Origin of the sequence: Salinivibrio sp. PR932, from assembly GCF_001996125.1 — a bacterium.
In the GTDB taxonomy this organism is placed as follows: Bacteria; Pseudomonadota; Gammaproteobacteria; order Enterobacterales; family Vibrionaceae; genus Salinivibrio; species Salinivibrio proteolyticus.
Window position 1 is genome coordinate 1 of record NZ_MUFM01000016.1, and the last position, 57,671, is coordinate 57,671.

Consider the following 57,671-nt stretch of genomic DNA (forward strand, 5'->3'; position numbering starts at 1 on the left):
ATTTAAAAAAACACCCTTTAATATGAGTAACAAATATTGCGAATAGAAAATAAATAATGAAAAATAGGCCTTAATAATTTATGTAGTATTGTATATTTCACTTATACTGTTACCATCCGTTCAATTAACATATAAATCAAATAGGAACCCAATAATGTCTGATGCAATGAAAGCGTTACTTAACCTACGCAGCTTGCGTGCTGTCGCGAAAGAAATGACCGCCGAGCAACTTAGAGAAGCGTTAGAAAAACTGCAAACCGTCGTTGAAGAACGTGAAGAGATTGAGCGTCAAGCGCAAGAAGAAGAAAAAGCACGCCTAGCGAAACTGGAAAAATACCGTGAAATGTTAATCGCCGATGGTATTGAACCCGATGAACTCATGAAATTATTAGGTGGCGCGAGCAAGTCTAAATCAACAGGCAAGCGCGCGGCACGCCCAGCTAAATATCAATACACTGACAACGACGGCTCGGTAAAAACATGGACCGGTCAAGGTCGTATGCCAAAAGTGATCCGTGAAGCAACCGAAAATGGTAGCGCGAAATTAGAAGACTTCTTGATCCCAGGTCAACAAGCCTAAGTGTTGCGCATAAAGATAAAAAAGAGGCCGTCCGGCCTCTTTTTATCTGATCCGTAGAACTCAACCATCACCCATTAACCGAACTTTATCCGGTCTGCCAAATGACTGACCGCTAAAGCAAAGTAGTGTGAACGGTTCCATTTCAACAAGCTTTGATAGTTGTTATAAACCAAATAAGCTCGTCCAAGTTCATCATCTGGCTGAATCAACCAAGCTTGAATATCGACATTCGGCAGCGCTTGGCCATTAAGACGCGTTACACCCAACGCTTGCCATTGATTTAATGACAGCGCCGTATTACTTTCGACACCAAATTTATTCCTATCTATATGCTTTGGTAATTTAACTTGGCGTCCCCATGTGTACGTATCGTCCCAGCCTGCTTGTTTTAGATAGTTAGCCGCAGAAGCAAAAACATCGGCTTCCGTTTGCCAAATATCTATTTTACCATCTTGGTTCCCATCAACCGCATAATGAAGGAAAGACGTCGGCATAAACTGGCTTTGTCCCATTGCACCGGCCCATGAACCTTTCATGTTCTCAGGCGCAATATGCCCTTCTTGCAATATGGTCAGAGCTGCCATTGTTTGTTGGCGGAAAAAGGCTTCTCGACGCCCATCATAAGCGAGCGTGGCCAGTGCTTCGATAACATTATAGTTGCCTTGCAGTTTGCCAAAATTACTCTCTACGCCCCACAAGGCCACAATGAAACGAGGCTGAACCCGATATTGTTCACCGACTTTTTTAAGCGCCGCATAATGTTTTTTATACAGCGCTTTCGCCTGATCGACTTTCCAATCCGGTACGGCGCGGGGAATGTATTCATCCAAAGTTAAACGCCGCTCAGGTTGATTTCGATCGGCACTGACTGCCCGTTCATGATACTCAATGCCAGCAAACGCGCGCGCCAGTATATCGTCATCAATCCCTGCTTGACGCGCTTCCTCTTTCAATGATTCGACGTACTGATCAAACCCTTCTTTTGCAAATAGCGACCCCGAGGTAAGAACTGAGGCTGCAACCAATGCTGAAATCAAACCTTTGCGCATACGCTTCCCTAATTACAATTTTTCATTCTTGTTTCGGATAGCCTGCAACGCCGCATCTGGTGGCGGTGGTAATTGTAGAAAGAACCCTTCGTTTTGCAGACTTTGTTTCACTTTCTCAATATCAACAACCGCGAGTTTTTCTCGCTTACCGAGATCAATCATCATGGCAAACTCTGGTTGTCCAAAACTGTTCATTAATGCTTCTGGCACATCATCGAATTTATCTCTCCCCGGTACATAAAGATAGGTGCCTTCTTTCTTTTTGCTACGATAAATTGCGCAATACATCTCAATGTCCTCATCAGCATGCCATAACGATGGCGAAATAGTGTCATCGACGAGTTAAGGTTTGTTAGGCTTTGCCGCAAAATGTGTCACACGATGTTCGCTAAACGCGGCTCACATCGCACACCATGACAAGAAATCGCCAAAATAAAGGGGCAATGTCCGCCGAATATCAAACCCTGCTTGCCGCATCGATGCTGTGAATATACCATGCTATCCAACGTCTGATAATGCGCGTCTGACTCGCGTTTCAACGATATAACCGGAATCAAACAACATGCACAAACACCCGGAGTTGAAAGGCTCAACTTTTACTTTGTCTGTTCTTCATCTTGTGGATGACAATTTTACTGAAGCGGCCGCCATTTTGGCTGATAAGGTTTCCCAAGCCCCCGCATTTTTTGAAGGCGCGCCTGTGGTGGCGGATGTCAGCCGTTTAAAGCTATGCCCAGATCTCAGCGCTTTAAAGCACTGTTTAAGTAAAACTGGGATGATTTTAGTCGGCCTTACTGGCGTCACGCATAACGATACCCGCCAGCAAGCCAAATCGGTGGGGCTTGCTGTACTCAAATCGAGCAAGCAATCTCGTGTTGCCGATCCGATTCAAACCCCCACTAAAGTGGTCACGAACCCGGTACGATCGGGACAGCAAATCTATGCCAAAAATGCTGACTTGGTGGTATTGAATCATGTCAGTGCCGGGGCGGAAGTCATTGCTGATGGCAGTATTCATATCTACGGCGTGCTGCGCGGCAGAGCCATTGCCGGCGCCAGCGGCCAGCAACAAGCGCGTATTTATTGCCAGAATTTACAATCAGAATTATTGTCAGTAGCCGGTAGCTACTGGCTAAGCGACAAAATTCCATCTGAATTTATTGAGCGACCCGTCATGGTCTCGCTCAATCAAGAAAGCTTACAAATAGACCCCCTCACGCTATAACAGAATAAGGACGAGGAATGGCACGAATTATTGTAATTACCTCCGGTAAAGGCGGTGTTGGTAAAACCACGTCGAGTGCAGCACTCGCGACGGGACTTGCCATGGCTGGCAAAAAAACCGCAGTGATTGATTTTGATATTGGTCTTCGTAATCTCGATTTAATTATGGGATGTGAGCGCCGCGTGGTGTATGACTTTGTCAACGTGATCAACGGTGAAGCCAACCTCAATCAGGCGCTGATCAAAGACAAACGGGTTGAAAATCTATTTATTCTTCCAGCCTCACAAACTCGTGATAAAGATGCACTCACCAAAGAGGGCGTCGAACGGGTGTTAAAAGAGATGGATGAGATTGGGTTTGAATACATCATCTGCGATTCGCCTGCGGGTATCGAAGCTGGCGCCCTCATGGCTCTTTATTTTGCCGACGAAGCCATCGTCACGACCAATCCTGAAGTCTCTTCGGTGCGCGATTCTGATCGGATTCTGGGCATTCTCGATTCAAAATCTCGCCGCGCCGAAAACGGTGAGGAACCAGTTAAGCACCACTTGCTCCTCACCCGTTATAACCCAAGCCGCGTGACCAACGGCGAGATGCTTAGTGTGTCGGATGTTGAGGAAATCTTACGTATTCCACTGTTAGGGGTCATCCCAGAAAGCCAGTCAGTACTGCATGCCTCAAACAAAGGCGAGCCCGTGGTTCTCGATCAAGAATCGGATGCGGGACAAGCGTATGAAGATGCCATTGCAAGATTGCTTGGCGAAGAGCGCCCATTCCGCTTTATTGAGGAAGAGCGCAAAGGTTTTCTAAAACGCTTATTTGGAGGCTAATGTGGCATTGCTAGAGTTCTTTCGGCCAGCCAAAAAAAAATCCGCCAACATTGCAAAAGAGCGCCTGCAAATCATTGTTGCGGAGCGACGCAGTGCAGATAGCCCTGCCCCAACCTATTTGCCACAGCTCAAGCAAGATATCTTAGATGTGATCCGTAAATATGTGGATATCGGTCCCGAGCAAGTCTCCGTGAGCCTCGAGCAAGGGGACGACGATCTTTCCGTCTTAGAGTTAAATGTGACTTTGCCCGAAGAAGGGAAAGAGAGCTAAAGCGTGAGCCTCGTTCGCTGATTGTAGAAAAGCGGTGCTGAGCACCGCTTTTTTAATGCGTCACTGGCGCACTGGGAATCATCTCTATCAGGCGCTTGCCAATCAGAGTATACCGCCACCCTTGTGCGAGATCTGGGCGTTTGTCTTCCGCTTTATGCTCTCGCCATACCCAACTGATCAGCTGATTCAATTGCTTCTTTGAGCCAATAAACTCCGGTACAAAACCCAGCTCATCCGCACACTGTTGAACGCTTTCTTTGAGCGTCTTAATCACGGCTTTGTAACCCGGCTCATCGACTAAACGCGTGATGGGTTGTGGCCACTTCGCTTTAGGAAGCTTCTCAGCTTGCTTCGCCAGCGTGATCAAGGTTTGAGCATGATAACGAATCTCAAATTTATCAAAATCATGCGCTTGCATTTGCTCAACGCTACGAATTCCAAATCGCGCCATTTTCCAAAGGTGAAGCTCTTTCACTATGAAATTAAGCGCGATATCGCGACGTCGTGCTTCTTTCGCGCGCCACTTTGCAAGCGATTGGAGCACCGCCAATTGATTCGGCTGCAGCTGCCACGCGTATTTAATATCAAGATATGCCAGCGAATCCTCTTTGGGTTGGCGCTTTTTGTCACATAAGCGGGTACATTCTTCTTGCAACGCCGCTTGCCACTGTGTTTTTGCCAAGGCTTTCTCAAGCGCTTGGTACAGAGGCATCAAATAATACACATCCGCCGCCGCATAATGCTTTTGCTTATCGGTTAGTGGGCGCGCACACCAATCAGTGCGTGATTCGCCTTTATCAAGCGCCACTCCCACATAGGTATTTACCAAACTCGCAAACCCTTCTGATACACCGTGCCCTAAAAAAGCAGCCATCAGCTGGGTATCAATCATAGGAGTGGGTAAGGTACCAGCATAGTGTTGAAACACATCTAAGTCTTCACTACTTGCATGCAAGACTTTGGTGACATTGGTGTCAGCCAGCAATGCCCACAACGGAGAAAGATCCTCGATTTCAATCGGATCGATGAGTACAAGTTGCTCACCATCATACAATTGCACCAACCCAAGTTGCGCGTAAAACGTACGGGTACGCACAAATTCGGTATCGACCATCACAGCAGGTTTCTGGCGCATTTTTGCGCATACGTCGACAAGTTGTTGATGTGATGTGATTTGTTGATAATTCACAAGTTAGCCTATAAAGAAAATGCCGGCAATGCCGGCATTTCGTGATTCGTTACGCTCCAGTTTACCCTTTTCGCGGGCAGCGCGCATCAAGCAGACGCTTTTTGCGGCGCCTTAGGGGCTTCATCGCGTAACTCACGGCGCAAGATTTTACCTACATTGGTTTTCGGTAGCTCATCGCGGAATTCAACCACGCGAGGCACTTTATAACCGGTCAAATGCTTACGGCAGTGCGCTATCAGATCATCACGGGTCAGCGACGGATCCTTTTTCACCACACAAATCTTAACGACTTCGCCTGAGTTTTCGTCTGGCTGACCAATCGCGGCGACTTCCAATACCTTATCATGCAGGGCGACCACATCTTCCACTTCATTGGGATAGACGTTAAAGCCTGATACAAGGATCATGTCTTTTTTACGATCGACAATGTGTAAGAAGCCGTCATCATCAAACTGCACCACATCACCGGTTGCCAACCAACCGTCTTCATCGATACTTTCACGCGTCGCCTCTGGTCGGTTCCAATAACCTTGCATCACTTGCGGACCACGCACCAACAATTCGCCCGGTTGGTTATCGGCGACATCTTCACGATTTTCATCCACAATACGGACTTCCGTAGATGGGACGGGCAAACCGATCGACCCGTTGTAATCACGCAAGTCATAAGGATACGCCGCCACAAGCGGTGAGCACTCGGTTAAGCCATAGCCTTCTAGGAGGTGCTTACCGGTCAGTTTTTTCCAGCTTTCTGCGACAGCACGTTGTACTGCCATGCCGCCACCGACGGTGAGGCGCAGGTTGGAGAAATCTAACTCATGAAAATCTTCGTTGTGTAGCAAAGCGTTAAAGAGGGTGTTCACCCCTGTAATCGCTGTAAATGGATATTTTTGTAGCTCTTTGATAAAGCCCGGAATATCACGCGGGTTGGTGATCAACAGGTTCTGTCCACCCATTTCAATAAACAGCAGGCAGTTTACGGTTAGGGCAAACACGTGATAAAGCGGTAGCGCGGTCACTACCAACTCTTCGCCCACATTTAGCACCGGTTGATAAGTGCCTTTCGCTTGGTAGACGTTGGCCAACATGTTGCGGTGCGTCAAGATAGCGCCTTTCGCCAATCCAGTGGTACCACCCGTGTACTGGAGGAAAGCGACATCATCACCTTTTAAGAAAGGCTTTACATACTGCATACGGCGGCCACGGCGGAGCGCATTACGCATCGACGTTGCGTCCGGCAAATGGTATTTCGGTACCATTTTCTTGACGTACTTGACCACAAAGTTCACTAACGTGCCTTTCGCACGAGGGAGCTGGTCTCCCAAACTCGTAAGGATCACGTGCTTAACGGGTGTATTCTCTACCACCTTTTCCAAGGTGTGAGCAAAGTTGCTGACAATCACAATCGCTTTCGCACCTGAGTCAGTCAACTGATGCTCTAACTCTCGCGGCGTATATAAAGGGTTGACGTTAACCGCCACACAGCCCGCTCGCAAAATACCGAACAACGCAATCGGATACTGCAGCAAATTCGGCATCATGATCGCCACACGATCGCCTTTTTGTAATTTCAGCTCGTTTTGCAGATACGCCGCAAATGCACGGCTACGCTCTTCGAGCTTTCGGAAGGTCATGACCTGGCCCATGTTAATAAAGGCTGTTTGGTCAGCGAACTTTTGCACTGAGTGTTCAAACATCTCAATCAAAGAGCGATGGGCATCTGGATCTATTTCCGCCGGCACATCCGACGGGTAACGATTAAGCCAAACCTTTTCCACTGGCTTTCTCCTATGTGTTAGCTTGCAGGCTATACTGCCCGCTTCGATCGACGCGAGATTCTATTCAAACAGGTGTTTAACCCGTCCACCATAGCGTTAACATTATTTTTACACGAGCATTTTAAGTGCGCGTTTGAATTTTGGTCACAAAATCTGTTACCCACGATGCAGCCTGTTGCGGTTGTTGAAGGTGACAGTGATGCGTACCTGGCAGGTCCACCACCTGTAATTGGCGAAACCCATGCATCCGTTGCTGAGCATCCTGCGAACGCAATGCAGGATAGCCATCCGTTCCTCGAATGGCGAGAGCAGGACAGTGAATTGCCCGGATAATCGATTCACAATGCGCGGGCGACATCCGGTAAAGCGCATCCCCGCGCAAATGAGGATCGTGTCGCCAAGTGATACCTTGAGGAGTCTCCATCAACCCGCGAGCGACTAATGGCAAAAGCGGTTCAGCCGCCACTTTATTGATGGACGCGCGTAATTGTAGCGCCTGAAATGCAGAATCAAAGTAGCGTTGGCGCTTTTGACGCTGCTTTAAGCGTTGATCAAGACTTTTCGCCAATCGGTTGGTTATCTGTTGAGCAGGTTCAGCCATCGGGCCGAGTGCTTCTATCATTACCAGTGCAGCAATGCGGTCTGGAAAAGCAGCGGCATAGCAACTCGCCACCAGCCCACCGAGTGAGTGACCGACCAAGATCAGTGGGCCGGAGAAGCGCTGTTGATGAAGCACTTGGTGTAAATCATCCAAGTAATCGTAGAAGGGGTAATAGTAATCGCCCGGTTTATGTTCTGACAGACCGTGTCCGGGCCAATCAAACAATAATAATCCCCACTCGCTGGGTAAATAAGGCACCAGAGCATGAAAACTGGCTAGGTTATCTTGCCAACCGTGAAGCATGACCAAAGTAGGCGCACCGCTTGCCGCCGGACGGGCAGCTCCCGCGACACGCGTTGAGGCCAGTGAGAGTATGAGTGGTTCTAATCCACTCGACAAGCCGATCATCGCTGGATTTGCTTGAAGTGCCTCATCAAGTTGCGCCGACAGTGGGGTATGCATCATTGGTTAGGGTAAAGTGATCACGCTTTGAACTCGACCAGTCCCGACACCTACCCGAACGCGCGAGCAATATAGCCCATAACAATAGGGGCGATCGTCATCGATAACCTTTTGCTCAATGTTCCACAGCTGGTGCCCTTTGACTGACAACACAGGGTAGGCATACTCATAGTCCCCGACTTTACCCATTTGCTGCTCAACAAACTCACCCAATACCGTAATAGGACGCCCTTTCGCATAGTCTGCAGGATCGACAAAGCCGCTAAAAACCGCCTTAAATCGACCCAGTGATGACGCACCTATATCGGGACGTCCAGCACTCGAGGTAGGCAACGCGACGATTTCGACCACCGAGTCCGCTTCGCGGTTTTCAACACTGGCAATCATACCGCCCATGCGCACTTCTTCACCCTGATTGGCTGCGGTCATACTGGCTACGACCGAGTACTCAGTTACCGGCTGATCCATACGACCTTTTAAACTGTCAGGCAAGGTGCTGCAACCGGTTAACAGTAGCGCCCCGATCATCAGCAATCCGATTGGTATTAACTTCATCACACGTACTCCTCTCTCGACGTCATACATAGATATCGACCCCGACGAGGTTCAGCAGTTCCTCTCGCCGCGCATGGTTAAGCACCGCTAAGTAAGACGACATCGCCTGACGACCGCGGCCATCGGGTAAATCATACTGGATATGTTGTTTAGCTTGCTCTGCCTCTGAGACAGAGACGTGTTGCACCTTTTGCCGCACTGCCTTGGCAACTTGGCTCGTTTGCGGGGTTTGTTTACGCGACGCTTTCTCCGAGGATGAAGGGCGCCGCGTTTGATTCGGCCGGTTAGGCGGTGAAGAAGGAATTCCGTTAATCGATACCATACTGGCTTCCTATGCGAGGCAAACCGACCCAAACAGACTCTTACTCGCGTCCGGGGAGCTTCTTCCACGTGACCTTGTCACGCAAGTAGGTGGGCGTCGCGAGCTCAGCGGCGACAGCCTCACCACGCTGGTAGGCGTGTTTAGCGATAGCCAGCATGTCTTGTGCTTGTGGATACAACACGCCCGATTCCGTGGTGGTCAGATCCAACCCTTTCGCTAATTCAGGATAGGCAGGCCAGCCGGTTCCCGCCAGTGCCCACGTACCATCGGTCGATTCAAGACGTAATGCGTCAGGCGCGACAACCGCTTCATCAGCCAACGCAAGCCAATCGCCATTTTCTTGACGTTGATACTGGGCAAAGTATAGCTCTCCCATTCGCGCATCAATCGCCGTGAGTACTTGCGTCGTGCCATGAGTGCGGTGCGCTTGCTCTGCCATCGCCGCTAGCGTCGATACGCCCAGCACGGGTAAATCAGCACCAAACGCTAAACCTTGTGCAATCCCAATGCCAATTCGCACGCCAGTGAAGCTACCTGGACCGCGACCAAAGGCGAGAGCATCGAGTTGCGTGAGTGATACGCCCGCCTCCGCGAGTACCTCATCGACCATGGGTAAGATTTTATTGGTGTGTTCACGCGGCGCAATGTCACTGCGCACCATCATCTGATCGCCGATAGACAGCGCAACAGAGCAGTTTTCCGTGGCCGTATCCACGGCAAGCATTTTTAGCGTCATTTAACCCTCAATCGGTGATTGCAATGCAGTCACATCTGCATCGGTATGGTCAGCATTAATGGCTGACAAAAAGTCGTCAATATTATTTAGATCGCGCGTGCGCGGTATGGGCGGTAAGCTGCGCAAAAAGGTGGCGCCATAAGGGCGCGTCACTAAGCGGTTATCACAAATGATCAACGCGCCTTGATCGCGCTTGTCACGAATCAAACGCCCGACCCCTTGCTTGAGCGTAATTACCGCTTCTGGTATCTGCACTTGCGAGAAAGGGTCACCGCCTTGCAACTTACAATCTTCAATACGCGCTTTAAGTAAAGGATCATCGGGTGAGGCAAACGGCAATTTGTCGATGATCACGCAACTGAGTGCCTGCCCACGCACATCTATCCCTTCCCAAAACGCGCCGGTTGCCACCAGCAACGCGTTCCCCAGTGATAAATATTCTGCCAACAGGCGCTGTTTAGGCATTTCGCCTTGCATCAGTACCGGGATCTCGAGCTGGCCGCGAAACAACGCCGTTAGATCTCGCACCATTTGATGCGAAGTACATAAAAAGAAGCAGCGCCCTTGGTTGCGCTCAATCACAGGCCCCAACAAGGTTGCCAGCTTATCGGCTCGCCGATAGCTATTGGTTTCAGGCACATGGCGTGGCACACACAGTCGCGCTTGTGAGGGGTAGTCAAAGGGGCTTTCTAATGTCATCTGCTGTTGTGCTGAAATGCCAAGTCGATGACTAAAGTGGCTAAAGTCACCTTCCACGGCGAGTGTCGCCGAGGTAAAAATCCATGCCCCACCTTGTTCATTCATTTGTTCGCGGAAACGATCGGCCACCGAGAGCGGCGTAATATTGAGGCTGAAGTGATGGCGCGTACACTCATACCAGTACGAATAGCCTGTGATCGACGTATCACGCAGTCGCGATAAACGTGCCTTAAACAAGGTGATGCGATCAAACGCCGCATCCAATAGTTGGCTGCGACCCAGTGACAGTTTGACCACGTCATGGGCCAACTCCAGTGCATCGGTTAAGCGTACTAATTCTTTCTCGACAGCCGGTGAGGCTTGAAGCTCTCGCCAATTGCCACGAAAGCCGGGCTCTCCCATCACTAAACGCATATCCATCGCCGCTTGCGATAAACGATCGGCGACTTTTTCCAACTGTCGGGTATCACGCAATTCCGTACGATAAGCAATGTGGATGTCTTTCGCAGCGTCTTGTAACTGGCGACTAGACAGCGACTGACCGAAATATTGGCTGGCAATATCAGGTAATTGATGCGCTTCATCGAACACCATGATATCCGCATCTGGGATCAATTCCCCAAACCCAGTTTCTTTGATCGCCACATCAGCCAAGAACAAATGGTGGTTCACGACCACTACATCCGCCTCCATCGCACGACGGCGCGCCTTGACCACATAGCAGTCTTCATAGCTTGGACAGTCTTTGCCAAGACAATTGTCGTTGGTCGACGTGATCACAGGAATGAGCGGACTGTCTTCCGCCAACGCGTCACATTCACTCAAATCCCCCGACTCTGTATACGAAGACCATTCGCGGATTTTGACCAGTTGGCTTAGTTGGCTCGGATCGCTATCTGGACGATGACACTCACTGATTTGACGACTCAAACGCTCGGGGCATAAATAGTTTACTCGCCCTTTCAACAGCGCCGTGGTACCAGTGAACCCCAACGCCGATTTCATCAAGGGTAAATCGCGATGATAAAGCTGCTCTTGCAGGTTCTTTGAGCCCGTGCTGATGATGGCTTTTTTACCACTCAACAATACAGGGGCAAGATAGGCATACGTTTTCCCTGTTCCTGTCCCGGCCTCGACCACCAACTGTCCTTGCTCGCGGATCGCGGCATCGACCGCCTTCGCCATATCGGTTTGCGGCTGTCGAGGCACAAAGCCATCAATTGCTTTTGCCAGCGCACCGGCATCAGAGAAAACCTTTCGGATCATTGGATAAATACACAGGGGAAAGCGGGCATTATGCCAAAGCCCCCAAGAGGATGAAACCACTTCCCCTCGGATGTTCGGCGATCAGGGTAAATTCACTTTGACCTTGGGGTGTAGACAGGGTAAAACCGAAGGACTATTAAGCAACATAACATCAACATGGAACGAAAAACATTACTCACGGATTGTCCCGATGCCCAAGGCCTGATCGCCAAGATCACCAATATTTGTTACAAGCACCAACTCAACATCGTCCATAATCGCGAATATGTCGACAATGCCACGGGTCGATTTTACATGCGCACCGAATTGGAAGGGATTTTTAATGACCACACGCTGTTGTTAGATCTCGACCAAGCGCTTCCTGCTGGGAGTCACCGTCAGCTTATCAGCTCACGACGAAAGCGCGTTGTGATCATGGTGACCAAAGAGTCGCACTGTTTGGGCGACATTTTAATGAAAGCCTACGATGGCTCTTTGGATATCGAGATTGCTGCCGTGGTGGGAAACTATGACAAGCTACAGACGCTGACTGAGCGCTTCGATATTCCGTTCCACCATATTTGCCATCAAGATTTATCGCGTGAAGCACACGAGCAGGCAATGTTAAAGGCAATCCAGCCGTACCAACCAGACTACATCATACTGGCCAAGTATATGCGCGTGCTCACGCCAGACTTTGTCGCGCAATATCCACACAGAATCATTAATATTCACCATAGCTTCTTGCCAGCATTTATTGGCGCACGCCCCTATCATCAGGCTTTTGAACGCGGCGTCAAAATCATCGGTGCAACCGCGCACTTTGTTACCAACAACTTGGATGAAGGCCCTATTATTGGTCAAGATGTGATTCATGTTGATCACAGTTTTAGTGCACAAGATATGGCCAAGGCCGGACGTGATGTGGAAAAAAGCGTGCTAAGCCAAGCGATCGCCCGAGTGGTGGATGACAAGGTTTTTGTTCACGGCAATAAAACCGTGATCCTATAATCACTTATCGCACTCTCGACAGCCTTACGACGCCAGTGCTCAGTCACTGGCCTCACTTGCAATAATCTCAGCCAGCGGAAAAGGGTGAAACTTCACGCAAACATCTTGATACTTAAAAGCGATGGTCGGATTGGGTAACCGCTCGCCTTTAACACAAGGTTCGCTGCTCTTCACCGTGATGGCATGTTGCTGTTCCGCGCGTTCAAATATACCCGGAAACGCTCGCAGCAATGCTTGCTCAAGTCCTACCATATCAGGGTTAGCGCAGGGCAGCACAAACTCAACATGCTCCCAGCTTTGCCGCGGATACCGTTTGTGGCTAGGAAACGGAAGCTCAACCCAATGCGTTTGCCATTGGCCAATGGTTAATGCCCGGTCCAGTGTATAAATGTGGATTGGCCGACCGTTGACGATCGCCTCAGAGCACAACTTACCTTGCGACGCGAGCTCACTGGCCAAAGATTCGGTTACCGCGATATCGTGGGTGCGTATCGCGACATGATCCAGTGTCAGCCCCGAGCAATCGATCGCTAGCAAGTCAAGCAACTGATTGATTTTATCTGCAAAAGCTGCTTTATCTCGCATCAGGGTAGTTAGGTTCGTGGCATCATGCATAGTGACCTCTTTAAGGTTAAACGTCGCCCGTTTCATTTCAGCGCGTAAAGATATCAGTGTTGACGGTGAATAACTATTGCCAACCCCTGCTAGTTTATGGGTATCATTAGGGTTTACCCGCGTCAGTTGACGCCACGGTTCGCAACAATACAGCATCCCGCCAACACTGTGCTTGTACGCCCAAGGCTCAGTGCAGTGTTGGCGGATTCTTGTATCTGTAAGCTGGAAGCCCACACAACGGGCAGTTAACAATCGGCCCGGTTAGTAGTAAAGGTAAGCAAGTGAATATTCAAAGTCTTCTTAACGAGAAAGTTTCTGCCGCCATGGTTGCGGCTGGTGCGCCTGAAGGCACACCGGCGGCGGTACGTCAGTCTGCTAAACCTCAATTTGGTGATTATCAGGCCAACGGCGTGATGGGCGCAGCAAAAAAATTAGGATGTAACCCTCGCGAGTTCGCACAAAAAGTACTGGATGCCCTCGACCTTGGCGATATGGTCAGTAAAACCGAAATCGCTGGCCCTGGTTTTATCAATATTTTCTTAAACGACCAATGGCTGGCGAAGCAAGCAGACCAAGCGCTCGCGGATGCGCGATTAGGTGTCGCCACGGAAGCGGCGCAAAACATTGTGGTCGATTACTCGGCACCAAACGTTGCCAAAGAAATGCACGTGGGCCATCTGCGTTCAACCATCATTGGTGACGCCGTTGTTCGCACCTTGGAATTTCTAGGCCATAAGGTCACCCGCGCCAACCATCTCGGCGACTGGGGCACGCAGTTTGGTATGTTGATTGCCAACTTGGAACTGCATGAGTCTCGCGGTGATGACATCTCGATGGAACTTGGCGATATTGAAAACTTCTATCGTGAGTCCAAGCGCCGTTACGACGAAGACGAAGAGTTTGCTGCCACTGCACGTCAGTATGTGGTTCGTCTTCAGCGTGGTGATGCGTACTGCAAAGAAAAATGGGAAAAATTAGTGAAAGTGACGTTGGAACAAAACCAACGTAACTACGACCGTCTCAATGTGTCATTGACTGACAAAGACGTCATGGGTGAAAGCCTTTATAACGACATGCTGCCGGGCATTGTCGAAGACTTAAAAGCGAAAGGCATTGCTGTTGAAGATGACGGTGCACAAGTCGTGTTCTTGGATGAATACAAGAACAAAGACGGTGAGCCTATGGGTGTGATCATTCAAAAGCGTGATGGTGGCTTTTTGTACACCACCACCGACATTGCCTGTGCCAAATACCGCTACGAGCATTTCAATGCCGATCGCGTCTTGTATTTTATTGACTCACGCCAGCATCAGCACCTGATGCAAGCATGGACCATTGTGCGTAAAGCTGGTTACGTGCCTGATTCTGTCAGCCTCGAGCACCATGCGTTTGGTATGATGCTTGGCAAAGATGGCAAGCCATTTAAAACTCGAGCAGGTGGCACCGTTCGTCTTGCTGACTTACTCGACGAAGCTGAAACCCGTGCCAAGGCACTGATCGCCAAGAAAAATCCAGACATGGATGAAGCTGAGCAGCGTGAAATCTCTACCACAGTCGCAATGGCGGCGGTGAAGTATGCGGATCTGTCTAAGCACCGCACCACGGACTACATCTTCGACTGGGATCATATGCTGGCATTTGAGGGCAACACAGCGCCTTATATGCAGTACGCCTACACCCGTGTTGCTTCTGTGTTTGCAAAGTCAGGCGTTGACCGTGATGCACTTGAAGGTGAAATGGTCATTGAGCATGAGAAAGAAAAAGCATTGGTTGCCAAGCTATTGCAATTCGAAGAAGCGGTTAAGTCTGTTGCTCGCGAAGGCCAACCACACCTGATGTGTAGCTACTTGTTCGATTTGGCGGGACTTTTCTCTAGCTTCTATGAAGCGTGTCCGATTCTGTTGGCTGAAGGTCAAACCCGTCAAAGTCGTCTGCGCATGGCGGCACTGACAGCAAAAACGATCAAACAAGGTCTTGCGCTACTGGGTATCAATACCCTTGAGCGCATGTAACCTTACCTTGTTCAACCGATAGCTGATATGAAAGCCCACCCTAACCGGTGGGCTTTTTAATGGTTAGCCTTGCCCGAAACGCTGTTCGGTTTCGCTTAGCCAAAGCCGCTCCTCAGGGGTGGATAAGCGTCCCATAACGGCATTGCGATGTGGAAAACGGCCAAAGGCCTCGATAATGTCATAATGCTGACGCGCATAATCGTAGCATTGTTCAAACCAAGCTTGATTCTCTGGTTCAACCGCTTGCCGAAGTTGATTGAAGCGAAACAGAGCTTCTTGCTGATCGTCTTCTCCCTCTGCGTGCTCGAGCGGCATGTAAAAGAAAACACGCTGTAAAGGCGTCAGTGCCTGATCATCCCCTTTCGCTAACCCAGCCTTACAAATGGCTAATGCTAATGCATCATAACGATACGCCGCCGCTAACCCTCGGTATAAATTGCGTGGGAATTGGTCCAGCAAGATAATCAATGCAAGGCGGCCTTGTGGGGTCTGCGCCCACGCATTTAATTCTCCCGCTCCCGCCGCGCTAACCCACGTTTGAAACATTGCTCGAATCTGTTCATCGGTTTCTGGATTGCCACCAAACCACAACGCATTGCACTCTGGCGCCGGCACTTGCTCAGCGCTTTGACCAAACCAAAACGAAAGGACTTCTTGATAGTGCATCTTGCCTCCTACCCGCAACCTTAACCGCTCTCACGATCAAGTCATTCAATATTCTTCTCTATTCAAGCGTACTTGGTTTTGGTTGTCCCCGGTTCAAATCAAACAATCTCATCGGTACTTTGTGACCCGTCAGCAAGTTGTGATGTAAGCTAGAGCAATACATTTCATTAAGGAGCCACCATGTCTTTTTCTCTTCATGATCGCCTCGCTGCAGATAGTGCCTACGTGGGCGACTTTGATTTGTGCCAATTACGTCTTGCCCATGCAGATTTTGGCCCTTGGCTAATCCTCATCCCACGCAAAAACCATATCCACGAAGTGCATCACCTCAGTGATGAGGATCAGCAACAGCTATGGCGAGAGTCGGCTGCTGTCTCGCAATGTTTGGAACACTGTTTCCGCCCCGATAAGCTCAACATCGCGGCGATCGGCAACCGCGTGCCACAACTTCATGTCCATCATGTCGCACGCTTCCAAACCGATAGTGTGTGGCCGAATCCTATCTGGGGACATCTTAATGTGGGCCCTCGCGCTAATGATAAACAAACTGCTCTGATTCAAACCCTACGAACCACGCTGATGCCAGATGGATTGGATGTCAATCCGGCATAAAACGCTTCGTTATTTTCGTCAAAATGGAAAAGCGCAGCAATAAAAAACATAAATTTCAGACACTTAAGAGTGACTGCACTTTTAACGAAAGATGGCGGAATTCTCCTAACTCTTCCTGACCCACACAGGCTACATTAGTGACTCTTTCATAACCTTTTCAACCGGGTGGAGTGTCCGCTCCGCCCCCGGCAGCAAGCGAAGGTGTCGTTGACACCCGTGGTATGGTCTCCCCGGTCATACCACGTTCCTTTTTCCTTTATACAAATTCCAATACCAGTCGCTGTCAGATATGTGCAAGAATGCATATGCCTTACTGGCGTAGCAGATTTAATCGGCTGGGCTAGTGAGTGCTTGAGGGAGGATGCGATCACGATACTGTGAGGGGCTCACACCAAAGTATCCTTTAAACCGCTGACTGAAATACGCTGGATCACGATAGCCACACGCTTCGGCTGTCTCAGTAATACTCATCCCTTGTTTTAACAGCCCGCTCGCATGGGTCAATCGCTTTTGAGTGATATAGCTGGTGACCGTGATGTGAAAATACTGGCGGCATTTGCGTTGTAAGTTCCGCTCCGACATGGCCAATACAGCAGCCAGCTCATGAGTAGAAAAGTCAGGATGGGTAAAGCCGCTTTCTACCGCTTGCATAAAACGCGAGATCCATGCTGAGCGCAGCTGTTGACACTGAGCACGGCGTTTAGCGTGATGCCCCTTCATAGTGACGACAACCGCTTCAGGCTGAGCCGCGATGGGATCAAAAACTGGCTGTGTTGTGTGAATTTGTTGAAGACGCTTGCTTTGTTGCCTAGCCTGATAGCGCTGTTTAAACGCTAATCCAACCGCTAACAACACAATACTCACGAAAACAGCAAGAACGGCCCCACTCATCATGTGTGGCAACATGGGAAGAGAGATATCAAGATTTAATACCGTATGCGAGGCACCATCGCGAGGAATGGCAATGCGCAGCTGATACTCTCCCCCTGCCATATTCGCCAGCGTAATCGTATCGCTGCTGGTTTGTTGCCATGCGGCAAGCTGGCCGGCCATTGGGTTCCCCGGATGACGCTTAGCAATCAACTGGTAGTGGACACGACTGACCTGTCGCTCGGGTGGCCAACTTCCCCACTCAAGTTGGGTCGGATTATTTTCCAGCAATGTCATGGACGTTTGCTGGCGAGGTGCAATACGCCAACGCCTATCCTGTTGCCATACCGCGCCAATCACAACCTTCGGCGGTTTTCGTAGTGAGAACGCAAGTTGATCGGTATTAATCACAAAGCGTTCAGCGCCGGAAAAAATGGTCAGCTGATGCGGGTTGGATACTCGACACTCCACCTGTCCCATTGGCGAGGGTAATCTGAATGTCCGCACGACACCTCTTGGCGCGATATGGACGATGGCTTGGTTGCTGTATGCCCAAACACCATCTTTGTTCCCGGTAATACAATGAAACTGCTCATTGTTTAACGACAGGTAGGCCGCCGACACCGTATCCGGCGTGGTATGGTCATACTGATAAATGCCTTGCGCACTGGCTAGCCAAAGGCGGCCCCGTTCATCGGTATACAAATCAGACAGTGGCAGGAGAGAAACAGGTAATCGAATCGCCTGAAACTGTCCATCTCGATAACGCGTCAAACCTTGCTGCTGCCGGATCCAAACACTACCGCGACCATCATCATAAAAACCTTCAACGTCACCCTCGTCCACTTGCCATCCGGTTCCGTAGTCCACAACCGTCTCTGAATCCGGCCAGTAGCGGATTAACTGAGCCCCTTTTGCCAACCAAAGTGTCCTTGCCGCATCAGTATACAAGTGGTCAGCGGCGAAGTTAGCGACAGGTTCAGGGAGTATTAAACGCGCCCCTGTTTGAGTATCTAAGCCCGCCACACCATTTTCTGTCGACCACCACAACTGGGTCGCTTTTCGTGCGGCACTCTTGATCTTATCGCCGTTTTGATCGGGCATACGCGCCAACCAACGACCACTCAGATCGCGCCAATGACGACCTCTTAACAGCCACGGGTCACTCGCCTCAGAAAAACCATGAGTGATCGCTTGTGGAAAGGGACCATGATGATGCGCAATCCAGCGCTGCCCGGCAGCACGATAACGCAGAGATCGGTCGGTGGAAAACCAAATCCCTCCTTCGGCGTCGGCACGTAAAAATGTCACCCTTGAACCATCAATTGCACTCTGACTCGGCGTCCATACCGGCGATGCGCTCCCATCGAGTGACAGTAGAAACAGTCCTTGATCATTGGCGGCCCAAACGCCTCCCGCGCCTGATGCGAGAAAACTAAATCCACCCTGCTGAGTTAGTATGTGTTGCCCGGTCACAGAGTGTTCATCGAGGGCAAGTAAATAGACCGCATTTTGGGTGCTGACCCAAGCTCTCGAGTCTTGCCCTGTGATCGCAGTTATCGCTGAATTGAAGCGATGTATCTGGCGAATACCTTGCTCATCCACTTGGTAGAGCCCCTGACCAATAGCAATCAAGCGATGCTCGTTCGTCATCCAAGTTAACTCGGCTTGCCATTGTCCTGCGCGCCAAATAGAAAAGCTGTTGTCTTCCACCACATAACGGCTGAGTTGACCGTCACTAATATGCCAAAGCTCACCGTCTATCGTCGCAAGACGGGATTGTGCATCCGCTTGGCGCGCCAACACCGTCTGTGGCAGACGATAACGAGTGACAATATGCTGCCCCGATTGGTAGCGATAAATAAAGTTTTGCCCTGCCATCCAAAGGGCATCATGCGCAAAGGCAATCGCCGTTACTTTTTCTTCGGGCAGACTGAGAACATCACTGAGTGGGTGGGTTTGGTGGCCGTCAAAAAAGACAACCGCGCCTTGATGATTAAGCAGCCACACTCCTCCACCCGGCTGGTAGGCAATATCACGCACGTTCGCGACCGCCTGCAAGCCCGGATAGGCTTGGAACGAGGTTTCCAACCCATGATGTGCCTGCAAAGGCAGACAGAGAAAGGTGCTAATTACCCAAATCAGGCAGAGCAAAAGGCGTTTCATGCAACTAAGAGAGGAATAAGGGTCGCAAAATTAAGACGGGTATCATCCTGTGTAACCAAACAAAATGGAACCCTGCGACCCTCAATGTGAGCTGGGCCTCACATTCTTGAGATTTATTAGCTGTTCAGAACTTGAGACAGCTGCTGGTGAGCGCGTCTTGCTTGACGCTTGAAGTCGTCCTGCTCGCTACGCGGTACAGGATGCGCTTCAGGTAAAGGAACCTTCATCGCATTCACTGGATGGCCATATTTAATCAGCTCAAAATGCAAATGAGGTCCGGTCGAGCGCCCAGTGTTGCCACTCAATGCGATTTTTTGCCCCATAGAGACGTGATCACCCGGTTTCACTAAAATACGGTGAAGATGCAAATAGCGGGTCGAGTATTCGCGACCGTGTTTGATCACGACATAGTTGCCGGCTAGTGGGTGCTTGCGCGCTTTGACCACTACCCCATCACCTGCCGCCAAGACGGGCGTACCCACCGGGGTGGCAAAATCGGTGCCATTATGCGGTGAAATACGTCCGGTGATCGGATGCTTACGATGTGGGTCAAATGGCGAGCTGATACGGTAACGCTTAGCGGTTGGGAAACGGCGCAAAGCACGATCCAGACTATGGCCCTGCTCATCGTAAAAGCGACCATCGGTGTGGCGGTAGACAAAGATATCTCGATCGCCCGCTTGATAAAGCATCGCCATCACGTCGCCAGACGATACCGCTTTATTATCGATAAACTCTTTGTTGACCAAGACTGAAAAGCGATCCCCACGATGGGATTCTGCACCAAAGTCAAAACGCCATTGTAAGGCTGAGACTAAGTTCTGAATTTGGTTGGGCGTCAATCCTGCTTGTCGAGCTTGCTGGTAAAAGCTACTTGTGACGCGACCCGACAGAGTGACTTGCTCGTAGACTCCGGTCGTTTCAAGTTGCTCGTAGCTCACCCCATCCGCACCGAAGACATACTGATCCCGATATTTAATCGATTGATAGACAGTGAGTGACGAAAGCTGTCCCTCATCATCAACTTGCCAATCAATTTTTTGTCCAAGCCGAAGATCGCCTGCCTTCTGATTCACATCGAGGATCTGGTACATCTGACGGAGCGGTATACCATACTGTGAAAAAATCGCACCCAAGGTATCACCAGAGGCAACCGTGTGGGTGTGAATGCGGGCCGCTTCTGAAGTGATATCTTGCTCGAGAGCATCTTCAGGCACTGTCAGTGCTGGATCATCAGCGTCTAAACCAACTTCAATCGGCTCACTGTTTTCTAGCGGCATCGATGCCTGTTGCTCATCGATTAGCGGCAATGAGCGACGTTCATCGTGATGTTTAAAAGGATGTGGCTGCCACATGAGTGCGGCAGCAACGAGTAACGATAATGAGGCGAGCGCCAGCTTGTGCTGGCGAGGTAACCGAGCGGTCGCGGCTAACCAGTTAGTGAGTAGTTTCATGCTTTAAACAACGTGCGAAGCGGTTTCCCATATCTTTCAAAAAAACCTGATAACCATCAGGCGCAACTCGAATAGCAGTTGCCAACGGATCCAAAGCAATCACAGTAACGTCATCGTTTCGGGTCACAGCATCGACCAGTGAGGGATTAAACTGCGGCTCGGTGAAGATACAGGTCGCGTCATGATTTAGCAATCCTCTCCGGATAGTTACTAGGGTCTTTGCGCCCGGTTTTTGGCTAGGATCAACGGTAAAGTGGCCCGTTTTCTTCAAACCAAATGCTTGTTCAAAGTAACCGTACGCATCATGAAATACGAAATATCCACTTTGCTGGCGTTGCGCCAATGCCGCATGAATATCGGTTACTGTCTCATCCAGCTGGGCGTTAAAAATGGCTAATTTAGCGCGGTATTGGTCAGCCTTTTCGGGCGCAGTTGTTATCAAGGCTTGAGTAATCGCCCGCGCTGCGACACGTGCCGACTCGGGGCCCAGCCAAATATGAGGGTCAATACCATGGTGGTCATGGTCGTGGCCATGATGGTGGGTCTCTGCTTCCCCGTCATAATGACGAAGTGGGATCCCCTCTACTTGAGTGAGGGTTAATACATTGGGCTGCTCTTGCAACAGTTTACTCAAGAATAATTCAAGCTCCGGTCCCACCCAAACCGTCAAATCGGCCGCTTTCAAATTGCGAATATCAGAAGGTTTTAGCGCATAGCCGTGTGGTGATGCGCCGGGCGGGAGTAACACCTCTACCGTATCGTCGTCTGCGACTAACCCTTTAGCAATCAGCTGCACCGGCTTAATCGTGGTCATCACAGTGACAGCCTGCGCTGGCAAGGCCAGTAACAGCGCAAAAAATAGTCCAATAACACGCACACCCATGGTTTACCCCAATTAATCAGTTTCATCAGCGATGCGAAATGTTATAATATAACAATTACAATTCACAATGCTTTTTTCACTATGACTGACTCGCTAGTCACCCTCGATGCGGTGACGGTGACCTATAACGGCCGCCAGGTTCTGGATAATGTGTCGCTAGACTTAAAACGCGGCAATATCACCACATTGATTGGCCCTAATGGCGCGGGAAAATCCACCCTTGTAAAAACACTGATTGGCTTGGTTAAACCCAGCCAAGGCGCTGTGAGGCTTAAAAAAGGATTAAAGATCGGTTATGTGCCACAAAAGCTTCAGCTTAACCAAACACTACCCTTGACGGTCGACCGGTTTATCCGCTTGGGGACGCGCTACACCAACGCGCAAATTACGCAAGCGCTAAGCACCGTCAATGCGGCCGCACTGCAATTTTCTAACATGCATACCTTGTCCGGCGGAGAAACCCAGCGGGTGTTGCTTGCCCGTGCGATCCTGAAATCTCCCGATCTCTTAGTACTGGATGAGCCGGTGCAAGGCGTGGATGTCAGCGGCCAGCTTGAAATGTATAGCCTTATCGCGACGCTGCGCGACACACTCAGCTGCGCCGTTTTAATGGTCTCACACGACCTGCATTTAGTGATGGCGAAAACCGATGAGGTGATCTGTTTGCAGCACCATGTGTGTTGCTCAGGGGCGCCTGATGCGATTTCTCAACATCCCTCTTATGTCGCGATGTTCGGTCGCCAAACCAGCGAACAGCTTGCTTTGTATCACCACCATCACAATCACGATCACGATTTATCTGGACAGCCTGTTAATGGCTGCCAACATCAGGAAGACCAGCATGATTGAGTTTTTAATGGCACCTATTCTAGGAGGGGTGCTGATTGCCGCCATTGCAGGTCCACTGGGCTCTTTTGTGGTATGGCGTCGAATGGCCTATTTTGGTGATACCCTCGCCCATGCGTCGTTGCTTGGGCTCGCCGTCGGTTTTTTGTTGCAAATTGACCTTAATCTTGCGCTTATCGCAACCTGTCTTTTACTTGCCATTGTTCTGGTTGGTTTACAGCGCCAGCACTTAGTCGCCACTGATACTCTGCTCGGTATTTTGGCGCACAGTGCTTTATCGTTAGGGCTCGTCGCGGTCAGTTTTCTTGATACAGTACGTGTGGATTTAATGGCGTATCTGTTTGGGGACTTATTGGCCGTGACCTATACCGATTTAACTTGGTTAGCTATTGGCGCTTGCTTCACATTTGCTGTGATGGCTTATTACTGGGAGCCCTTACTCTCAATGACCGTCAGCGAAGAGTTGGCTCAAGTTGAGGGCATTGATGTGGAACGCTTACGGCTGCTGCTCATGTTACTTATCGGGCTTGTGATTGCACTGGCGATGAAATTTGTCGGCGCCTTGATCATTACGTCAATGCTTATCATTCCCGCAGCAACAGCACGACGTCTCTCGGCTACGCCCGAACAAATGGCGTCATTGTCGAGTTTAATTGGAATGGGCGCTGTTTTTCTCGGTATGGCGGGCTCTTGGTTTTACGATACGCCGGCTGGTCCATCGGTCGTGGTTGCGGCGGCAGGCGTATTTATGCTGAGCCAGCTGATCCCAATTCGAAGCCGCTAGCGACTCATCCATACGGTTAGCTTGTGCTCATACAAAACAAGACAAAAAAGCCGCTCACAGTGAGCGGCTTTGAATCATGCTACGACTGCGTTTTTACCATCCGGTTTTATCGCGCAGTGCTTGACCAATTTCTGCCAAGCTTTTTACTGTGGTGACGCCTGCAGCTTCAAGAGCTGCAAACTTGTCATCGGCTGTTCCTTTACCACCAGAGATAATCGCACCCGCATGGCCCATACGTTTACCCGGAGGTGCGGTTACTCCGGCAATATAAGAAACAACAGGTTTGGTGACATTCTCTTTGATGTAAGCCGCCGCTTCTTCTTCAGCCGTACCACCGATTTCACCAATCATGACAATCGCTTCAGTCGCTGGATCCTTTTCGAACATTTCGAGAATGTCGATAAAGTTAGAACCTGGAATAGGATCGCCACCAATCCCGACACAGGTTGACTGGCCAAAACCTTCATCCGTAGTCTGCTTCACCGCTTCATAGGTCAAGGTACCTGAACGTGACACAATACCGACTTTACCCGGTTTATGGATGTGACCTGGCATGATGCCAATCTTACATTCACCCGGGGTGATCACGCCTGGGCAGTTTGGACCAATCATGCGAACGCCAGCTTCATCAAGCTTCACTTTCACTTCCAGCATATCCAGCGTTGGGATCCCTTCGGTGATACACACAATCAACTCGATACCCGCATCAACTGCTTCGAGAATCGCATCTTTACAGAATGGTGCTGGCACGTAGATCACCGACGCTGTTGCACCCGTCGATTCCACGGCTTCTGCCACTGTGTTAAACACCGGCAAACCGAGATGGGTAGTTCCCCCTTTACCCGGTGATACCCCACCAACCATTTGCGTACCGTATTCGATCGCCTGCTCAGAGTGGAAGGTACCCTGTCCACCCGTAAAGCCCTGACAGATGACTTTGGTGTCTTTATTAATCAGCACTGACATTGTTATTTACCCTCCGCTGCAGCAACGACTTTCTGTGCGGCTTCTGTGAGTGAGGTGGCCGCGATGATGTTCAAGCCGCTATCGGCTAGTTTCTTCGCACCTACTTCGGCATTATTGCCTTCTAGGCGAACGACAACAGGCACTTTCACGCCCACTTCTTCCACTGCGCCAATGATGCCGTCGGCAATCAAGTCACAGCGAACGATGCCGCCGAAGATATTCACCAATACTGCCTTCACATTGCTGTCAGACAGGATAATCTTGAATGCTTCAGTCACACGCTCTTTCGTCGCGCCACCGCCGACATCCAAGAAGTTAGCAGGGCTACCGCCGTGCAGATTAACAATATCCATGGTGCCCATCGCAAGACCTGCACCATTGACCATGCAGCCAATGTTTCCATCGAGGGCAACGTAGTTCAGTTCCCACTGCGCCGCATGCGCCTCACGGGCGTCTTCTTGGCTTGGATCGTGCATCGCGCGAACCTGTGGCTGGCGATAGACCGCATTGCTATCAATCGACAGTTTTGCATCCAAGCAGTGCAGGTTGCCCTGATCAGTGATCACCAATGGGTTCACTTCAACCAATGCGACGTCTTTGTCAAGAAACAGCTGTGCAATCCCCATGAAGATCTTGGTGAACTGCTTGATTTGGTCACCTTCAAGGCCCAATTTAAATGCCAGTTGACGGCCTTGATAAGGCTGAGGACCAACTAAAGGATCAATCGATGCTTTGTGAATTAATTCAGGCGTTTCTTCCGCCACTTTCTCAATTTCCACACCGCCTTCTGTTGACGCCATGAAAACCACGCGGCGTGAGCCACGGTCAACGACCGCACCGAGATATAGCTCTTTGGCGATATCAGTGCAGGATTCAACGAGAATTTTACTAACCGGTTGGCCATTCGCATCTGTTTGGTAAGTAACAAGGTTTTTACCTAGCCATTGTTGTGCGAACTCGCGAATTTGTTCTTTAGAGGAAGCCAGTTTTACGCCGCCCGCTTTACCGCGACCGCCCGCGTGGACCTGACATTTGACGACCCATTTGTCGCCACCAATTTTGTCGGCTGCTTCAGCAGCTTCTTGTGGTGTGTCGCAAGCATAGCCCTCTGAAACTGGTAGACCATATTCAGCGAACAGCTGCTTTGACTGATATTCGTGCAGATTCATGATGTTCTATCCGTGTTAATGTCCATTATTGTGTCTTTGTGCTTTCCAAATGAGGGGACTCCGTCCCCTCGACTGACAGCCAGCACATCACGTACTGGCCCATCAGTTAAACGTCCAATAGCAGACGTGTTGGGTCTTCAAGAAGCTCTTTGATGGTAACCAGGAAGCCAACCGATTCACGGCCGTCAATCAGACGGTGATCGTAGGAAAGCGCCAAGTACATCATTGGTAGGATCTCTACCTTGCCATCTACCGCCATTGGGCGGTCTTGAATTTTGTGCATGCCAAGAATGGCTGCCTGAGGTGGGTTAATAATTGGCGTCGACATCAGCGAACCAAATACCCCACCGTTAGTGATCGTAAAGTTACCCCCGGTTAGCTCATCAACGGTTAGCTTACCGTCTCGGCCTTTGACCGCGAGATCACGGATCCCTTTCTCGATATCCGCAAAGCCTAGCTTATCGCAATCACGCAGCACTGGGGTGACCAAACCGCGTGGTGTTGATACCGCCATGCTCACATCGAAGTAGTTGTGATAAACGATGTCATCACCGTCGATAGACGCATTCACTTCAGGGTAACGCTTGAGCGCTTCAACCACTGCCTTCACATAGAAAGACATGAAGCCGAGGCGAATATCATGGCGTTTTTCGAAGCTATCACGATACTGCTTACGCAGTTCCATAATCGGCTTCATGTTGACTTCGTTGAACGTGGTCAACATTGCGGTACTGTTTTTCGCTTCCAACAAGCGCTCAGCAACACGCTTACGCAAACGTGTCATTGGCACACGTTTTTCACCGCGCTCAGCCACAGCAGGGACGTCTTGGGCAGGTTTGCCTTGCTCGCCACCTTTTGGCTTGTTCTTCAGGTAAGCATCAACATCTTCTCGGGTAATACGCCCACCCACACCTGTGCCTTTCACCGCATCAGGAGAGATATCATGCTCGGCTAGTAAGCGACGCACGGCTGGGCTCAATGCATCATTAGACTCTTCTTCCAGTGATGCTGTATGGCGCTTATCCGGTGACGCTTCTGATTCAGCAGGCACGTCTTTGGTCGGCTCTCCTGCCACAGCGCCTTCTTTCAACTTAGCGATGGCTTGTTTCGCCAACACGGTTGACCCTTCATCTTCAATGATTGACTCCAACACGCCATCAGCAGGCGCAGGCACTTCCAGTACCACTTTATCCGTTTCAATATCAACCAGTACTTCGTCACGGGTTACCGAGTCACCTGGCTGTTTGTGCCATGTGGCAATCGTTGCGTCAGCCACAGATTCGGGTAAATCGGGAACCAGAATTTCGATTGTCATATCGTAGTTATCCTTAATGTTCTAGTTCTTACTTGAGGGTCAGAGCGTCTTCGACTAACGCTTTTTGTTGTTTCTGGTGTACGGACATATAGCCTACCGCTGGCGATGCTGATGCCTCTCGTCCTGCGTAGGTTAAGGTAGCATCATCTGGAATCGCCGCACGGAAATTGTGCTGGCTGCTATACCAAGCCCCTTGGTTTTGAGGCTCTTCTTGGCACCACACAAAGTCTTTCGCATTGGTGTAAGGAGCGATAGCTTCTTTCACCGCATCCAATGGGAACGGATAAAGCTGCTCAATACGGATAATCGCCACATTGTCGATTTCCGACTTACGACGCGTTTCCAGTAGGTCGTAATACACCTTGCCTGCGCACATGACGACGCGTTCAACCTTGTTCGCATCCAGCTCATCCATCTCGCCAATGGCGGGGAGGAAATCACCATCAGATAAGTCTTCAAGGCTCGACACACACAGCGGGTGGCGCAGCAGCGACTTAGGTGACATCACAATCAATGGACGACGCATGGGGCGAACCACTTGGCGACGCAGCATGTGATAGACCTGTGCAGGCGTTGAGGGTACCACCACTTGCATGTTTTGTTCGGCACACAGCTGTAGATAGCGTTCAAGACGCGCCGATGAGTGCTCGGGGCCTTGTCCTTCATAGCCGTGAGGCAACAGCATGGTTAATCCGCACATACGGCGCCATTTTTGTTCCCCAGAGCTGATGAACTGATCAATCACCACTTGCGCGCCATTGGCAAAGTCACCGAACTGTGCTTCCCAAACGGTGAGACCACCAGGCTCTGCCGTTGCATAGCCATATTCGAACGCGAGAACCGCCTCTTCAGACAACACAGAGTCAAACACTTGGAATGGCCCTTGTTTGTCGTGAATATTCGCCAGTGGCAAATAGGTACTGCCGTCAGTTTGATTGTGCAAGACCGCATGACGGTGGAAGAAGGTACCTCGTCCGGAGTCTTGGCCGGTAATACGGATACGTTTGCCATCATCCACCAGCGTCGCATACGCCAAGGTTTCCGCCATACCCCAATCTAGCTTTTTCTCACCTTCCACCATGACTTTACGATCGTTATAAAGCTTGGCGACACGGCTATGAAGCTTGTGGCTTTCTGGCAATTGGCAAATCCGATGGCCGAGCTCTTTCAGACGCTTAGCGTCAAACTTACTCGCCCACTCTACGGTCCAATCATGCCCAAGATAAGGGGTCCAATCGACCGAGTGCAACGCCATCGGGCGCCATTCTTTGACCACACATTCACCACGGTCAAGCGCATCGCGATACTCGTTGATAAGCTCGGTCGCTTTCTCAAGATTCGCAACACCCTGCTGATCAAGAACGTCCGCATAAAGCTTACGCGGTGTCGGATGCTTCTTGATCTTTTGGTACATCATAGGCTGTGTCGCGTTGGGCTCATCCGCTTCGTTGTGACCGTGACGGCGATAACACACCAAGTCAATGACCACATCACGCCGGAATTCGTTACGGAAATCAAGCGCTAAGCGAGAAACGAAGGCAACAGCTTCAGGATCATCCGCGTTTACGTGGAAGATTGGCGCCTGCACCATTTTGGCAATATCAGTACAGTATTGCGTAGAACGAGAATCGGCTGGGTTCGAGGTGGTAAAACCGATCTGGTTATTGATGACGATACGTACCGTGCCGCCAACTTGGAAACCACGCGCTTGAGACATGTTAAAGGTCTCTTGCACGACCCCTTGGCCAGCAATCGCCGCATCACCATGAATCGTGATCGGTAAGACACTCGAACCGGTGGCATCTTCGAGACGATCTTGACGTGCTCTAACTGAGCCCATAACCACAGGGTTGACGATCTCAAGGTGAGATGGGTTGAAGGCAAGCGCTAAATGCACATCACCACCTGGCGTGGCAAAATCAGACGAGAAGCCTTGGTGATATTTCACATCACCGGTGCCCCAGGTTTCGTCTTGTTTACCCGCAAACTCGTCAAACAGTTCTGACGGCTTTTTACCCAGCACATTCACCAACACGTTCAAGCGGCCGCGGTGAGCCATACCGACCACCACTTCACGAGCACCTTTACCACCAGCGTGGCGGATGAGCTCTTTAAGCATCGGGATCAGTGCATCCCCCCCTTCGAGAGAGAAGCGCTTTGCGCCTGGGAACTTCGCGCCCAAATAGCGCTCTAGTCCTTCAGCCGCGGTCAGTTCTTCTAGGAAGGTCAGCTTTTCTTGTTCGTTGAATTGCGGCTGCCCAACCACAGACTCTAATCGGCTTTGGATCCAACGTTTCTCTTCCGTGTCAGTAATATGCATATATTCAGCACCGATAGACCCACAATAGGTCTTCTGCAGTGCTTCATAAAGCTCGCCCAGCTGCATATTGTCTTTACCAATTGCAAATGAGCCGACATTGAAGTTTTCGTTGAAATCCTGCTCGGTAAGCGAGTGGAAAGCAGGTGATAGATCGGGTACTTGATTACGCTTCCATAAACCCAGCGGGTCAAGATTGGCCTGCTGATGGCCGCGGAAACGAAATGCGTTAATAAGTTGAAGGACTTTGACTTGTTTCGCGTCTACGTCGGGGTCATTGACTGAGGCATTTGCACGCGCTGTCTCGGTAGCTAGGCGTCGAAAGTAATCACGAACGCGAGAGTGGGGTTGTTCTACCGCGGTTTCATTCACCGCTGGTAGTTGGTCAAAGACCGCTCTCCATTCTTGATCAACTAACTCCGGGTCACTGAGGTACAGTTCGTAGAGGTCTTCTACGTAAGTTGCATTGGCGCCAGCCAAATGAGAAGACTCCATCCAAGCCTTCATCACGCCATTTTGCATTGTTATCCCTTAACCACTAGTTATTTATCCAAACACCGGTTCTAAGCCGGGTTACCTGTTATTTAGCCCCGTCCGTGGACGGGGCTTTATAGTTCACGTTAATGTACGAAAGCGTTTTAAACGCCACGCTGAATCAGCATCGACTTGATGTGCCCAATTGCTTTCGTTGGGTTTAATCCCTTAGGACACACACTGACACAGTTCATGATACCGTGGCAACGGAAGACACTAAAAGCGTCGTCCAGATCAGATAAGCGCTCTTCGGTCGCGGTATCACGGCTATCTGCTAACCAACGATACGCTGCGAGCAGCCCTGCCGGCCCGACAAATTTGTCTGGGTTCCACCAGAAAGAAGGGCAAGAGGTGCTGCAACACGCACACATGATGCACTCATACAAGCCGTCCAACTCCGCGCGGTCTTCAGGGGCTTGTAAATTCTCCCGTGATGGCGGTGTGTCATCGTTGATTAAGTAAGGTTTAACCCGCTCGTAGTTCTCATAGAACTGACTCATATCGATGATAAGGTCACGCACAACCGGCAAACCGGGCAATGGACGGATCACAATTTCTGATTTGTCCATCAGTGATGAGAGTGGCGTGATACACGCCAATCCATTCTTACCATTCATGTTCACGCCGTCCGAACCGCACACACCTTCGCGACATGAGCGACGGAATGCTAACGTCGGATCTTGCTCTTTTAGTTGAATGAGCGCGTCCAATAGCATCATGTCCGACCCTTCAGGCACGTCGAGCGTGTAATCCTTCATATATGGCGCATCGTCCACATCTGGATTGTAGCGATAGACTGAAAACTTAACGTTCATCGTTTTCGACCCCCTTAGTAAGTACGCGCTTTCGGTGGGAAAGCGTCACGATGCACTGGCGCCATGTTGACGTCGCGCTTCGACATAGATTCCGTTTCTGGATTGTAGATGGAGTGGCATAGCCAGTTCTCATCATCACGCTCTTGATAATCAAAGCGTGCATGAGCGCCACGGCTTTCGGTACGATAGTTTGCCGCTACCGCCGTTGAATAAGCGGTTTCCATCAGGTTCTCCAGCTCCAAACACTCGATACGCTGAGTGTTGAACTCAGTCGACGTATCGTCCAATCGTGCGACTTTCAAACGTTCACGGATTTCTTGCAGTTCTTTGAGGCCTTTTTCCATCGCCTCACCTTCGCGGAATACCGAGAAGTTTTCTTGCATACACGCTTGGAGATCTTTACGGATTTCTACAGGGTCTTCGCCTTTTTGCGTGCTGTTCCAGCGGTTCAAGCGCGCTAAAGAGGCTTCAATATCAGATTCGCTTGCATCACGCGCTTCAACTTGCGCGGCCAAGGTTTCACCAAGGTGTAGACCCGTTGCACGGCCAAAGACCACCAGATCAAGCAATGAGTTACCGCCCAAACGGTTTGCGCCATGGACAGACACACTCGCGATCTCACCACAGGCAAACAGGCCTTGTACTTCAACGTCGTGTCCCATTGGATCTTGTTTGATCGCTTGACCAGACACTTGCGTTGGAATACCGCCCATCATGTAGTGGCAGGTTGGGATGACCGGAATTGGCTCTTTGACCGGATCCACGTGCGCAAAGGTACGAGACAGATCCAAAATGCCTGGCAAGCGTGACTCAAGGACATCTTTACCCAAGTGGTCGAGCTTAAGCTTGATGTGTGGACCCCAAGGGCCATCACAACCTCGACCTTCTCGGATTTCGATCATCATAGAGCGTGCGACCACGTCACGACCAGCCAGGTCTTTTGCGTTCGGCGCGTAACGCTCCATAAAGCGTTCGCCATCTTTATTAAGCAGATAGCCCCCTTCACCACGGCAGCCTTCAGTCACCAAGACACCGGCGCCAGCAATCCCTGTTGGGTGGAACTGCCACATTTCCATGTCTTGCATCGGAACACCTGCGCGCAACGCCATACCGACACCGTCACCCGTGTTGATGTGCGCATTGGTGGTGGATTGATAAATACGCCCTGCACCGCCCGTTGCAAGCACGGTCGCTTTCGATTTGAAATAGCAAATCTCACCAGTTTCCATGCACATCGCGGTGGCACCAACCACCGCACCGTCTTGGTTTTTCACCAAATCGAGGGCATACCATTCCGAGAAGATGGTGGTTTTGTTCTTGATGTTTTGCTGGTACAGCGTGTGAAGCAATGCATGACCAGTTCGGTCTGCCGCTGCGGCTGTACGCGCTGCCTGTTCACCGCCAAACTCTTTCGATTGGCCACCAAACGGACGCTGATAGATAGAGCCGTTTTCAAAGCGCGAAAACGGTAGGCCCATTTTTTCGAGTTCAATGACCGATTGCGGGCCGGTTTTACACATGTACTCGATGGCGTTTTGGTCTCCGATATAATCCGACCCTTTCACCGTGTCATACATGTGCCATTGCCAATTATCCTTGTGTGAGTTACCCAGTGCTACCGTAATACCACCCTGCGCAGATACAGTGTGAGAACGAGTCGGAAAGACTTTTGATAACAACGCACAAGACAGGCCTTGTTCAGAAATTTGCAGGGCGGCGCGCATACCTGCACCACCTGCGCCAATAACGATTGCGTCAAATTCGCGAACTGGAATACTCACTTACACACCCCACAGTACAAAGAAACCGGCAAACACATAGATCAGCAGCAAGGCAACTACACCCAATTGAAGCAGACCACGCAACAAAGCGGGCTTGATGTAGTCAGTTAACACTTGCCACATACCGATCCATCCGTGAATGAGAATCGACACCAGTGCCAGCATGGTAAAAACCTTGGTGCTGGTTTGGCCAAAAAAGGCTGTCCATGAGGCGTACGTAATGTCCGGCCCAAATGCAGCAAATCCGACCATATAAAGTGTGTAAAGTGTGATGATAATCGCAGTGGCCCGAATGAGTACAAAGTCATGTACACCATTACGCCCCACCGATGAAATGTTTTTCGTTACCATACCAAAATCCCCGCCAGTACAGACAACACGCCGGTCAATGCAAATGCCACCTGAGCGCTTTTCGCACCCGTTTCTAACTCTTCAAAATAACCGATATCCTGCATAAGGTGGCGGATACCACCTACAATGTGATAGGCAAGCGCCGTGAGGATGCCCCAAAGGACAAACTTGACGAAGAAGCTATCGACGATGGCAGACGCAGTTTCAAAACCGCTAGGTGAAGAGAGAGACAGGCTAAGTAGCCACAATAGGATGGCGATCGAGACGAAGGTGATGACACCTGCTACTCGATGCATGATAGACGCAATCGCTGTGATGGGGAAACGAATGGTCTTAATGTCGAGGTTTACGGGTCTTGGCTTTCTTTCTTTCACGATATTGCCCACTCAGCTCCATTGAGCATTTATAGTTATTTACACTCTCTGAACCTCAGTACTCAAAGCGTAAGACCTGCAACATCTGTGTAACGTGCTTTGCGTACCTTATTGCTATTAACTGCAACTTTGAGCAAATGGATCACGTCAATTTAGAAAGGTGTTTGAGCCCCTAAACGCCCTAGGATACTGATATGCCCAGAGACCTCGCAAAAGTATACGCGGCGTAACAAGCAATTACAAACGCTCAAAATTGACAGGAATCTCACAACAGATATTTAACCCGCATTGCAAATAAGTTATTAACTCGCGCACACATCGTTAGGTTAAAAATTGACATCACCTAGGCCGATCGGTAAAACGGTCGGGTCCGTATCCTGGATGGGATTATAAAATAACAAAGGAGATTGTTATGGCAGAGAAGAAAGCTACCCTACATATTGAAGGGCAAGCACCAATCGAACTGCCGATCATGGGGGGCACTGTCGGGCCAGAGGTCTTGGACGTACGTGCATTAGGTGCAAACGGATATTTCACCTTTGATCCGGGCTTTGTCGCCACGGCATCATGTGAATCGCAAATCACCTACATCGACGGCGCTGCAGGCGTTTTGCTGCATCGCGGTTACCCTATTGATCAACTCGCCAATAACGCTGATTACTTAGAAGTCTGTTATATCCTTCTTTACGGTGAAGTCCCTACGAAAAAGCAATATGAAGAATTCCGCTCGTTAATCGTGCGCCACACCATGGTACATGAGCAAATCGCGAGTTTCTTCCACGGGTTCCGTCGTGACGCTCACCCTATGGCCGTCATGGTCGGTGTCGTCGGTGCACTGGCTGCTTTCTATCACGACTCACTGGATATCAATAACGACCAGCACCGCGAAATTACCGCCTTCCGATTGCTCTCTAAAATGCCGACACTCGCGGCAATGTGTTACAAGTACTCGATTGGCCAGCCATTTATCTATCCGCGCAACGACCTAGATTACGCAGAGAACTTCCTCCACATGATGTTTGCCACGCCTTGTGAAGAATATGAAGTTAACCCAGTGGTCGCGCGTGCGATGGACAAAATCTTTACGCTGCATGCCGATCATGAGCAGAACGCATCCACCTCGACGGTCCGTCTAGCCGGCTCTTCAGGCGCGAACCCATTCGCGTGTATTGCCGCGGGGATCGCGTCACTTTGGGGGCCAGCTCACGGTGGTGCCAATGAGGCCTGCTTGCGCATGCTCGAAGAAATCGGTCATGTCGATAATATTCCTGAGTTTATTGGCCGAGCAAAAGACAAGGATGATCCTTTCCGTCTGATGGGCTTCGGACACCGGGTTTACAAAAACTACGATCCTCGCGCCACTGTGATGCGCGAAGCTTGTCATGAAGTATTGGAAGAACTGAGTATCCAAGACCCACTTCTCGATGTGGCGATGGAGCTCGAGCGTATTGCACTGTCTGATGATTACTTTATCGACAAGAAACTGTACCCAAATGTAGATTTCTACTCGGGCATCATTCTCAAAGCGATTGGTATTCCAACGTCCATGTTTACTGTGATTTTCGCAATGTCACGAACGATTGGTTGGATTGCGCATTGGAATGAAATGCACTCGGATCCCAACAATCGTATTGGTCGTCCGCGTCAGCTCTATACCGGCTACACGCAACGTGAATTCACGCCAATGAAACAGCGAGACTAACACCTTGCTTGCATAAAAACGCCGCCTAAACGAGGCGGCGTTTTTGTTTTCGTCAATCACTTATACCGGGTTGTCGATATCAATAAAATCCACCGTTAGGCCATATTGTTCAGCCAACCATTCACCGAGCGCTTTCACACCATAACGCTCTGTCGCATGATGGCCTGCAGCAATATAGTGGACACCCTGTTCGCGCGCTGAGAACGTCGTCCGTTCAGACACCTCACCCGACAGATAGGCATCCATATTCTGGTTTGCCGCTAAGTCGATAAAGTCTTGCGCACCGCCCGTGCATAAACCGACCGTTTCAATACGACGGGTGTGGCCGCCGTCAATAATCAAAGGGGCTCGGCCTAGAACCGCCGCCACTTGATGTTCAAACTGGGCTAAGGTCATCGGCGTCGAGAGCTTTCCGTAGACAGGAATCGATACGGGATTTCCGGGCTCTAACCCGCCGATCAACTCAATCCCCAATCGCTTAGCCAGTTGTGCGTTATTTCCCATGGTAGGGTGAATATCCAACGGCAAATGGTAGCCATATAAATTAATGCCATTTTCAATTAACGCTTTGATCCGTTGATACTTCATACCACGAATTTGCTGTGCTTCACCGCGCCAGAAGTAACCGTGGTGTACCAAGATGGCATCCGCATTCTGCTCAATCGCCGCATCAATAAGATCTTGGCAAGCCGTGACACCGGTAATCACTTTCTGTACTTGCTCACGCCCCTCAACTTGTAACCCATTCGGGCTATAATCTTTGATTTGGTCGGGCTTTAGCTCTGCGTTTAGGATTGCTTCGAGTTCGAGGTTATTCATGATGTCTCTTTCGTCGCTTTGAGATGTTGTATGTTAGTGTAACGTGCGGAATCGACATAAAAAAGCGGCTAACGTTTCCGTTAGCCGCTCAACCAGTAAGGCGTGATGTTTATAAAAAACCGCCCGCTTTTTCAGACTCAGCCAGCCAGACCGGCTTAGTACTATCTTTTAACCAGACTTGATGAAGATGACTATAAATACGCGATGCCAAAGGTGGCACCACTAATGTAGGCGCACATACAATACCTGCAACCACAACAGCGCTGCGACGCAAAACGACTTGGGTTTTATCGAACGGTTTATACATGACTAACCTCACTCATCTGACCAGTTGTGAGGAGAGTATATCATTCGTTTAGTATGTTTACTACATAATAGCGCAAAAATCGTTCAGCTACGACGATACAATCGATTAACAAGGTAATAAAATTACAATGACGACATCACCACTGTTTGCCCGTCGGCAGCAAATCGCAAAGGATATGGCTTGGATTCGCTCCCAACCGCCTTTGTTATCCTCTGCGGATTTTCCCATGGTCAATACCTCGACATGGCAAGTCGCTGATAACACCTTGGCAGAGATGTCTTATCGCGGACCACACCGCATTGGCTTTTACTACCAATGGCTATTAGCAAACCTAATTGCACAGCAACCTCACCTTAATGTGGTTGCTGAAGAGATACAGATTAATGATGCAGGTAAAACGGTTGGCGCCGTGGATTTCTTGATTGAAAATGGTGAGCAACTCGAACACTGGGAAGTCGCTGTAAAGTTTTATCTTGCCCATCAAGGTCGCTGGCTGGGTCCAAATGCTAAAGATGCATTAGACATCAAAGCTGAGCGTATGATGAACCATCAGCTTGCTATGTCCGATCATCCCCGCTTTTTAGCCGACCACCCACAATGGCGACCGCAAAAGAAGCGACTTTGTATCCACGGCCGTTTGTACCAGCCGTTTCACCAAAACGCACCACTCCCAGATGCACCCAGCGTCAATCTCGATTGTATTACTGGTTGGTGGTGCTGGCCCGAGGCCTTACCCCAAGACCGTCGTTATGCGTCTTTATCACGCGATCAGTGGTTGAGCATCCCTGATTTTCATACTTTACCCCGCTTTGATACAGCGGCGCTGGCTTCGCTGACACGCACTTGTCATTTGGTTGATGAGTATCTCACGCCCTGGTTTGTCGTCACCCCAGACTGGCCTCAAACTCTACCGCCTAAAGTATAGTGGCCGCCAGACGCACATAAAAAAGCCGCACCTTAACGGTACGGCCTTTACAACGCACGAGGGGATATTTGGCGTTTTATACCCCTTGCTCGGCAAAAACGTTATCCACGATCTGTTGCGCTTCTTTTTCAATCATGCGCAGGTGCGCCTCACCTTTAAAGCTCTCACAATAGATCTTGTAGATCTCTTCCGTACCAGAGGGGCGAGCAGCGAACCACCCAGACTCAGTGACGACTTTTAAGCCACCAATCGCTTCACCATTGCCTGGCGCGTGAGTCAGCTTTGCAGTAATGATATCGCCCGCTAACGTCTCCGCGGTCACCATTTCAGGGCTTAACTGGCTAAGCACTTGTTTTTGCTGCTTGTTCGCCACCGCTTGTAAACGGTTATAGGCGGGATCGCCATGCTTATTCACCAGTGTTTGATAGTAAGCGTGAGGTGTCATGCCGGTCACCGCGAGGATCTCAGCGGCCAGTAAACACAGAATAATGCCATCTTTATCGGTCGACCAAGGCTGTCCATCCAAGGTTAAGAAAGAGGCGCCCGCACTTTCTTCGCCACCAAAGCCAAGCTGGCAGTGATGCAGACCATCGACAAACCATTTAAAGCCAACCGGGACTTCCACCAGCTTTCTATCAAGATCCGCAACCACTTTGTCAATAATGGCACTCGACACGAGTGTTTTACCCACACCTAAGCGACTCGGCCATTGCTGACGATGGCGGAAAAGATAATCAATACAAACCGCTAAATAATGATTAGGGTTCATCAAGCCATCTGATGACACAATGCCGTGGCGGTCAAAATCAGGGTCATTCCCAAAAGCAAGATCATAGTGGTCTTTGTGTGCTAACAATCCCGCCATCGCATAGGGTGAGGAACAATCCATGCGGATCACACCGTCGCTGTCGAGAGGCATGAAGCCAAAAGTCGGATCGACTTTCTCATTCACGAGGGTAATATCGAGCTGATAATGTTCAGCGATTTTTTGCCAATAGCGAATCCCAGCCCCACCCAGAGGATCAACAGCCAGTTTTAATCCTGCCGCTTGAATGGCTTTAATATCCACGACACGCTCGAGCCCAGCGACATAAGGGGTCACTAAGTCTTGCTCTTGGTAGTAAGCGCTTGCCCGTGCTTCGTCAATAGCCAACCGTTTCACGCCTTCTAAGCCAGCATCTATATAATCGTTGGCTCGTGCTTCAATCGATTTTGTGATGGCCCCTTCTGCTGGGCCGCCATGCGGAGGGTTGTACTTAATTCCCCCATCTTGCGGTGGATTATGTGAGGGGGTGATCACAATCCCGTCCGCTTGCTCAGCATGATCACGGTTATAAGCCAGAATTTGTTGGGAAATGCCCGGCGTTGGCGTATAGCCCTGATCTGCTTGCGCAATAACCTCTACCTGATTGGCCGTCAATACTTCAACCACGGCACCGAAAGCGGGCTCGGACAGCGCATGCGTATCTTTACCCACAAAGACAGGTCCCGTGATACCAAGCGCACGGCGCTCATCACAGATGGCCTGAGCAATCGCGTGAATGTGATCACGGTTGAATGTTGTATTTAGTGCACTGCCACGGTGGCCTGATGTTCCAAACGCAACGCGCTGCGCCGGATTGCCGGGGGTTGGCTGGGCCTGAAAAAAGCGCGTGACTAGCGCTGGAATATCGCATAAATCAGCGGCGTCTGCGCGCTGCCCTGCTTGGGGATGCACTGCCATAAATCTCGTCTCCCATGAGTGGCATAGATTAAATCGCGTTGACAACCTTTTCGATCAAATCGCTGGGGAACTGCATTTTTTCCATAAGCTGCTCCACCATTTGGCGCTTACGGCCGGTATTAGTGTTGGTGATTACCCAAAAAGGTGTCTCTGGAATTTGTTTCGGCTTGGTGGTTTTGCCGCTTTCTAACAACGTTTGCTGATTGTCAGCAAAATACAGACGAGTGCGTCCTTTTAGAGCCATCCCATCGGCAAAACCTTGCTGGTCCACACGATATAGGGTGGTCAAAACGAGCATAAAGCGCCCGATTGCACGCTCTTGCGCTGCAAACTCATCCGAGATCAATAGCGATCGCATCGCTTTAACGCGATCAACAGACGCACTGCGTCCTGCATCTTTACTCACTACGATGCCGCTAGAACGAGAGGGTGTCGGTGCAGGCTGTGTTGACTGCTGCGCCGAATCCGACAGCAATAAGCGGCGCAAAATATCTGATGCGCTCTCACCAATATGCTGCGTTTGGCTGGCAATGTACCGGTATAGCTCCTCGTCAACCTCAATCGTCTTCATTGTTTTTCATCGAGTCCTGTTTGTCGTTTAACGGGGCGATTATACAGAGATAGATAGGTATACTCTACGCCAAAGCCAGTAATCTGAGAGAAAAGCAACGTGTTATTAAACGAAAAGTCTCGCGGTGAGGGCTCGCCGCTCGTATTGATCCACGGTTTATTCGGCAATCTCGACAATCTAGGCGGATTAGCAAAAACCTTGGCTGATCACTTTTGTGTTTATCAAATTGATCTACCTAATCACGGCCAGTCCTATCATACTAAGCTGGTCGATTATCAGGCACAGTCGGACGCGGTTGTCGCATGGATGGATCACCATCAACTCGACAAGGTGACATTAGTCGGTCACTCAATGGGCGGGAAAGTTGCTATGGCTATCGCACAGCGCTTTCCTGAGCGCGTGACACAGTTGGTGGTCATGGATATTGCCCCCGTCGACTATCAAGTTAATCGGCATGACGCGGTGTTTACGGCGCTAAAACGCACCCAAAACATTCCCTTGACCAGTCGTCAACAAGCACAATCCATCATGGATGAGACAATTGAAAACCCAGGCGTGACACAATTTTTATTGAAATCACTCTATAAAACCGATCAAGGTCACTACGCCTGGCGCTTCAATATTGATAATCTTTATCACGGTTATCGCGATATTATGGGCTGGCAGGCATTCGGACAGTATTCAGGCCCGACTCTGTTTGTAAAAGGTCAACAATCTGAATACATTTTGCCCGAGCATCGTGATGCGATTATAGAACAGTTCCCGCATTCGAAAGCGCACATGGTGGCAGGCACAGGCCATTGGCTACATGCTGAAAAACCTGCTGTGGTTGCCAACGTTATTGAGCGCTTTTTAATGCAGGGAGAGCGTTAACAGGTCTGTGACCCTTGTGGTATATTGCGCCGCATATGTCGGTGCTCAATGGAGGCACGCATGCTTTACGAGCACTTTCAATTGCTCGAAAAAATTGGCCTAGACCTCGTTTTTGCTGCCATTTTCTTTTTTATCGGAATGGCAATCAAAGACGTACTAAAAGAAGGCAATGTGCCAGTTTTTGGTCGACGTATTGTCTGGTTTGTTCTCACACTAGGCTGTGTTGGTTTTATTACAAAAGGGGTTATTCAACTGTTCTGGGAAGGTGTTGGCATCGGCTAACATCCCTAAACGGAGAATGATCCCACGTACGCTCTAGCGTATAGGAGTGTGAAAAAGCACCGCTTTTTCTTTAATTCGAGTTAGTTGCAAACAGCAACCCACTGAAAAAAACGGGTATTTTTTATATGGCGAGTGTAGGTCTCTTCTTTGGTAGTGACACAGGTAACACTGAAGCAATTGCAAAGAGCATTCAAAAGCAACTGGGCAAACAGATGGTCCATGTGCAGGATATTGCGAAAAGCAGTAAAGAAGATATCGATAACTTCGATCTTCTCCTGCTGGGTATCCCAACTTGGTACTATGGCGAAGCACAGTGTGATTGGGATGACTTCTTCCCAGAACTTGAGCAAATTGACTTCTCAACCAAATTGGTCGCCATCTTTGGCTGTGGTGATCAGGAAGATTATGCAGAATATTTCTGTGACGCAATGGGCACGGTACGTGACATTGTTGAAGCAAAAGGCGCGACCATCATTGGCCATTGGCCAACCGAAGGCTATGAGTTTGAAGCCTCTAAAGCCTTGGTAGACGACAATCACTTTGTCGGCTTGTGCGTCGATGAAGACCGTCAACCTGAACTGACCGATGAGCGTGTCAGCAAATGGGTGAAGCAAGTCTACGAAGAAATGTGTTTGGCGGAATTAGAAGACTAACTCGTCAATGAACCACCAAAACGCCAAGACTCTCTTGGCGTTTTTTCTATGCGGCGTCTTGGGTTAGGTCACGGTATTGACGTTTTTTTCTCACATATAAGGTGCGCTTCACTTCAGCCACCACCTCCCCCTTCGCGTCTTTGACATGCACAACAAACTCGGGTAACACTTTCTCCCCTCTTCCAGCCTGTTGCTGAATGTCTTGCAACACCGCATCGCTAATCACAAAATCGGCAAATAAGTCGGTGGTGCCCGGTTTGATGAAATTAATATCCGCTTGTTTATCCCACACATGATACTGTGGTCCGAGTATGCCCATTAACATCAAGGCATAAACAGGATCGGTCAGTGAAAAAATACTGCCACCATATTGTGTTCGATTCGCGTTTTTGTTCCACCAGCGCAGTTTTAACCGCATATTGACGCACTTAAAGTCGTCACTGATAGACTCAATATGGATCCCCGCTCCCCAGAAGGGAGGCCAACTATTTAATGCCCACTTCACAATTCTTGGTTTATAGAACCGATACATAACTGATTGACGTCCTTATCTGGTCTTACCAGACAATATTTACATCTAGAAAACATTGTTGCAACCAAGAATGATCAAAATTCGTTCGTCTAAACGTTCCTTGCTGTAGCGAGCGCCGAGCAATTTTGATAGTCTTAATAAATATTTTCCTTGCTAATCAAACTGTCTCTCGCAGGCAGAAAACAGGTAGATACACATGTCAGACAATAACCAGGCGTTGAAGCAAGCTGGGCTAAAAGTCACGCTGCCACGGCTCAAGATCCTAGAAGTGCTGCAACAGCCCGATTGCCAGCATATCAGTGCCGAAGACCTGTATAAGAAGTTGATTGATCTAGGCGAAGAAATTGGCCTAGCGACGGTATACCGTGTCCTCAACCAGTTTGATGATGCCGGCATTGTCACCCGTCACCACTTTGAAGGTGGAAAATCGGTGTTTGAGTTAGCGACTCAGCACCACCATGATCACCTCGTCTGTCTTGACTGCGGTAAAGTCATTGAGTTTTCGGATGATTTGATTGAAGAGCGTCAAAAGGAAATTGCCGGTCGTTTTAATGTTCGTCTTACCAACCATAGCTTGTATCTCTATGGTCACTGCCAAGAAGGCGACTGCAAAGCAGATCCATCGATTCACAATGATGACTGAATGATCAAGGCTTGAGTGACTTGATGTTGTCATAAAGAAGTCCTCTTTATGTCAACGTATTTCAGAACGGGACATAAACCTATAAAAAAGCCGGCAGTGTATGCCGGCTTTTTTTGATCGAGTAAAGACAAAGGTTACTTACCTTCAATCTTCGCCCATGTGTCACGTAAGCCTACGGTACGGTTAAAGACTAATGCCTCCGCACGACTGTCTTTGTTATCCGCACAGAAGTAGCCCGTGCGCTCAAATTGATAGCCAGCTTCAGGCTGCGCGTCTTTCAAGCTAGGCTCAACGTACCCGTGCATCACTTGCAAAGAGTCTGGGTTAATCGTCTCTACGAAGTTTTCTGCACTTGCAGGATTTGGCACAGTAAAGAGGCGATCGTACAAGCGGAACTCAGCCGGAACAGCTTCTGCCGCGGATACCCAATGGATTACCCCTTTTACTTTACGGCCATCTGCAGGGTCTTTTCCTAGCGTCTCAGGATCGTAGCTACAGTACACCGTAGTGATGTTTCCGTGCTCATCTTTCTCACAACGCTCGGCTTTGACTACATAAGCATTACGCAGGCGTACTTCTTTATCCAACACCAAACGCTTATATTTTTTGTTAGCCGATTCACGGAAGTCTTCGCGCTCAATCCAGATCTCGCGAGAGAAAGGCACCTGACGCTGTCCCGTCTCTGGTTTGTTTGGATGATTCGGGGCACTTAGCCACTCAACGTCATCCGCTTTGTTTTCAATCACCAGCTTGATCGGATCCAAAACGGCCATCGCTCGCGGTGCGCGTTCATTCAGATCATCACGAATACACGACTCCAGTGCACTCATTTCGATGATGTTATCTTGCTTGGTGACACCAATTCGTTTGCAGAACTCACGAATAGACGCAGGCGTGTAACCACGACGACGTAGACCAGAAATCGTCAACATACGTGGATCATCCCAGCCATTGACGAGCTGCTCTGACACCAGTTGGTTGAGCTTACGCTTGGACATCACGGTGTATTCCAAGTTTAGGCGACTAAACTCGTACTGATGCGGGGTGCAATCGATGGTGATGTTTTGCAACACCCAGTCATATAAGCGGCGGTTGTCTTGGAACTCCAGAGTACATAACGAGTGAGTGATCCCTTCCAATGCATCCGAGATACAGTGGGTAAAATCATACATCGGATAAATACACCACTTATCACCCGTCTGGTGGTGATGTGCAAAACGTACGCGATAGATAACTGGGTCGCGCATCACCATGAAAGGTGACGCCATATCGATTTTAGCGCGAAGACACGCAGTGCCCTCGGCAAATTCGCCCGCGCGCATTTTTTCAAATAACGTGAGGTTTTCTTCCACCGCACGATCACGATAAGGGCTCGGCTTGCCCGGCTCTGTCAACGTACCTCGGTACTCGCGGATTTGATCTGGGCTTAATTCGTCGACATACGCCAAACCTTTTTCAATCAGTTCAACCGCAAAGCCGTACAACTTATCAAAATAGTCTGATGAATAGCGCTCTTTACCTGCCCACTCAAAGCCAAGCCATTGGACGTCGCGTTTGATCGAGTCAACGTACTCAACGTTTTCTTTTTCTGGGTTGGTATCATCAAAGCGCAAATTGCACTCACCTTGATAATCCTGCGCAATACCGAAGTTCAGGCAAATAGACTTAGCGTGACCGATATGCAGATAGCCATTAGGCTCCGGCGGGAAACGGGTCACGACTGATGTGTGTTTTCCCTCCGCCAAATCTTTATCAATGATTTGACGAATAAAATTGGTTGGACGAGCTTCAGCATCACTCATCAAGGTTACCTCGTATCAAAACAGTGCGAATTTTACAGCTACATGGATACTATGATCTCTTATTCCGGCACTTTACTCAACCAGTTGTTGTTAAACTCGCCCTCGCATGCCCCTAAATGCGCTTTTTTTGTTCACCCCACCTCCCGAGCATAAAAAACGCCCAGCGTTAGCTGGGCGTTATCGGGTTTAGATTGTCTTTATAGTGGTCGCTTATGGCAATTTCACTGCAGACAAATCTTCATTATCCGGGATTTGCTTCATCTCACCGGCAATGATTTCGGCCAATGGGCCAAGAATGACTTGCAAGTTATTATCCCCTAACTTCACGACACCCATCGCGCCAATGGCTTTGAGTTTCGCTTCATCGACGATTTCACGGTTTGCCACCGATAGACGCAAGCGTGTGATACAAGCGTCGATAGATGTCAGGTTTTGATGTCCGCCTAACGCTTTGAGGTACTTACGTGCAAGCTCACGGTTGTCGCTGGTTTCATTCGTATTTGCGTTTCCAGCAGATGCGCCTTCAATGCTGTCATCTTCACGACCCGGGGTTTTCAAGTTCATGGCCATGATAGCCGCACGGAATGTCGCGTAATAAAGCACGAAGAATACCAAGCCCATCACAGGTAGCATGTACCACTCGTTGGCTACGGGGTTTTTTGACGACAACACCAAGTCGACAAGACCTGCAGAGAAGCCAAAACCGGCAGTCCAGTTAAAGGTGGCCGCGATGAACAAAGAGATGCCTGTCAAGAACGCATGCAACACAAACAGCACAGGTGCTACGAACAGGAAGGCGAACTCGAGAGGTTCAGTTACACCGGTAAAGAACGAAGCAAAACCGGCTGCAATCATGATAGATGCCACACGTGCTTTGTTCTCTGGACGTGCAGTGTGGTAAATCGCCAGTGCCGCCCCCGGTAGACCAAACATCATCACAGGGAAGAAGCCGGCCATGTACATGCCTGTGGTTCCCTTAATTGCTTCTCCAGAAGCAAGACCTTGTGCGCCCATCCAGAAACGGCCCAAGTCATTGATACCCACAGTGTCGAACCAGAATACCGCGTTAAGCGCATGGTGAAGACCGACAGGAATCAACAGACGGTTGAAGAATCCGTAGATACCTGCACCCGCGGCGCCTAAGTTAGTGATACTTTCACCGAAGTGAACCAAACCACCAAATACGACCGGCCATACAAACATCAGCACGAACGAAATCGCAATAGCGACGACTGAGACAAGAATGGGAACCAGACGTTTGCCACTGAAGAACGCCAGTGCTTTTGGCAGCTCTACACCGCTGTAACGGTTGTAAAGCTCTGCCGATACCACACCAATTAAAATACCGATAAATTGGTTGTTGATTTTGCTAAACGCCAGCTCATTGTTGTCTAGTGCAACATCCACGAGACCAATTTGGCTTACAGTACCAGGCGCACAAAGCGTGGTGATCACCATAAAGCCGACGAAACCTGCCAAGGCAGCCGCACCATCTTTATCTTTTGACATGCCGTAAGCCACGCCAATGGCGAACAGTAAAGACATATTTTCCATATCAATGATCGCCGCCCCTGACTTAATCAAGAAAGCAGCCAATGCGCTGTTACCACCCCAACCTGTTGGATCAAGCCAGTAGCCGACCCCCATCAAGATCGCTGCGGCTGGCAGTACCGCTACCGGTACCATCAGCGCACGACCTATACGTTGCGCGTATCCAAGAATATTCACCTTCGTTCCCCCTATGTGTTCTCAGAGCCATGCCGCAGTATTTGTTGTTTTCTGCGTCTGGCGTATCGCGTGAGATAATGACCAAAGCACTTTTTTTGTCAAACAATGTTAGTCAATTGCAGTTTATGTCAATAAATTCGCCTCGCAAATTAAAACCACCTTTTTTGTGAGTTTTATCACCGATCCACACCAAAAACAGAGAAATATGTTAGCCAGATCATAAAACTTATTTTATGATGAAAATAAATGAACATATTCGTTATGCTGTACCCGTAAGCCCACTGATTTATCGAGGTGTCCTGTGCGACTCATTCCATTACAAACCAGCCATCAAGTCGGCCTATGGTCGGCTAGATATATCGTTGATACTATTAATAAATTCGCTCCAAGCGCCGAACGCCCATTTGTGCTCGGACTGCCAACAGGCGGTACGCCACTGAATACTTACAAGCAACTGATCACCCTGTTCAATCAGGGCGAAGTGAGCTTTGAGCATGTGGTGACCTTCAACATGGACGAGTACTGCAATATCCCAGCCGACCATGACCAGTCATATCGTACCTTCATGTATGAAAACTTCTTTAAGCACATTGATATTAAAGAAGAAAACATCAACTTACTGAACGGAAATGCGAGCGATGTTGATGCGGAATGCAAACGTTATGAAGACAAGATCAAATCCTACGGCAAGATCCATCTCTTTATGGGCGGTGTAGGTAACGACGGTCACATTGCGTTTAACGAGCCAGCCTCTTCGCTGGCCTCTCGGACACGGATCAAAACCTTGACCGAAGATACCCGTATGGCAAACTCTCGCTTCTTTGATAATGATATCAACCAAGTACCTAAGCACGCGCTTACCATTGGCGTCGGGACGCTACTCGATGCTGAAGAGATCATGATTTTGGTCACTGGCCACAATAAGGCACAGGCACTTCAAGCAGCCGTGGAGGGGTCGGTCAATCACTTGTGGACTGTTTCCGCACTGCAGCTGCACCCTAAAGCCATGATTGTGTGCGATGCGCCTTCAACTGCCGAACTAAAAGTAAAAACAGTGAAGTATTTTCAGGAGCTTGAAGCCCAGAACATTCATAATTTATAAGGAATAACAGCATGTATGCGTTAACCCACTGCCGGATTTTTACTGGTCATGAAGTGCTTGATGACCACGCTATTGTCATCCGTGACGGCGTGATTGAGGACGTTTGCCCGCAACATGCGCTGCCGACAGAGATAGAAAAACGCTCACTCGACGGAGCTTACGTCAGCCCGGGCTTCATTGATCTGCAGCTTAATGGTTGTGGTGGTGTCATGTTTAACGATGCGATCACCACAGACACCATTGAGACCATGCACCGAGCAAACTTGAAGTCAGGGTGCACCAACTTCTTACCCACTCTGATCACGAGTTCAGATGATGACATGCGTGCGGCGATCAACGCGATGCGCGAATACAAAGCCCACCATCCGCATCAAGCTTTAGGCTTACACTTAGAAGGGCCTTACTTAAACAGCGCAAAAAAAGGCATCCACAGTCTCGACTATATTCGCCCCAGCAACGACAAGATGATTGCGTACTTGTGCGACAACGCCGACGTGATTACCAAATTGACGCTGGCGCCCGAACTCGCGCCCAAAGCGCACATTCAGGCGCTCACCAAAGCAGGCATTATCGTCTCCGCTGGCCACACTAACGCAACCTATGAGCAAGCACGGGAAGGCTTTGCTAATGGGATTGGGTTTGCGACCCACCTGTTCAATGCTATGACGGCGACTACCGGTCGCGAGCCCGGCATGGTTGGCGCGATTTATGATACGCCCGAGGTTTACACCGGCGTCATTGCTGACGGTTTCCATGTGTCTTACGCCAACATTCGTCTTGCACATAAAGTAAAAGGTGAGAAATTAGTGCTAGTTACTGATGCTGTGGCACCAGCAGGAGCCGACATGGATCACTTTATTTTTGTAGGCAAGAAAGTATATTACCGTGACGGCAAGTGTGTTGATGAGAATGGTACACTTGGCGGCTCTGCACTGACGATGAACGAAGCAGTTCGTAATAGTGTTGAGCATATAGGTATCGCCTTGGATGAGGCTCTGCGCATGGCAACGCTGTATCCTGCGCGCGCTATTGGTGTCGATCAGCTTTATGGCAGTATTCGCCCGGGGAAAATTGCGAATCTTGCTATTTTTGATCGCACACTCAACATCCGAGCGACGGTGGTTAACGGACAATATACACATAGCTAGGACATTTATGACTGGCGGACAAATCGGGAATGTCGACTTGGTAAAGCAGCTCAACGGGGCTGCCGTTTATCGGTTGATCGATCAACAAGGGCCCATCTCTCGCATACAAATTGCAGACGTGAGCCGTCTAGCACCCGCAAGTGTGACAAAAATAACCCGCCAATTGCTCGAACGTGGCTTGATCAAGGAAGTGGCTCAGCAAGCGTCAACCGGCGGTCGCCGAGCTATTTCTTTGACCACAGAATGCGCCCCATTCCATACCCTTGCGGTAAGACTGGGGCGTCATTTTATCGAGCTTTCACTCTATGATTTAAGTGGGACATCGCTTGCTGAACACGGGGAAGTTTTTCACTATCACGATCAAACCGAGTTAGTGAACGGCCTGATTCAGATTCTGAGTCAGTTTATTGACACCCACCAACAATCCATCAAAGAGCTGATTGCCATATCGGTCGTGATGCCCGGCCTGATTGATCCTGAATCTGGGGTCGTCGAATACATGCCTAACATCACGATTCAACAGCTAGCCCTTGCCGACACACTCCGTGAGGAGTTTGGTGTGCAAGCGTTTATTGGTAACGATATTCGCGGGCAAGCATTGGCGGAGCACTACTTTGGTGCCAGTCAAGCCTATTACGATTCGATGCTAGTCAGTGTTCACCATGGCACTGGCGCTGGGATTATCGTAAACGGGCAAATTTTCTTGGGCCATAACCGCAATGTAGGTGAATTGGGCCATGTTCAAATTGACCCTTTGGGTAAGAAGTGCCAATGCGGCAATTTTGGCTGTTTAGAGACCGTTGCCTCTAACGAAGCCATTATCGAACATGCACAACAGCTACTGGCTCAAGGGCACCCGAGCACGCTCAAACACGATGACAGTTTAACGATCGAAGCCATTTGTGAGGCCGCCGAGCAAGGCGATGAACTGGCAAGACAGGTATTGGTAAAGGTTGGCAATCATCTTGGCAAAGCCATTGCTATGACCGTTAACCTATTCAATCCTCAACTTGTGGTCATTGCTGGTAAGATCACGGCAGCAAAAAGTGTCGTCTTCCCCGCCATTCAGCGCTGTGTTGAAAACCAGTCACTGCCTAGCTTTCATCAAAAGCTAGACATTGTAAGCGCGAAGCTAGCAGAAAAACCTACCATGGCCGCTTTCTCGTTAGTTAAACGCGCCATGCTCAACGGCGAACTGTTACAAAAACTGCTCGAAGAGTGATCGTTTAACGGGTTTGACGTCTTGCTACGCAAACCCGTTTTTTCCGCAAAAATCTCACACTTTCCCTATCTAGCGTGTACATTATATACCCAAGCTATGGTGCGCTATAAGTTGGCAACGCGTCTCGGGCCTATCTCTTTTCTCAAAGTCGCGTAGACATCAAAGCGCCTTGTTCCTTATCGCTTAACCTCAGAGGAACTAAGCTCAAACAAGCTATTACTAAGGAGACCCATCAATGTCTCAAATTCATATCTTTAGTTGATTCAAAACTTTAAGATAAGTGTCGATGCTGTGTTTATTGGCTTTTGCACAAAAACACGGATTCTGTTTGCTCGCTAACTCACATAATAAGCATACGATATGGAACTGGTTTACATCTCAGCAGCCTTCATCAGCGGCTATATTCTGATGCGTTGTCACTTGCCACCTCTCGTTGGCTTTTTGATTGCTGGCTTTGCGCTACATGCGTTTGGCTACGAATCCACCCCGGTGATCTCTGATCTGGCCGATTTGGGTGTCACCTTGCTGCTTTTCTCGATTGGATTGAAGTTGGATGTCAAAACCCTACTTGCCAAGGAGATTTGGTTTGGCGCCACCGCCCATAACCTGCTGACTACGGGGTTGTTCACGCTGTCCTTGCTCGGCTTGAAAGCCCTAAGCGTGCCTATGCTTGCCGGTTTGAGCTTGTCAGAGTTGGCCCTGTTGGGTTTTGCCCTATCCTTCTCCAGTACCGTCTTTGCCATTAAGGCACTCCAAGAGAAAGGGGAGCTTAACGCCACCTATGGTACTTTGGCGATTGGCATTCTGATCATGCAAGATATCTTTGCGGTGGTCTTTATCACCGCTACGTCCGGAAAAACGCCTGAGCTCAGTGCACTACTGCTCTTTGCGTTACCTCTGCTTAAGCCAGTACTCAATAAGATACTAGATAACGCGGGGCACGGCGAAATGCTGGTGCTTTATGGCATTTTCTTGGCGTTAGTAGCGGGAGCGGGCTTGTTTGAGCTTGTTGGCGTTAAACCAGACTTAGGGGCGTTAATTTTAGGGATGCTGCTGGCAAGCCACCCTCGCGCCTCGGAAATGGCCAAATCGCTCTTTAATATGAAAGAGCTTTTCCTCGTGTGCTTTTTCCTCAACATTGGCTTATCCGAGCAGCCTACTTGGCAAAGCTTTGGCTTTGCATTGCTCCTCATGTTGCTTTTGCCTATCAAAGGGGTTCTCTATTACTGGATTGTCAGTGGCTTCCGCTATCGCGTGCGGACTGCTTTATTCACCACACTAACCCTATTTAACTTCAGTGAGTTTGGCTTAATCGTGGGGGGATTTGCGTATAAAGCTGGCCTTATGCCTGGCCCTATATTAGTGTCCATCGCTATTGCAGTGTCATTGAGTTTTGCGTTTTCCGCACCGCTCAATACATTCAGTAATCAGCTCTATACTTGGGCATCGCAGTGGTTGAAAGATAGAAACCCCGAGCAGCTACATCCCAGTGATCAGCTGATCAATCTCGGTGATGCCTCGATTCTGGTACTTGGAATGGGTCGAATTGGTTCAGGGGCGTATGACGAGCTCTCTGCCACTCATCACCAACCCATTATTGGCATTGACAACCGAGAAGATTCAGTGGCACGCCATCAAGAGGAAGGACGACGTGCGATTCTTGGCGATGCCACCGACCCTGACTTCTGGTCACGCGCCATTTCTGATGGGCAGATCAAATTAATCTTACTGGCAATGCCACACAGTCAGGCCAATATGCTTGCGCTAGAGCAAATCCGGCAAACCAACTTTAAGGGCAAGGTCGCGGCAATTGCGAAGTATGAGGATGAAATTGAGCAGCTCAAAGCGCTCGGTGTTGACGAAGCGTTCAATATCTACCAAGAGGCCGGTAGTGGATTTGCTCGACATGTGCGAGAGCAGTTTACCACGCCATCCAACAACGCCTAACCCACCGCGATTCCAATACTCAAGCCGCTCTTTCGAGCGGCTTTTTTCATCGATGCATAGTCATTTTGTACACACACTGCACTACAATTGTGTTTTATTCACTTAAATTGCCTTTATTTTAAATAAAATTCACACAAAGTGGATTTTTGATAAAGAAATGCTTTTTGAGGCTTGTCTATCCTGATCGTGCAAGGCAGAGTGGTTGTCAACCTGTTATCGCCTTGTTGGCTAGATGAATTTGAGAGGAAAGTATGTGTTCAGTGTTTGGGGTGCTTGATATAAAAACCGACCCACAGCAGCTCCGTGAAGTGGCTTTAAAGATGTCCAAAACCATGCGTCACCGTGGTCCTGACTGGTCGGGCATTTACTCATCCGAGAAAGCTATTTTGGTCCATGAGCGTTTAGCGATTGTCGATTTAAACAGTGGTGCCCAGCCTTTATATAACCAAGATAAAACCCAAGCATTAGCGGTCAATGGCGAAATTTACAACCACAAAGAGTTGCGTGCTGAGTTTGCTTCTGACTATCCATTTCAAACCGAGTCAGATTGCGAAATCATTCTCGCTTTGTATCAGCAAAAAGGACCTGAGCTGCTTGACTACCTCAACGGTATCTTCGCATTTATCCTTTATGATGAGGAGCAAGATGCCTACCTGATTGGCCGTGACCACATTGGTATTATTCCGCTTTACCACGGTCATGATGAACACGGCAACTACTACGTGGCTTCGGAAATGAAAGCCTTAACGCCTGTGTGCAAGAGCATCAGTGAATTTCCTCCGGGCCATTTCCTATGGAGTAAACAAGGCGAGCCGGTGCGCTATTACAAGCGTGATTGGATGGACTATGACGGTGTGAAAGAAAACACAACCGATAAAGCGGCGTTGAAAGAAGCACTCGAAGCCGCAGTTCACCGCCAACTCATGACCGACGTTCCTTACGGCGTGTTGCTTTCTGGTGGACTCGACTCGTCCGTGATTTCTGCCATCACCAAACAATTTGCGGCCAACCGCATCGAAGATGACGATCAAAGCCAAGCATGGTGGCCTCGTCTTCACTCGTTTGCTATCGGCCTTGAAGGCGCCCCCGATTTGAAAGCCGCCAAGGAAGTGGCGAATCATCTTGGCACGGTTCATCATGAGTTTACCTACACCATTCAAGAAGGGCTGGATGCGATTCGTGACGTGATTTATCACATTGAAACCTATGACGTCACCACAATCCGTGCCTCCACGCCGATGTACCTGATGTCTCGTAAGATCCGCGCGATGGGGATCAAAATGGTGCTCTCCGGTGAAGGCGCCGATGAAGTCTTTGGCGGGTATTTATACTTCCATAAAGCGCCAAGTGCGAAAGAGTTTCACGAAGAAACGGTGCGCAAGTTACTTGCTCTCAACATGTTTGACTGCGCACGTGCGAACAAATCCATGGCAGCATGGGGCGTGGAAGCACGCGTACCTTTCCTCGACAAAGCCTTCTTAGAAGTGGCGATGCAGATCAAGCCAGACGATAAGATGTGCGGCAACGGAAAAATGGAAAAACACATTATCCGCGAATGCTTTGGAGACCTACTTCCTGATTCGGTAGCATGGCGCCAAAAAGAGCAATTCAGTGATGGCGTTGGGTATGGCTGGATTGATACCTTAAAAGCGATCGCCGAAGAGAAGGTGACGGATCAGCAGCTCGAAACCGCGGCTTTCCGGTTCCCTTATAACACGCCAACCACTAAAGAGGCGTATATGTACCGCGAGATCTTTGCAGAGCTCTTCCCGCTCGACGATGCGGCGAAATGCGTACCAGGCGGCCCGTCGATCGCTTGCTCAAGTGCCAAAGCGATTGAGTGGGATGAATCTTTCAAAAACCAAGCCGATCCGTCTGGTCGTGCCGTACGCACTGTACATGAAAAAGCGTATCAATAAGCGCAAAATGATGGGCGCACCATAGATTAGAAACAAAAAAACCGCCGATTGGCGGTTTTTTTACTAGAGGCTTATCGCTCCCAATACGCCTCTTCAAGGCTATCCTCTCGCTCAGGCAGCCCACGTGATAAACGCGGTGAGTGCTGCGCCAACACTTCATAGCTGACACGGTTCGCATACTTGCACACTTGCGAGAAAGAGGAGTAGGTCATAAATGGGTATTGGTGCTTACTCGAATTGGGTACATTGTCACGATGATAGCGATTCGCAGACATATCATGCAGCAACGCTGATAGAGCACCATCTCCAGCACCATTGGTGTTCTTAATCCGCTCAGGCCCGCCCATATAGGGAGCAATGTGAGAGTATATTTTAATCGGCGTTTCACAGTCCGCTTTCATCATCGGACGGCTAAATTCATACATGTTGAATTCAGGGATCGCACCTGGCAGCAACGGCAAGGTGGTTTGACGTTTCGACTTATCCTCAGTGTAACCGGCCATATACAAACCAATTGGTCCTGCAGTACACAACACCATATCCACCCACTGCAGTGCAGCATCGGCCGCTAAGAGCGGATCGCTCTCACCGGTTAAGGCTTCACCCTCATCTTCATTCATCGCTACGACGCTAACGTGCTCGGAAAGAAAGTCACGCCACCATTGTGGGTTTTGCTCAATCACAAACTTGGTGCCGAGCGTCATAACCACGGGCACGTTGTGCTTTTTCGCATATTCAATGGCGCGCATGGTCGCTTGCGGCATTGGATCACCTTCTTTACAGCGAACCAAATACGCAGTGAGTACCAACGCAGAAGCGTTTTCAAAGATATGCTCAGGAATTGAATCAGGATGGAGTTGGTTCATCAAGCCTTCGTTGATGGCGAACGTACGCTCACCACAATCGCCAATCAAGGCGTAACAACGACCAATTGGGCCCTGCACTGGCTGCAGGTAGTTAAGATCCATCCGGCTTGAGGTGTTGCACAGGTAGCGGTAAGAATAGCTACCTATTCGAATATCTTGGCTCATCACCCCTAGCAAGATAGATTGATCATCCGCCAGCGCTGAATAATTGTGTAAGGTGTTACCGATGGTGCCACCCGCAAACTCATGAGTGACAAGATTGTTGTCTTTTAATTCTTGATACAGTGCTTCTGCGCGCTCATCGTCGATGACAAGCGAGTGCCCTTTACTTAACTGATACCGCTCCAGAAATTCATCAGGCACTTTTGCTTCAATGTCGACCAAGGTTTGGTCGATACCAATCACGTGCGGGCGCTTAAAGCCACGTTCGCTGGCTGGGTTGAGCAAAGGATCACGGGCGTGAACCGGAAAATAGTGCTTAGACTTGCGTTGTCCTGGAAATTTCATGGTTCGTGTAACTAGCTAATGGAAGGGAGGCGCGAATTCTATCACAGAATTCGCGCATGCGTAGCGTCTACACGATGAAATTTATTGCCCTACCAACCTTGTGTATGTTGGGCCACCAGCGACGCCATCAGGTGAATATGAGCCTCATCGTCGTTTAAGCATGGAATAAATCGGAAGCGTTCGCCACCTGCCTCGAGGAAGGTGTCACGACATTGCTCAGCAATTTCTTCTAAGGTTTCAAGGCAGTCAGCCGAAAAAGCTGGGGTCATAATATCGAGGGTTTTCACCCCTTTGCTGGGTAACGTCTCTAAGGTCTTATCGGTGTAAGGCTTGAGCCACTCCTCTCGTCCGAAACGGGACTGATAGGTCATCATGATCTCGTTATCCGCAAGCCCGAGTTCCGCTTGCAGCAGCGATGTGGTTTGCTCACAGTGCCGAGGATAAGGGTCGCCATTATCGGCAAAACGCTGCGGTATGCCGTGATAAGAACAAAGTAGCAAGTCACCTTTCCCATGCACTTGCCAATGCTGCTTCACCGAATGGGCTAACGCGGCTTGATAAAGCGGGTGATCATGATAGTGGTTCACATACCGCAACGCAGGGATCACTGGGCGCCCTTTCAATGATTTAGCCACTTTATCGAAAACCGCGGCGGTGGTGGTGGCAGAATATTGTGGATAAAGCGGCAAAACCAACACCTTATCGCAGCCCTTTGCTTGCAGCTCATCAAGCCCTTGGGCAATGGACGGATTACCGTAGGTCATTCCAAGCGCAACCGGAACCGACACCTGTTCAGCCAGCGCTTTTTGCTGACGTTTGGCATACACCATCAGTGGCGACCCCTCCTCCATCCAAATACTTTGATACAGCTTAGCTACTTTCGGTGAACGAATCGGCAGTATCACGCCATGTAATAATGGGCACCATAACCAACGGGTTAAATCAACCACACGATGATCATGTAGAAATTCAGAAAGAAAGGCTTTCACTGACTGTGAGGTCGGCGCTTCTGGGGTTCCGAGGTTGACCAATAGCACACCGACTTGATTGTGTTTTTCCGTCATTTTGATTGTATTCCTTGGCGGCAATCTTAGAACAGACTGGCGTATAAACGATTTACCCGAACCAGTACGGTAACAATTTGATTTTGGGCTAGCTTGCCATAAAAAAACCGGAGCGACTAATCGTCTGCTCCGGTTTCTGCAATCGATATACTCAATCTTCTCCTTGGGAGAACATCCAGTGTTAGCCTAGGGCTTTTTCAATCTCAACACTGACGTCTGCCACCGCTTGGGTGCCGTCAAAGGTGAAGTACTGCGTATTGCCTGCATCCGCCTCTTTTTTGTAGTAAGCAATCAAAGGCGCGGTTTGATCATGGTAAACCTTCAGGCGCGCACGCACTGTTTCTTCTTTGTCGTCATCACGAACAACCAGCTCTTCACCAGTCACATCGTCTTTGCCTTCCACTTTCGGTGGGTTATACACCACGTGGTAGGTGCGGCCTGACGCCAAGTGAGCACGACGACCACTCATACGCTCCACAATCACATCGTCTGGCACGTCAAACTCGAGCACGTAATCAATCGCAACTCCGATTTCTTTTAGGCCATCCGCTTGTGGAATTGTACGTGGGAACCCATCTAGCAAGAACCCTTTGGCACAATCATCTTGCGAGATACGCTCTTTAACCAGACCCAGAATGATGTCATCTGACACCAACTCGCCAGCATCAATAACCGCTTTGGCTTGTTTGCCCAGCTCAGTGCCCGCTTTAATCGCGGCGCGCAGCATGTCACCGGTAGAAATCTGCGGAATCCCGTATTTTTCCATGATGAACTGCGCTTGCGTCCCTTTACCCGCGCCCGGTGCACCCAACAGAATGATGCGCATAGTGATCCCCTTTTATCGTTTTTGGAGTTTCGTAAAACTGCGTCTATTCGCAAAGACCCGAAACATACACGCTTCACGAAACGCTATCAAGCCCGGCAATCCGGCCGGGCTTGTTGGTCGCTGTTCAGTATGTCGCTTTCACAGCACGTTGTCGATTATACCTTAGTCAGAAGCTTGTTCACCGACGCCAAGAACTCAGACGGGTCATCCATGCTTCCTTTTTCTGCCAGCATCGCTTGACCTAGCAGCATTTCTACCCAGGTACCAAACTTCTCTTCATCGCTCTCATCCGCCATACGCTTGACAAGATCATGCTCTGGGTTGAGCTCGAAGATATATTTCACTTCCGGCGCTTGTTGCCCAGCCGCTTCGAGCAGTTTCGCCATCTGGGTACCCATCTCAAATTGGTCGGTCACCACGACCGCAGGCGTGCCGGATAGTTTGAACGTCGGACGAACATCTTTCACGCGCTCACCTAAATGAGACTTCACGCGCTCGACCACAGACTCAAACGCTTTTTCGGTTTCTTCACGCTTGGCTTTGGCTTCTTCGTCGTCAAACTGGCTAAGATCGAGGTCTGCTTTGGTAATCGCTTGGAATTGCTTACCATCAAACTCAGTGAGGTAGCTCATCAGCCACTCATCGATGCGATCGTACATCAAGATAACTTCAATGCCTTTCGCCTTGAATTGCTCAAGGTGTGGGCTGTGCTTCGCAGCGTTGTAGCTATCTGCAGTGATGTAGTAAATTTTCTCTTGCTCGTCTTTCATGCGCGACACGTAGTCCGCCAATGAAACGGTTTGCTCCGCACTGTCTTCGTGCGTCGAGGCAAAGCGCAGCAAGCCCGCAATTTTTTCTTTGTTGCCAAAGTCTTCAGCCGGACCTTCTTTAAGTACCAGACCAAACTCACGCCAGAAGGTTTGATACTTCTCCGCGTCGTTTTTAGCCAACTTCTCGAGCATAGATAGCACGCGCTTAGTGCAAGCACTGCGCAGTGATTGAGTGATCTTGTTATCTTGCAAGATCTCACGAGAGACGTTGAGCGGCAGATCATTCGAGTCAATCAGACCACGGATAAAGCGCAAGTAACTTGGCATAAATTGCGACGCATCATCCATAATGAACACGCGTTGCACGTACAGTTTCAAACCGTGTTTGTGCTCACGGTTGAACAGATCCCACGGTGCTTTCGACGGGACATATAGCAAGCTTGTGTAGTCATTTTTACCTTCGACACGGTTGTGGCTCCATGTCAGTGGCTCCGCGAAATCGTGTGAGACGTGCTTATAAAACTCTTTATACTCGTCCGCGCTAATGTCTGATTTAGAACGGGTCCACAAAGCTTGTGCTTTATTGACCTTTTCCCATTTGCCCTCGCCAGTTTCCTTGCCTTCGTCGTCTTTTTCGACGGTCCACATTTCAACCGG

Annotated in this window: 53 protein-coding genes (1 of these 53 running past the window's edge); 20 read left to right on the plus strand and 33 right to left on the minus strand. The window is 49.5% G+C overall.

Annotated features, from left to right (window positions below; all coding sequences use genetic code 11):
• Nucleotides 1-154: 154 nt before the first annotated feature.
• Entirely contained in the window at nucleotides 155-580 is a 426-nt protein-coding gene (locus tag BZG84_RS09425) for an H-NS family histone-like protein (protein ID WP_077481191.1), read from the plus strand.
• Nucleotides 581-654: 74 nt separating this feature from the next.
• Here the strand turns inward: BZG84_RS09425 and BZG84_RS09430 are convergent, their stop codons facing one another.
• Together BZG84_RS09430 and BZG84_RS09435 are read right to left on the minus strand one after the other, a co-directional pair.
• Nucleotides 655-1,629: a lytic murein transglycosylase gene (locus BZG84_RS09430; protein ID WP_077678152.1), complete on the minus strand. Its 975-nt coding sequence runs from the start codon at nucleotides 1,627-1,629 to the stop codon at nucleotides 655-657.
• Between the two features lie 12 nt (nucleotides 1,630-1,641).
• The gene (locus BZG84_RS09435) at nucleotides 1,642-1,917 is read right to left on the minus strand and encodes a YcgL domain-containing protein (protein WP_069588792.1); all 276 of its coding nucleotides are present in this window, start codon (nucleotides 1,915-1,917) and stop codon (nucleotides 1,642-1,644) included.
• 274 nt (nucleotides 1,918-2,191) lie between these two features.
• On the opposite strand from BZG84_RS09435, the gene minC reads away from it, so the two are divergent.
• Genes minC through minE form a run of 3 tightly spaced genes read left to right on the plus strand, consistent with a single transcriptional unit; the run spans nucleotide 2,192 to nucleotide 3,955 of the window.
• Nucleotides 2,192-2,854: a septum site-determining protein MinC gene (gene minC, locus BZG84_RS09440; protein WP_077481187.1), complete on the plus strand. Its 663-nt coding sequence runs from the start codon at nucleotides 2,192-2,194 to the stop codon at nucleotides 2,852-2,854.
• A 17-nt stretch (nucleotides 2,855-2,871) separates the two neighbouring features.
• Complete coding sequence (minD, locus tag BZG84_RS09445; protein ID WP_077481185.1) at nucleotides 2,872-3,684, plus strand: septum site-determining protein MinD; 813 nt, start codon at nucleotides 2,872-2,874, stop codon at nucleotides 3,682-3,684.
• Between the two features lies 1 nt (nucleotide 3,685).
• On the plus strand, nucleotides 3,686-3,955 hold the full coding sequence (minE, locus tag BZG84_RS09450; RefSeq protein ID WP_069588784.1) for a cell division topological specificity factor MinE: 270 nt from the start codon (nucleotides 3,686-3,688) through the stop codon (nucleotides 3,953-3,955).
• A gap of 52 nt (nucleotides 3,956-4,007) precedes the next feature.
• Here minE and rnd read toward each other — a convergent pair whose 3' ends face one another.
• The 7 genes from rnd to BZG84_RS09485 form a co-directional block, all read right to left on the minus strand.
• Nucleotides 4,008-5,144, minus strand: coding sequence for a ribonuclease D (gene rnd, locus BZG84_RS09455; protein ID WP_077481183.1), 1,137 nt, complete (start codon nucleotides 5,142-5,144; stop codon nucleotides 4,008-4,010).
• Nucleotides 5,145-5,230: 86 nt separating this feature from the next.
• Nucleotides 5,231-6,922, minus strand: a complete 1,692-nt coding sequence (gene fadD / locus BZG84_RS09460; RefSeq protein ID WP_069588781.1) for a long-chain-fatty-acid--CoA ligase FadD — start codon at nucleotides 6,920-6,922, stop codon at nucleotides 5,231-5,233.
• Between the two features lie 121 nt (nucleotides 6,923-7,043).
• Nucleotides 7,044-7,988 carry an alpha/beta fold hydrolase gene (locus tag BZG84_RS09465; RefSeq protein WP_241825776.1) on the minus strand — a complete coding sequence of 315 codons (945 nt, stop codon included), beginning with the start codon at nucleotides 7,986-7,988 and terminating at the stop codon, nucleotides 7,044-7,046.
• A 3-nt stretch (nucleotides 7,989-7,991) separates the two neighbouring features.
• Entirely contained in the window at nucleotides 7,992-8,540 is a 549-nt protein-coding gene (locus BZG84_RS09470) for a Slp family lipoprotein (RefSeq protein ID WP_158011478.1), read from the minus strand.
• Nucleotides 8,541-8,562: 22 nt separating this feature from the next.
• Entirely contained in the window at nucleotides 8,563-8,862 is a 300-nt protein-coding gene (locus BZG84_RS09475; RefSeq protein WP_077481179.1) for a hypothetical protein, read from the minus strand.
• A gap of 40 nt (nucleotides 8,863-8,902) precedes the next feature.
• Nucleotides 8,903-9,598, minus strand: coding sequence for a tRNA (adenosine(37)-N6)-threonylcarbamoyltransferase complex dimerization subunit type 1 TsaB (tsaB, locus tag BZG84_RS09480; protein ID WP_077481177.1), 696 nt, complete (start codon nucleotides 9,596-9,598; stop codon nucleotides 8,903-8,905).
• Nucleotides 9,599-11,563: an ATP-dependent DNA helicase gene (locus tag BZG84_RS09485; RefSeq protein ID WP_077481175.1), complete on the minus strand. Its 1,965-nt coding sequence runs from the start codon at nucleotides 11,561-11,563 to the stop codon at nucleotides 9,599-9,601.
• Between the two features lie 156 nt (nucleotides 11,564-11,719).
• Here BZG84_RS09485 and purU point away from each other — a divergent pair, with 156 nt between their 5' ends.
• A complete protein-coding gene (gene purU, locus BZG84_RS09490; protein WP_077481173.1) occupies nucleotides 11,720-12,553 on the plus strand; it encodes a formyltetrahydrofolate deformylase in 834 nt (277 codons plus the stop codon).
• Between the two features lie 39 nt (nucleotides 12,554-12,592).
• Here purU and BZG84_RS09495 read toward each other — a convergent pair whose 3' ends face one another.
• Complete coding sequence (locus BZG84_RS09495; protein WP_158011479.1) at nucleotides 12,593-13,168, minus strand: VOC family protein; 576 nt, start codon at nucleotides 13,166-13,168, stop codon at nucleotides 12,593-12,595.
• Nucleotides 13,169-13,449: 281 nt separating this feature from the next.
• Here BZG84_RS09495 and argS point away from each other — a divergent pair, with 281 nt between their 5' ends.
• Entirely contained in the window at nucleotides 13,450-15,180 is a 1,731-nt protein-coding gene (gene argS / locus BZG84_RS09500; RefSeq protein WP_077481169.1) for an arginine--tRNA ligase, read from the plus strand.
• Nucleotides 15,181-15,243: 63 nt separating this feature from the next.
• On the opposite strand, the gene BZG84_RS09505 is transcribed toward argS, so the two are convergent.
• Complete coding sequence (locus BZG84_RS09505; protein WP_077481167.1) at nucleotides 15,244-15,846, minus strand: DUF924 family protein; 603 nt, start codon at nucleotides 15,844-15,846, stop codon at nucleotides 15,244-15,246.
• Between the two features lie 180 nt (nucleotides 15,847-16,026).
• On the opposite strand from BZG84_RS09505, the gene BZG84_RS09510 reads away from it, so the two are divergent.
• Nucleotides 16,027-16,458, plus strand: a complete 432-nt coding sequence (locus tag BZG84_RS09510; RefSeq protein WP_077678154.1) for an HIT domain-containing protein — start codon at nucleotides 16,027-16,029, stop codon at nucleotides 16,456-16,458.
• A gap of 327 nt (nucleotides 16,459-16,785) precedes the next feature.
• Here the strand turns inward: BZG84_RS09510 and BZG84_RS09515 are convergent, their stop codons facing one another.
• The 3 genes from BZG84_RS09515 to znuA all read right to left on the minus strand — a co-directional run bounded on the left by BZG84_RS09515 (nucleotide 16,786) and on the right by znuA (nucleotide 21,831).
• The gene (locus BZG84_RS09515) at nucleotides 16,786-19,494 is read right to left on the minus strand and encodes an AraC family transcriptional regulator (RefSeq protein ID WP_077479098.1); all 2,709 of its coding nucleotides are present in this window, start codon (nucleotides 19,492-19,494) and stop codon (nucleotides 16,786-16,788) included.
• Between the two features lie 116 nt (nucleotides 19,495-19,610).
• Nucleotides 19,611-20,948: a murein DD-endopeptidase MepM gene (gene mepM, locus BZG84_RS09520; RefSeq protein ID WP_077479099.1), complete on the minus strand. Its 1,338-nt coding sequence runs from the start codon at nucleotides 20,946-20,948 to the stop codon at nucleotides 19,611-19,613.
• A complete protein-coding gene (znuA, locus tag BZG84_RS09525) occupies nucleotides 20,932-21,831 on the minus strand; it encodes a zinc ABC transporter substrate-binding protein ZnuA (RefSeq protein ID WP_077455207.1) in 900 nt (299 codons plus the stop codon). The genes mepM and znuA overlap by 17 nt, the downstream gene beginning before the upstream one ends.
• A gap of 81 nt (nucleotides 21,832-21,912) precedes the next feature.
• Between znuA and znuC the strand changes: the two genes are divergently transcribed.
• Nucleotides 21,913-22,680 (plus strand): zinc ABC transporter ATP-binding protein ZnuC, encoded by a 768-nt coding sequence (znuC, locus tag BZG84_RS09530; protein WP_077479100.1) that lies wholly within the window; start codon nucleotides 21,913-21,915, stop codon nucleotides 22,678-22,680.
• Nucleotides 22,673-23,461 (plus strand): zinc ABC transporter permease subunit ZnuB, encoded by a 789-nt coding sequence (znuB, locus tag BZG84_RS09535; protein WP_077479101.1) that lies wholly within the window; start codon nucleotides 22,673-22,675, stop codon nucleotides 23,459-23,461. Before znuC ends, znuB begins: the two co-directional genes overlap by 8 nt.
• Nucleotides 23,462-23,554: 93 nt before the next feature.
• Here the strand turns inward: znuB and sucD are convergent, their stop codons facing one another.
• From sucD to sdhC, 8 genes are all read right to left on the minus strand, one after another.
• Nucleotides 23,555-24,427, minus strand: coding sequence for a succinate--CoA ligase subunit alpha (gene sucD, locus BZG84_RS09540; protein ID WP_077455210.1), 873 nt, complete (start codon nucleotides 24,425-24,427; stop codon nucleotides 23,555-23,557).
• 2 nt (nucleotides 24,428-24,429) lie between these two features.
• The gene (gene sucC, locus BZG84_RS09545) at nucleotides 24,430-25,596 is read right to left on the minus strand and encodes an ADP-forming succinate--CoA ligase subunit beta (RefSeq protein WP_077479102.1); all 1,167 of its coding nucleotides are present in this window, start codon (nucleotides 25,594-25,596) and stop codon (nucleotides 24,430-24,432) included.
• 106 nt (nucleotides 25,597-25,702) lie between these two features.
• The gene (odhB, locus tag BZG84_RS09550; protein ID WP_077661742.1) at nucleotides 25,703-26,911 is read right to left on the minus strand and encodes a 2-oxoglutarate dehydrogenase complex dihydrolipoyllysine-residue succinyltransferase; all 1,209 of its coding nucleotides are present in this window, start codon (nucleotides 26,909-26,911) and stop codon (nucleotides 25,703-25,705) included.
• A 28-nt stretch (nucleotides 26,912-26,939) separates the two neighbouring features.
• A complete protein-coding gene (sucA, locus tag BZG84_RS09555) occupies nucleotides 26,940-29,750 on the minus strand; it encodes a 2-oxoglutarate dehydrogenase E1 component (protein WP_077678155.1) in 2,811 nt (936 codons plus the stop codon).
• 116 nt (nucleotides 29,751-29,866) lie between these two features.
• Entirely contained in the window at nucleotides 29,867-30,577 is a 711-nt protein-coding gene (locus BZG84_RS09560; protein ID WP_069588383.1) for a succinate dehydrogenase iron-sulfur subunit, read from the minus strand.
• Between the two features lie 14 nt (nucleotides 30,578-30,591).
• Nucleotides 30,592-32,358, minus strand: coding sequence for a succinate dehydrogenase flavoprotein subunit (sdhA, locus tag BZG84_RS09565; protein ID WP_069588384.1), 1,767 nt, complete (start codon nucleotides 32,356-32,358; stop codon nucleotides 30,592-30,594).
• Entirely contained in the window at nucleotides 32,359-32,709 is a 351-nt protein-coding gene (gene sdhD / locus BZG84_RS09570; RefSeq protein WP_077455214.1) for a succinate dehydrogenase, hydrophobic membrane anchor protein, read from the minus strand.
• Nucleotides 32,703-33,095, minus strand: coding sequence for a succinate dehydrogenase cytochrome b556 subunit (sdhC, locus tag BZG84_RS09575; RefSeq protein WP_077479105.1), 393 nt, complete (start codon nucleotides 33,093-33,095; stop codon nucleotides 32,703-32,705). Before sdhC ends, sdhD begins: the two co-directional genes overlap by 7 nt.
• A 400-nt stretch (nucleotides 33,096-33,495) precedes the next feature.
• Here sdhC and BZG84_RS09580 point away from each other — a divergent pair, with 400 nt between their 5' ends.
• Nucleotides 33,496-34,785, plus strand: coding sequence for a citrate synthase (locus BZG84_RS09580; RefSeq protein ID WP_069588389.1), 1,290 nt, complete (start codon nucleotides 33,496-33,498; stop codon nucleotides 34,783-34,785).
• A 60-nt stretch (nucleotides 34,786-34,845) separates the two neighbouring features.
• Here the strand turns inward: BZG84_RS09580 and BZG84_RS09585 are convergent, their stop codons facing one another.
• Complete coding sequence (locus BZG84_RS09585) at nucleotides 34,846-35,604, minus strand: Nif3-like dinuclear metal center hexameric protein (protein ID WP_077479107.1); 759 nt, start codon at nucleotides 35,602-35,604, stop codon at nucleotides 34,846-34,848.
• A 109-nt stretch (nucleotides 35,605-35,713) separates the two neighbouring features.
• Nucleotides 35,714-35,911, minus strand: coding sequence for a DUF2517 family protein (locus BZG84_RS09590; RefSeq protein ID WP_069588700.1), 198 nt, complete (start codon nucleotides 35,909-35,911; stop codon nucleotides 35,714-35,716).
• A gap of 127 nt (nucleotides 35,912-36,038) precedes the next feature.
• Here BZG84_RS09590 and BZG84_RS09595 point away from each other — a divergent pair, with 127 nt between their 5' ends.
• Nucleotides 36,039-36,836, plus strand: a complete 798-nt coding sequence (locus BZG84_RS09595) for a DUF1853 family protein (protein WP_077479108.1) — start codon at nucleotides 36,039-36,041, stop codon at nucleotides 36,834-36,836.
• A gap of 76 nt (nucleotides 36,837-36,912) precedes the next feature.
• On the opposite strand, the gene pgm is transcribed toward BZG84_RS09595, so the two are convergent.
• Nucleotides 36,913-38,559, minus strand: a complete 1,647-nt coding sequence (gene pgm / locus BZG84_RS09600) for a phosphoglucomutase (alpha-D-glucose-1,6-bisphosphate-dependent) (RefSeq protein ID WP_077678156.1) — start codon at nucleotides 38,557-38,559, stop codon at nucleotides 36,913-36,915.
• 28 nt (nucleotides 38,560-38,587) lie between these two features.
• Nucleotides 38,588-39,130, minus strand: coding sequence for a replication initiation negative regulator SeqA (gene seqA / locus BZG84_RS09605; protein ID WP_077455219.1), 543 nt, complete (start codon nucleotides 39,128-39,130; stop codon nucleotides 38,588-38,590).
• A gap of 99 nt (nucleotides 39,131-39,229) precedes the next feature.
• Here seqA and BZG84_RS09610 point away from each other — a divergent pair, with 99 nt between their 5' ends.
• From BZG84_RS09610 to fldA, 3 genes are all read left to right on the plus strand, one after another.
• Nucleotides 39,230-40,003: an alpha/beta fold hydrolase gene (locus tag BZG84_RS09610; RefSeq protein ID WP_077479110.1), complete on the plus strand. Its 774-nt coding sequence runs from the start codon at nucleotides 39,230-39,232 to the stop codon at nucleotides 40,001-40,003.
• A 60-nt stretch (nucleotides 40,004-40,063) separates the two neighbouring features.
• Complete coding sequence (locus BZG84_RS09615; protein ID WP_077479111.1) at nucleotides 40,064-40,285, plus strand: DUF2788 domain-containing protein; 222 nt, start codon at nucleotides 40,064-40,066, stop codon at nucleotides 40,283-40,285.
• 125 nt (nucleotides 40,286-40,410) lie between these two features.
• Nucleotides 40,411-40,938: a flavodoxin FldA gene (fldA, locus tag BZG84_RS09620; RefSeq protein ID WP_077455221.1), complete on the plus strand. Its 528-nt coding sequence runs from the start codon at nucleotides 40,411-40,413 to the stop codon at nucleotides 40,936-40,938.
• Nucleotides 40,939-40,984: 46 nt separating this feature from the next.
• Here the strand turns inward: fldA and BZG84_RS09625 are convergent, their stop codons facing one another.
• Nucleotides 40,985-41,470, minus strand: a complete 486-nt coding sequence (locus tag BZG84_RS09625) for a DUF4442 domain-containing protein (RefSeq protein WP_077455222.1) — start codon at nucleotides 41,468-41,470, stop codon at nucleotides 40,985-40,987.
• Between the two features lie 196 nt (nucleotides 41,471-41,666).
• Here BZG84_RS09625 and fcrX point away from each other — a divergent pair, with 196 nt between their 5' ends.
• Nucleotides 41,667-42,113 carry a ferric iron uptake transcriptional regulator FcrX gene (gene fcrX, locus BZG84_RS09630; RefSeq protein WP_069588691.1) on the plus strand — a complete coding sequence of 149 codons (447 nt, stop codon included), beginning with the start codon at nucleotides 41,667-41,669 and terminating at the stop codon, nucleotides 42,111-42,113.
• A 134-nt stretch (nucleotides 42,114-42,247) separates the two neighbouring features.
• Here the strand turns inward: fcrX and glnS are convergent, their stop codons facing one another.
• Complete coding sequence (glnS, locus tag BZG84_RS09635; protein WP_077479112.1) at nucleotides 42,248-43,915, minus strand: glutamine--tRNA ligase; 1,668 nt, start codon at nucleotides 43,913-43,915, stop codon at nucleotides 42,248-42,250.
• A 210-nt stretch (nucleotides 43,916-44,125) separates the two neighbouring features.
• Nucleotides 44,126-45,643, minus strand: coding sequence for an N-acetylglucosamine-specific PTS transporter subunit IIBC (gene nagE / locus BZG84_RS09640; protein ID WP_077479113.1), 1,518 nt, complete (start codon nucleotides 45,641-45,643; stop codon nucleotides 44,126-44,128).
• A gap of 301 nt (nucleotides 45,644-45,944) precedes the next feature.
• On the opposite strand from nagE, the gene nagB reads away from it, so the two are divergent.
• The 5 genes from nagB (at nucleotide 45,945) to asnB (ending at nucleotide 52,981) form a co-directional block, all read left to right on the plus strand.
• A complete protein-coding gene (gene nagB, locus BZG84_RS09645; protein WP_077479114.1) occupies nucleotides 45,945-46,745 on the plus strand; it encodes a glucosamine-6-phosphate deaminase in 801 nt (266 codons plus the stop codon).
• 11 nt (nucleotides 46,746-46,756) lie between these two features.
• Nucleotides 46,757-47,893, plus strand: a complete 1,137-nt coding sequence (nagA, locus tag BZG84_RS09650) for an N-acetylglucosamine-6-phosphate deacetylase (protein ID WP_077479115.1) — start codon at nucleotides 46,757-46,759, stop codon at nucleotides 47,891-47,893.
• Between the two features lie 7 nt (nucleotides 47,894-47,900).
• Nucleotides 47,901-49,115 carry a DNA-binding transcriptional regulator NagC gene (gene nagC / locus BZG84_RS09655; RefSeq protein WP_077479116.1) on the plus strand — a complete coding sequence of 405 codons (1,215 nt, stop codon included), beginning with the start codon at nucleotides 47,901-47,903 and terminating at the stop codon, nucleotides 49,113-49,115.
• A 360-nt stretch (nucleotides 49,116-49,475) separates the two neighbouring features.
• Nucleotides 49,476-51,062 (plus strand): cation:proton antiporter family protein, encoded by a 1,587-nt coding sequence (locus tag BZG84_RS09660; RefSeq protein ID WP_077479117.1) that lies wholly within the window; start codon nucleotides 49,476-49,478, stop codon nucleotides 51,060-51,062.
• 251 nt (nucleotides 51,063-51,313) lie between these two features.
• Nucleotides 51,314-52,981: an asparagine synthase B gene (gene asnB / locus BZG84_RS09665; RefSeq protein ID WP_077479118.1), complete on the plus strand. Its 1,668-nt coding sequence runs from the start codon at nucleotides 51,314-51,316 to the stop codon at nucleotides 52,979-52,981.
• Nucleotides 52,982-53,052: 71 nt separating this feature from the next.
• Here asnB and BZG84_RS09670 read toward each other — a convergent pair whose 3' ends face one another.
• The 4 genes from BZG84_RS09670 to htpG form a co-directional block, all read right to left on the minus strand.
• On the minus strand, nucleotides 53,053-54,354 hold the full coding sequence (locus BZG84_RS09670; RefSeq protein WP_069588683.1) for an inosine/guanosine kinase: 1,302 nt from the start codon (nucleotides 54,352-54,354) through the stop codon (nucleotides 53,053-53,055).
• 89 nt (nucleotides 54,355-54,443) lie between these two features.
• Nucleotides 54,444-55,418 carry a ferrochelatase gene (gene hemH / locus BZG84_RS09675; RefSeq protein ID WP_077479119.1) on the minus strand — a complete coding sequence of 325 codons (975 nt, stop codon included), beginning with the start codon at nucleotides 55,416-55,418 and terminating at the stop codon, nucleotides 54,444-54,446.
• Between the two features lie 181 nt (nucleotides 55,419-55,599).
• Complete coding sequence (adk, locus tag BZG84_RS09680; protein ID WP_077455231.1) at nucleotides 55,600-56,244, minus strand: adenylate kinase; 645 nt, start codon at nucleotides 56,242-56,244, stop codon at nucleotides 55,600-55,602.
• 155 nt (nucleotides 56,245-56,399) lie between these two features.
• Nucleotides 56,400-57,671: the 3' portion of a molecular chaperone HtpG gene (gene htpG, locus BZG84_RS09685; protein WP_077479120.1), read on the minus strand. The gene runs 624 nt beyond the window's last position; the window shows 1,272 of its 1,896 coding nt (coding positions 625-1,896); its start codon lies off the right edge, out of view; its stop codon occupies nucleotides 56,400-56,402.

Bases quoted from the DNA above. Each gene is read 5' to 3' on its own strand.
- BZG84_RS09425 (WP_077481191.1), top strand. From the start codon at position 155: ATGTCTGATGCAATGAAAGCGTTACTTAACCTACGCAGCTTGCGTGCT.
- BZG84_RS09430 (WP_077678152.1), bottom strand. From the start codon at position 1,629: ATGCGCAAAGGTTTGATTTCAGCATTGGTTGCAGCCTCAGTTCTTACC.
- BZG84_RS09435 (WP_069588792.1), bottom strand. From the start codon at position 1,917: ATGTATTGCGCAATTTATCGTAGCAAAAAGAAAGAAGGCACCTATCTT.
- minC (WP_077481187.1), top strand. From the start codon at position 2,192: ATGCACAAACACCCGGAGTTGAAAGGCTCAACTTTTACTTTGTCTGTT.
- minD (WP_077481185.1), top strand. From the start codon at position 2,872: ATGGCACGAATTATTGTAATTACCTCCGGTAAAGGCGGTGTTGGTAAA.
- BZG84_RS09465 (WP_241825776.1), bottom strand. From the start codon at position 7,988: ATGATGCATACCCCACTGTCGGCGCAACTTGATGAGGCACTTCAAGCA.
- BZG84_RS09470 (WP_158011478.1), bottom strand. From the start codon at position 8,540: ATGAAGTTAATACCAATCGGATTGCTGATGATCGGGGCGCTACTGTTA.
- BZG84_RS09475 (WP_077481179.1), bottom strand. From the start codon at position 8,862: ATGGTATCGATTAACGGAATTCCTTCTTCACCGCCTAACCGGCCGAAT.
- tsaB (WP_077481177.1), bottom strand. From the start codon at position 9,598: ATGACGCTAAAAATGCTTGCCGTGGATACGGCCACGGAAAACTGCTCT.
- BZG84_RS09485 (WP_077481175.1), bottom strand. From the start codon at position 11,563: ATGATCCGAAAGGTTTTCTCTGATGCCGGTGCGCTGGCAAAAGCAATT.
- purU (WP_077481173.1), top strand. From the start codon at position 11,720: ATGGAACGAAAAACATTACTCACGGATTGTCCCGATGCCCAAGGCCTG.
- BZG84_RS09495 (WP_158011479.1), bottom strand. From the start codon at position 13,168: ATGCATGATGCCACGAACCTAACTACCCTGATGCGAGATAAAGCAGCT.
- BZG84_RS09505 (WP_077481167.1), bottom strand. From the start codon at position 15,846: ATGCACTATCAAGAAGTCCTTTCGTTTTGGTTTGGTCAAAGCGCTGAG.
- BZG84_RS09510 (WP_077678154.1), top strand. From the start codon at position 16,027: ATGTCTTTTTCTCTTCATGATCGCCTCGCTGCAGATAGTGCCTACGTG.
- BZG84_RS09515 (WP_077479098.1), bottom strand. From the start codon at position 19,494: ATGAAACGCCTTTTGCTCTGCCTGATTTGGGTAATTAGCACCTTTCTC.
- mepM (WP_077479099.1), bottom strand. From the start codon at position 20,948: ATGAAACTACTCACTAACTGGTTAGCCGCGACCGCTCGGTTACCTCGC.
- znuA (WP_077455207.1), bottom strand. From the start codon at position 21,831: ATGGGTGTGCGTGTTATTGGACTATTTTTTGCGCTGTTACTGGCCTTG.
- znuC (WP_077479100.1), top strand. From the start codon at position 21,913: ATGACTGACTCGCTAGTCACCCTCGATGCGGTGACGGTGACCTATAAC.
- znuB (WP_077479101.1), top strand. From the start codon at position 22,673: ATGATTGAGTTTTTAATGGCACCTATTCTAGGAGGGGTGCTGATTGCC.
- sucD (WP_077455210.1), bottom strand. From the start codon at position 24,427: ATGTCAGTGCTGATTAATAAAGACACCAAAGTCATCTGTCAGGGCTTT.
- sucC (WP_077479102.1), bottom strand. From the start codon at position 25,596: ATGAATCTGCACGAATATCAGTCAAAGCAGCTGTTCGCTGAATATGGT.
- odhB (WP_077661742.1), bottom strand. From the start codon at position 26,911: ATGACAATCGAAATTCTGGTTCCCGATTTACCCGAATCTGTGGCTGAC.
- sucA (WP_077678155.1), bottom strand. From the start codon at position 29,750: ATGCAAAATGGCGTGATGAAGGCTTGGATGGAGTCTTCTCATTTGGCT.
- BZG84_RS09560 (WP_069588383.1), bottom strand. From the start codon at position 30,577: ATGAACGTTAAGTTTTCAGTCTATCGCTACAATCCAGATGTGGACGAT.
- sdhD (WP_077455214.1), bottom strand. From the start codon at position 32,709: ATGGTAACGAAAAACATTTCATCGGTGGGGCGTAATGGTGTACATGAC.
- BZG84_RS09580 (WP_069588389.1), top strand. From the start codon at position 33,496: ATGGCAGAGAAGAAAGCTACCCTACATATTGAAGGGCAAGCACCAATC.
- BZG84_RS09585 (WP_077479107.1), bottom strand. From the start codon at position 35,604: ATGAATAACCTCGAACTCGAAGCAATCCTAAACGCAGAGCTAAAGCCC.
- BZG84_RS09590 (WP_069588700.1), bottom strand. From the start codon at position 35,911: ATGTATAAACCGTTCGATAAAACCCAAGTCGTTTTGCGTCGCAGCGCT.
- BZG84_RS09595 (WP_077479108.1), top strand. From the start codon at position 36,039: ATGACGACATCACCACTGTTTGCCCGTCGGCAGCAAATCGCAAAGGAT.
- pgm (WP_077678156.1), bottom strand. From the start codon at position 38,559: ATGGCAGTGCATCCCCAAGCAGGGCAGCGCGCAGACGCCGCTGATTTA.
- seqA (WP_077455219.1), bottom strand. From the start codon at position 39,130: ATGAAGACGATTGAGGTTGACGAGGAGCTATACCGGTACATTGCCAGC.
- BZG84_RS09615 (WP_077479111.1), top strand. From the start codon at position 40,064: ATGCTTTACGAGCACTTTCAATTGCTCGAAAAAATTGGCCTAGACCTC.
- fldA (WP_077455221.1), top strand. From the start codon at position 40,411: ATGGCGAGTGTAGGTCTCTTCTTTGGTAGTGACACAGGTAACACTGAA.
- BZG84_RS09625 (WP_077455222.1), bottom strand. From the start codon at position 41,470: ATGTATCGGTTCTATAAACCAAGAATTGTGAAGTGGGCATTAAATAGT.
- fcrX (WP_069588691.1), top strand. From the start codon at position 41,667: ATGTCAGACAATAACCAGGCGTTGAAGCAAGCTGGGCTAAAAGTCACG.
- glnS (WP_077479112.1), bottom strand. From the start codon at position 43,915: ATGAGTGATGCTGAAGCTCGTCCAACCAATTTTATTCGTCAAATCATT.
- nagA (WP_077479115.1), top strand. From the start codon at position 46,757: ATGTATGCGTTAACCCACTGCCGGATTTTTACTGGTCATGAAGTGCTT.
- nagC (WP_077479116.1), top strand. From the start codon at position 47,901: ATGACTGGCGGACAAATCGGGAATGTCGACTTGGTAAAGCAGCTCAAC.
- BZG84_RS09660 (WP_077479117.1), top strand. From the start codon at position 49,476: ATGGAACTGGTTTACATCTCAGCAGCCTTCATCAGCGGCTATATTCTG.
- asnB (WP_077479118.1), top strand. From the start codon at position 51,314: ATGTGTTCAGTGTTTGGGGTGCTTGATATAAAAACCGACCCACAGCAG.
- BZG84_RS09670 (WP_069588683.1), bottom strand. From the start codon at position 54,354: ATGAAATTTCCAGGACAACGCAAGTCTAAGCACTATTTTCCGGTTCAC.
- hemH (WP_077479119.1), bottom strand. From the start codon at position 55,418: ATGACGGAAAAACACAATCAAGTCGGTGTGCTATTGGTCAACCTCGGA.
- adk (WP_077455231.1), bottom strand. From the start codon at position 56,244: ATGCGCATCATTCTGTTGGGTGCACCGGGCGCGGGTAAAGGGACGCAA.